This is a genomic window from Novimethylophilus kurashikiensis (assembly GCF_003112435.1).
Taxonomy (GTDB): Bacteria; Pseudomonadota; Gammaproteobacteria; order Burkholderiales; family Methylophilaceae; genus Novimethylophilus; species Novimethylophilus kurashikiensis.
On the sequence record NZ_BDOQ01000008.1, the window covers coordinates 54,527 to 107,757 of the forward strand.

The 53,231-nt window shown below is 55.8% G+C and carries 62 protein-coding genes (1 of these 62 cut by a window edge); 43 read left to right on the top strand and 19 right to left on the bottom strand.

What is annotated here, in order from left to right:
• From NMK_RS10645 to NMK_RS10675, 6 genes are all read right to left on the bottom strand, one after another.
• Nucleotides 1–733 carry the 5' portion of a hypothetical protein gene (locus tag NMK_RS10645; RefSeq protein WP_109015743.1) on the bottom strand. 98 nt of this gene lie to the left of the window's left edge, so only the first 733 of its 831 coding nucleotides appear in the window; its start codon is at nucleotides 731–733; the stop codon falls past the left edge of the window.
• Between the two features lie 338 nt (nucleotides 734–1,071).
• Nucleotides 1,072–1,593, bottom strand: coding sequence for a hypothetical protein (locus NMK_RS10655; RefSeq protein ID WP_109015745.1), 522 nt, complete (start codon nucleotides 1,591–1,593; stop codon nucleotides 1,072–1,074).
• 111 nt (nucleotides 1,594–1,704) lie between these two features.
• On the bottom strand, nucleotides 1,705–1,911 hold the full coding sequence (locus NMK_RS10660; RefSeq protein ID WP_109015746.1) for a hypothetical protein: 207 nt from the start codon (nucleotides 1,909–1,911) through the stop codon (nucleotides 1,705–1,707).
• A 67-nt stretch (nucleotides 1,912–1,978) separates the two neighbouring features.
• Complete coding sequence (locus tag NMK_RS10665; protein WP_109015747.1) at nucleotides 1,979–2,326, bottom strand: hypothetical protein; 348 nt, start codon at nucleotides 2,324–2,326, stop codon at nucleotides 1,979–1,981.
• Nucleotides 2,327–2,478: 152 nt separating this feature from the next.
• Nucleotides 2,479–3,078, bottom strand: coding sequence for a hypothetical protein (locus NMK_RS10670; RefSeq protein WP_109015748.1), 600 nt, complete (start codon nucleotides 3,076–3,078; stop codon nucleotides 2,479–2,481).
• A gap of 1 nt (nucleotide 3,079) precedes the next feature.
• Nucleotides 3,080–4,204, bottom strand: coding sequence for a YqaJ viral recombinase family protein (locus NMK_RS10675; RefSeq protein ID WP_109015749.1), 1,125 nt, complete (start codon nucleotides 4,202–4,204; stop codon nucleotides 3,080–3,082).
• Nucleotides 4,205–4,403: 199 nt separating this feature from the next.
• On the opposite strand from NMK_RS10675, the gene NMK_RS10680 reads away from it, so the two are divergent.
• The 9 genes from NMK_RS10680 (at nucleotide 4,404) to NMK_RS10720 (ending at nucleotide 10,504) form a co-directional block, all read left to right on the top strand.
• The gene (locus tag NMK_RS10680; RefSeq protein ID WP_181376248.1) at nucleotides 4,404–5,318 is read left to right on the top strand and encodes a mechanosensitive ion channel family protein; all 915 of its coding nucleotides are present in this window, start codon (nucleotides 4,404–4,406) and stop codon (nucleotides 5,316–5,318) included.
• A gap of 33 nt (nucleotides 5,319–5,351) precedes the next feature.
• Nucleotides 5,352–5,966 (top strand): YkgJ family cysteine cluster protein, encoded by a 615-nt coding sequence (locus tag NMK_RS10685; RefSeq protein WP_109015751.1) that lies wholly within the window; start codon nucleotides 5,352–5,354, stop codon nucleotides 5,964–5,966.
• Nucleotides 5,967–6,043: 77 nt separating this feature from the next.
• Nucleotides 6,044–7,069 carry a recombinase RecA gene (recA, locus tag NMK_RS10690; RefSeq protein ID WP_109015752.1) on the top strand — a complete coding sequence of 342 codons (1,026 nt, stop codon included), beginning with the start codon at nucleotides 6,044–6,046 and terminating at the stop codon, nucleotides 7,067–7,069.
• 11 nt (nucleotides 7,070–7,080) lie between these two features.
• The gene (locus tag NMK_RS10695) at nucleotides 7,081–7,686 is read left to right on the top strand and encodes a hypothetical protein (RefSeq protein WP_109015753.1); all 606 of its coding nucleotides are present in this window, start codon (nucleotides 7,081–7,083) and stop codon (nucleotides 7,684–7,686) included.
• Complete coding sequence (locus NMK_RS10700; RefSeq protein ID WP_109015754.1) at nucleotides 7,673–8,242, top strand: hypothetical protein; 570 nt, start codon at nucleotides 7,673–7,675, stop codon at nucleotides 8,240–8,242. The genes NMK_RS10695 and NMK_RS10700 overlap by 14 nt, the downstream gene beginning before the upstream one ends.
• Nucleotides 8,243–8,245: 3 nt before the next feature.
• Nucleotides 8,246–8,794 carry a hypothetical protein gene (locus NMK_RS10705; protein ID WP_109015755.1) on the top strand — a complete coding sequence of 183 codons (549 nt, stop codon included), beginning with the start codon at nucleotides 8,246–8,248 and terminating at the stop codon, nucleotides 8,792–8,794.
• Nucleotides 8,795–8,827: 33 nt separating this feature from the next.
• Nucleotides 8,828–9,388 carry a hypothetical protein gene (locus tag NMK_RS10710; RefSeq protein ID WP_109015756.1) on the top strand — a complete coding sequence of 187 codons (561 nt, stop codon included), beginning with the start codon at nucleotides 8,828–8,830 and terminating at the stop codon, nucleotides 9,386–9,388.
• A gap of 3 nt (nucleotides 9,389–9,391) precedes the next feature.
• The gene (locus NMK_RS10715) at nucleotides 9,392–9,946 is read left to right on the top strand and encodes a hypothetical protein (RefSeq protein WP_109015757.1); all 555 of its coding nucleotides are present in this window, start codon (nucleotides 9,392–9,394) and stop codon (nucleotides 9,944–9,946) included.
• A gap of 3 nt (nucleotides 9,947–9,949) precedes the next feature.
• Nucleotides 9,950–10,504, top strand: coding sequence for a hypothetical protein (locus NMK_RS10720; RefSeq protein ID WP_109015758.1), 555 nt, complete (start codon nucleotides 9,950–9,952; stop codon nucleotides 10,502–10,504).
• Nucleotides 10,505–10,567: 63 nt separating this feature from the next.
• On the opposite strand, the gene NMK_RS18515 is transcribed toward NMK_RS10720, so the two are convergent.
• Complete coding sequence (locus NMK_RS18515; RefSeq protein ID WP_181376251.1) at nucleotides 10,568–12,478, bottom strand: hypothetical protein; 1,911 nt, start codon at nucleotides 12,476–12,478, stop codon at nucleotides 10,568–10,570.
• Between the two features lie 165 nt (nucleotides 12,479–12,643).
• On the opposite strand from NMK_RS18515, the gene NMK_RS10730 reads away from it, so the two are divergent.
• Nucleotides 12,644–13,264: a hypothetical protein gene (locus tag NMK_RS10730; RefSeq protein ID WP_109015759.1), complete on the top strand. Its 621-nt coding sequence runs from the start codon at nucleotides 12,644–12,646 to the stop codon at nucleotides 13,262–13,264.
• Between the two features lie 40 nt (nucleotides 13,265–13,304).
• Here the strand turns inward: NMK_RS10730 and NMK_RS10735 are convergent, their stop codons facing one another.
• The 3 genes from NMK_RS10735 to NMK_RS10745 form a co-directional block, all read right to left on the bottom strand.
• Nucleotides 13,305–13,625 carry a hypothetical protein gene (locus tag NMK_RS10735; RefSeq protein ID WP_109015760.1) on the bottom strand — a complete coding sequence of 107 codons (321 nt, stop codon included), beginning with the start codon at nucleotides 13,623–13,625 and terminating at the stop codon, nucleotides 13,305–13,307.
• A 114-nt stretch (nucleotides 13,626–13,739) separates the two neighbouring features.
• Nucleotides 13,740–14,318 carry a hypothetical protein gene (locus NMK_RS10740; protein WP_109015761.1) on the bottom strand — a complete coding sequence of 193 codons (579 nt, stop codon included), beginning with the start codon at nucleotides 14,316–14,318 and terminating at the stop codon, nucleotides 13,740–13,742.
• A gap of 15 nt (nucleotides 14,319–14,333) precedes the next feature.
• The gene (locus NMK_RS10745; protein WP_146187178.1) at nucleotides 14,334–14,879 is read right to left on the bottom strand and encodes a hypothetical protein; all 546 of its coding nucleotides are present in this window, start codon (nucleotides 14,877–14,879) and stop codon (nucleotides 14,334–14,336) included.
• A gap of 156 nt (nucleotides 14,880–15,035) precedes the next feature.
• Here NMK_RS10745 and NMK_RS10750 point away from each other — a divergent pair, with 156 nt between their 5' ends.
• The 4 genes from NMK_RS10750 to NMK_RS10765 all read left to right on the top strand — a co-directional run bounded on the left by NMK_RS10750 (nucleotide 15,036) and on the right by NMK_RS10765 (nucleotide 17,135).
• Nucleotides 15,036–15,830 (top strand): hypothetical protein, encoded by a 795-nt coding sequence (locus NMK_RS10750; protein WP_109015763.1) that lies wholly within the window; start codon nucleotides 15,036–15,038, stop codon nucleotides 15,828–15,830.
• A complete protein-coding gene (locus NMK_RS10755; RefSeq protein WP_109015764.1) occupies nucleotides 15,830–16,021 on the top strand; it encodes a hypothetical protein in 192 nt (63 codons plus the stop codon). Before NMK_RS10750 ends, NMK_RS10755 begins: the two co-directional genes overlap by 1 nt.
• 131 nt (nucleotides 16,022–16,152) lie before the next feature.
• Nucleotides 16,153–16,902 carry a helix-turn-helix domain-containing protein gene (locus NMK_RS10760; protein WP_109015765.1) on the top strand — a complete coding sequence of 250 codons (750 nt, stop codon included), beginning with the start codon at nucleotides 16,153–16,155 and terminating at the stop codon, nucleotides 16,900–16,902.
• 44 nt (nucleotides 16,903–16,946) lie between these two features.
• Nucleotides 16,947–17,135, top strand: coding sequence for a hypothetical protein (locus NMK_RS10765; protein WP_109015766.1), 189 nt, complete (start codon nucleotides 16,947–16,949; stop codon nucleotides 17,133–17,135).
• Between the two features lie 26 nt (nucleotides 17,136–17,161).
• On the opposite strand, the gene NMK_RS10770 is transcribed toward NMK_RS10765, so the two are convergent.
• On the bottom strand, nucleotides 17,162–17,665 hold the full coding sequence (locus NMK_RS10770; RefSeq protein ID WP_109015767.1) for a hypothetical protein: 504 nt from the start codon (nucleotides 17,663–17,665) through the stop codon (nucleotides 17,162–17,164).
• Nucleotides 17,666–17,778: 113 nt separating this feature from the next.
• On the opposite strand from NMK_RS10770, the gene NMK_RS10775 reads away from it, so the two are divergent.
• On the top strand, nucleotides 17,779–18,108 hold the full coding sequence (locus NMK_RS10775; RefSeq protein WP_109015768.1) for a hypothetical protein: 330 nt from the start codon (nucleotides 17,779–17,781) through the stop codon (nucleotides 18,106–18,108).
• A 40-nt stretch (nucleotides 18,109–18,148) separates the two neighbouring features.
• Here the strand turns inward: NMK_RS10775 and NMK_RS10780 are convergent, their stop codons facing one another.
• The 3 genes from NMK_RS10780 to NMK_RS10795 all read right to left on the bottom strand — a co-directional run bounded on the left by NMK_RS10780 (nucleotide 18,149) and on the right by NMK_RS10795 (nucleotide 24,204).
• On the bottom strand, nucleotides 18,149–18,568 hold the full coding sequence (locus NMK_RS10780; protein ID WP_109015769.1) for a hypothetical protein: 420 nt from the start codon (nucleotides 18,566–18,568) through the stop codon (nucleotides 18,149–18,151).
• A 365-nt stretch (nucleotides 18,569–18,933) separates the two neighbouring features.
• Entirely contained in the window at nucleotides 18,934–22,113 is a 3,180-nt protein-coding gene (locus tag NMK_RS10785) for a hypothetical protein (RefSeq protein ID WP_146187179.1), read from the bottom strand.
• A 1,356-nt stretch (nucleotides 22,114–23,469) separates the two neighbouring features.
• Nucleotides 23,470–24,204: a hypothetical protein gene (locus NMK_RS10795; protein WP_109015772.1), complete on the bottom strand. Its 735-nt coding sequence runs from the start codon at nucleotides 24,202–24,204 to the stop codon at nucleotides 23,470–23,472.
• Nucleotides 24,205–25,120: 916 nt separating this feature from the next.
• Between NMK_RS10795 and NMK_RS10805 the strand changes: the two genes are divergently transcribed.
• Both NMK_RS10805 and NMK_RS10810 read left to right on the top strand, forming a co-directional pair.
• On the top strand, nucleotides 25,121–26,059 hold the full coding sequence (locus tag NMK_RS10805) for a helicase RepA family protein (RefSeq protein WP_181376249.1): 939 nt from the start codon (nucleotides 25,121–25,123) through the stop codon (nucleotides 26,057–26,059).
• Nucleotides 26,059–26,850: an ABC transporter ATPase gene (locus tag NMK_RS10810; protein WP_109015775.1), complete on the top strand. Its 792-nt coding sequence runs from the start codon at nucleotides 26,059–26,061 to the stop codon at nucleotides 26,848–26,850. The genes NMK_RS10805 and NMK_RS10810 overlap by 1 nt, the downstream gene beginning before the upstream one ends.
• 38 nt (nucleotides 26,851–26,888) lie before the next feature.
• Here the strand turns inward: NMK_RS10810 and NMK_RS10815 are convergent, their stop codons facing one another.
• Both NMK_RS10815 and NMK_RS10820 read right to left on the bottom strand, forming a co-directional pair.
• Entirely contained in the window at nucleotides 26,889–27,314 is a 426-nt protein-coding gene (locus NMK_RS10815; RefSeq protein WP_109015776.1) for a hypothetical protein, read from the bottom strand.
• An 89-nt stretch (nucleotides 27,315–27,403) separates the two neighbouring features.
• Entirely contained in the window at nucleotides 27,404–27,742 is a 339-nt protein-coding gene (locus tag NMK_RS10820) for a hypothetical protein (RefSeq protein ID WP_109015777.1), read from the bottom strand.
• A 2,373-nt stretch (nucleotides 27,743–30,115) separates the two neighbouring features.
• Between NMK_RS10820 and NMK_RS10835 the strand changes: the two genes are divergently transcribed.
• The 13 genes from NMK_RS10835 to lplT all read left to right on the top strand — a co-directional run bounded on the left by NMK_RS10835 (nucleotide 30,116) and on the right by lplT (nucleotide 40,146).
• Nucleotides 30,116–30,715 (top strand): hypothetical protein, encoded by a 600-nt coding sequence (locus NMK_RS10835; protein WP_109015780.1) that lies wholly within the window; start codon nucleotides 30,116–30,118, stop codon nucleotides 30,713–30,715.
• A gap of 81 nt (nucleotides 30,716–30,796) precedes the next feature.
• Nucleotides 30,797–31,207 carry a hypothetical protein gene (locus tag NMK_RS10840; protein WP_146187180.1) on the top strand — a complete coding sequence of 137 codons (411 nt, stop codon included), beginning with the start codon at nucleotides 30,797–30,799 and terminating at the stop codon, nucleotides 31,205–31,207.
• A gap of 665 nt (nucleotides 31,208–31,872) precedes the next feature.
• Nucleotides 31,873–32,562 carry a hypothetical protein gene (locus tag NMK_RS10845; protein ID WP_109015782.1) on the top strand — a complete coding sequence of 230 codons (690 nt, stop codon included), beginning with the start codon at nucleotides 31,873–31,875 and terminating at the stop codon, nucleotides 32,560–32,562.
• Nucleotides 32,563–32,821: 259 nt separating this feature from the next.
• On the top strand, nucleotides 32,822–33,409 hold the full coding sequence (locus tag NMK_RS10850; protein WP_109015783.1) for a hypothetical protein: 588 nt from the start codon (nucleotides 32,822–32,824) through the stop codon (nucleotides 33,407–33,409).
• 292 nt (nucleotides 33,410–33,701) lie between these two features.
• Nucleotides 33,702–34,172 carry a hypothetical protein gene (locus tag NMK_RS10855; protein ID WP_109015784.1) on the top strand — a complete coding sequence of 157 codons (471 nt, stop codon included), beginning with the start codon at nucleotides 33,702–33,704 and terminating at the stop codon, nucleotides 34,170–34,172.
• A 2-nt stretch (nucleotides 34,173–34,174) separates the two neighbouring features.
• Nucleotides 34,175–34,525, top strand: coding sequence for a beta barrel domain-containing protein (locus NMK_RS10860; RefSeq protein WP_109015785.1), 351 nt, complete (start codon nucleotides 34,175–34,177; stop codon nucleotides 34,523–34,525).
• Entirely contained in the window at nucleotides 34,515–34,856 is a 342-nt protein-coding gene (locus tag NMK_RS10865) for a hypothetical protein (RefSeq protein WP_109015786.1), read from the top strand. The genes NMK_RS10860 and NMK_RS10865 overlap by 11 nt, the downstream gene beginning before the upstream one ends.
• Nucleotides 34,856–35,173 carry a hypothetical protein gene (locus tag NMK_RS10870; protein WP_109015787.1) on the top strand — a complete coding sequence of 106 codons (318 nt, stop codon included), beginning with the start codon at nucleotides 34,856–34,858 and terminating at the stop codon, nucleotides 35,171–35,173. The genes NMK_RS10865 and NMK_RS10870 overlap by 1 nt, the downstream gene beginning before the upstream one ends.
• A 51-nt stretch (nucleotides 35,174–35,224) precedes the next feature.
• Nucleotides 35,225–35,698 carry a hypothetical protein gene (locus NMK_RS10875; RefSeq protein WP_109015788.1) on the top strand — a complete coding sequence of 158 codons (474 nt, stop codon included), beginning with the start codon at nucleotides 35,225–35,227 and terminating at the stop codon, nucleotides 35,696–35,698.
• A gap of 106 nt (nucleotides 35,699–35,804) precedes the next feature.
• Nucleotides 35,805–36,110 carry an ArsR/SmtB family transcription factor gene (locus NMK_RS10880; RefSeq protein WP_146187181.1) on the top strand — a complete coding sequence of 102 codons (306 nt, stop codon included), beginning with the start codon at nucleotides 35,805–35,807 and terminating at the stop codon, nucleotides 36,108–36,110.
• A gap of 11 nt (nucleotides 36,111–36,121) precedes the next feature.
• Complete coding sequence (locus NMK_RS10885; RefSeq protein ID WP_109015789.1) at nucleotides 36,122–38,362, top strand: AMP-binding protein; 2,241 nt, start codon at nucleotides 36,122–36,124, stop codon at nucleotides 38,360–38,362.
• A gap of 66 nt (nucleotides 38,363–38,428) precedes the next feature.
• Entirely contained in the window at nucleotides 38,429–38,887 is a 459-nt protein-coding gene (yiaA, locus tag NMK_RS10890; RefSeq protein ID WP_109015790.1) for an inner membrane protein YiaA, read from the top strand.
• A 50-nt stretch (nucleotides 38,888–38,937) separates the two neighbouring features.
• On the top strand, nucleotides 38,938–40,146 hold the full coding sequence (lplT, locus tag NMK_RS10895) for a lysophospholipid transporter LplT (protein WP_109015791.1): 1,209 nt from the start codon (nucleotides 38,938–38,940) through the stop codon (nucleotides 40,144–40,146).
• Between the two features lie 109 nt (nucleotides 40,147–40,255).
• On the opposite strand, the gene NMK_RS10900 is transcribed toward lplT, so the two are convergent.
• Nucleotides 40,256–40,735, bottom strand: coding sequence for a hypothetical protein (locus NMK_RS10900; protein WP_109015792.1), 480 nt, complete (start codon nucleotides 40,733–40,735; stop codon nucleotides 40,256–40,258).
• A gap of 111 nt (nucleotides 40,736–40,846) precedes the next feature.
• Here NMK_RS10900 and NMK_RS10905 point away from each other — a divergent pair, with 111 nt between their 5' ends.
• Nucleotides 40,847–41,317, top strand: a complete 471-nt coding sequence (locus NMK_RS10905; RefSeq protein ID WP_109015793.1) for a hypothetical protein — start codon at nucleotides 40,847–40,849, stop codon at nucleotides 41,315–41,317.
• A 50-nt stretch (nucleotides 41,318–41,367) separates the two neighbouring features.
• On the opposite strand, the gene NMK_RS10910 is transcribed toward NMK_RS10905, so the two are convergent.
• Both NMK_RS10910 and NMK_RS10915 read right to left on the bottom strand, forming a co-directional pair.
• Complete coding sequence (locus NMK_RS10910; protein ID WP_109015794.1) at nucleotides 41,368–41,643, bottom strand: hypothetical protein; 276 nt, start codon at nucleotides 41,641–41,643, stop codon at nucleotides 41,368–41,370.
• Between the two features lie 18 nt (nucleotides 41,644–41,661).
• Nucleotides 41,662–42,015: a hypothetical protein gene (locus tag NMK_RS10915; RefSeq protein WP_109015795.1), complete on the bottom strand. Its 354-nt coding sequence runs from the start codon at nucleotides 42,013–42,015 to the stop codon at nucleotides 41,662–41,664.
• Between the two features lie 315 nt (nucleotides 42,016–42,330).
• On the opposite strand from NMK_RS10915, the gene NMK_RS10920 reads away from it, so the two are divergent.
• The 12 genes from NMK_RS10920 to NMK_RS10975 form a co-directional block, all read left to right on the top strand.
• Nucleotides 42,331–42,768: a dCTP deaminase/dUTPase family protein gene (locus tag NMK_RS10920; protein ID WP_109015796.1), complete on the top strand. Its 438-nt coding sequence runs from the start codon at nucleotides 42,331–42,333 to the stop codon at nucleotides 42,766–42,768.
• A gap of 97 nt (nucleotides 42,769–42,865) precedes the next feature.
• Nucleotides 42,866–44,389: a type II secretion system protein GspD gene (locus NMK_RS10925; RefSeq protein WP_109015797.1), complete on the top strand. Its 1,524-nt coding sequence runs from the start codon at nucleotides 42,866–42,868 to the stop codon at nucleotides 44,387–44,389.
• Between the two features lie 11 nt (nucleotides 44,390–44,400).
• Nucleotides 44,401–45,162, top strand: coding sequence for a hypothetical protein (locus NMK_RS10930; protein ID WP_109015798.1), 762 nt, complete (start codon nucleotides 44,401–44,403; stop codon nucleotides 45,160–45,162).
• A gap of 2 nt (nucleotides 45,163–45,164) precedes the next feature.
• On the top strand, nucleotides 45,165–46,871 hold the full coding sequence (locus NMK_RS10935; protein ID WP_109015799.1) for a GspE/PulE family protein: 1,707 nt from the start codon (nucleotides 45,165–45,167) through the stop codon (nucleotides 46,869–46,871).
• Nucleotides 46,864–48,120, top strand: a complete 1,257-nt coding sequence (locus NMK_RS10940) for a type II secretion system F family protein (RefSeq protein WP_181376250.1) — start codon at nucleotides 46,864–46,866, stop codon at nucleotides 48,118–48,120. Before NMK_RS10935 ends, NMK_RS10940 begins: the two co-directional genes overlap by 8 nt.
• Before the next feature lie 43 nt (nucleotides 48,121–48,163).
• The gene (locus NMK_RS10945) at nucleotides 48,164–49,159 is read left to right on the top strand and encodes a hypothetical protein (RefSeq protein WP_146187182.1); all 996 of its coding nucleotides are present in this window, start codon (nucleotides 48,164–48,166) and stop codon (nucleotides 49,157–49,159) included.
• Between the two features lie 10 nt (nucleotides 49,160–49,169).
• Nucleotides 49,170–49,670, top strand: a complete 501-nt coding sequence (locus NMK_RS10950) for a hypothetical protein (protein WP_109015802.1) — start codon at nucleotides 49,170–49,172, stop codon at nucleotides 49,668–49,670.
• 74 nt (nucleotides 49,671–49,744) lie between these two features.
• Nucleotides 49,745–50,542 (top strand): peptidylprolyl isomerase, encoded by a 798-nt coding sequence (locus NMK_RS10955; RefSeq protein ID WP_109015803.1) that lies wholly within the window; start codon nucleotides 49,745–49,747, stop codon nucleotides 50,540–50,542.
• Between the two features lie 140 nt (nucleotides 50,543–50,682).
• Nucleotides 50,683–51,336, top strand: coding sequence for a hypothetical protein (locus tag NMK_RS10960; protein ID WP_109015804.1), 654 nt, complete (start codon nucleotides 50,683–50,685; stop codon nucleotides 51,334–51,336).
• 91 nt (nucleotides 51,337–51,427) lie between these two features.
• A complete protein-coding gene (locus NMK_RS10965; protein ID WP_109015805.1) occupies nucleotides 51,428–52,081 on the top strand; it encodes a hypothetical protein in 654 nt (217 codons plus the stop codon).
• Nucleotides 52,081–52,608, top strand: coding sequence for a hypothetical protein (locus NMK_RS10970; RefSeq protein ID WP_109015806.1), 528 nt, complete (start codon nucleotides 52,081–52,083; stop codon nucleotides 52,606–52,608). Before NMK_RS10965 ends, NMK_RS10970 begins: the two co-directional genes overlap by 1 nt.
• Before the next feature lie 147 nt (nucleotides 52,609–52,755).
• On the top strand, nucleotides 52,756–53,231 hold a 476-nt coding region (locus tag NMK_RS10975; protein WP_227871450.1), incomplete at its 3' end, for a hypothetical protein.

Consider the following 53,231-nt stretch of genomic DNA (forward strand, 5'->3'; position numbering starts at 1 on the left):
CCTTGGGCGGATATCCGTTTTGGGTCTTGCCGTTGGCCTTCAATTCCAGGTTATGGTTGACGAAGCGACCGAGCTTTTCGACTTCCTTGCCGGCACGCTTGTTTTTGGCGATTGCGCCATCCACCGCTTCAACCGTCAGGTCAAAAGTCTGGCCGACACGCAGGTCAGTGCCGAGCACCGCATGCAGCAGCTTGAATCCGAGGTTGAAGCTAGCTTCGAATCGGATGCAAACCGGGCTGCCATCTGGACGCGTAGCATGCAGGAGGATTTTCTCCTTCTGCGCACCCTTCTTGGACCAGGCGATACCGGTGAGCGTCAAACCCTTGAAGTCCTTGACCGTCTCGATGCCGTACTTGGCATAAAGCTCGGAGAGCTTCTTGGCACCTTCAACATCGAAAATGCTCGAAGTCTGCGCCAGCTTGGCCATCTTGCGGTCGGTACGAATCATGTCGATAACGTACTGAGCCTCGACGATGGTCTTGCCGTCAGCGTTCTTGCGGAAGAAGTCGGCTTCCTCGGCGTCGAGGTCGATTTCTTCGCCGGCTTCGATGCGGCTTTCCATGAACGCTTTGCGTCGTGGCCAAGCCTTGCTCATCACATCGAGGCCTTCGTCGAGCAGGTCGCGCTCTTCACGGTCACCGTCTTCGCTCAGCGCGAGTTCGGAGGAGCCGTTGACCATACAACCCAACACCTTCTCGTAGTTGTAAATGGCAATCCGTTGTTTAGATTCCATGTGCTGTTTCCTTTCTTGGTTAACGAGATACAGATTTTTCCTCTGTATCCTGTATAGCGCGCTACACGGACTTACCGGACGGCGACTCACCGGTTGCAGCAAGCCGACGGCTAGCTTCAATGGCGCCCATTTCCAGCAAAAGGCGGATACGGTGCGCATCAAAGTGGGTCCTCTCCGCTAAGTACACGATGAGGAGGTCGCATTGCGACTTGGAGAGGAGCTCCAATTGCTCCGAATTCAAGGAGTCAAGCGTATCGCAGGCGCTATAGGTGGTCATAGGGTTGCAGGCAAAAATAAAGCCCTTCTAACCATAGAAGGGCTGATGTATGGAGGAGGGCTTACTTGGCAGGTGCGTCAGCCGCCGCAGCCTTCATCTTGTTGCGGATAACACGGGCGGAGTCACCCTTGTAAACCACCAGAACGGCGTCGCCTTCGGCAAACGCGCCAACCTTGTCGTCGACGGCCTGGGTCACGTTGGTGAGTTCGCCATCATCGAGCTGAATCACCAAGTCTTGCGCTTTCTGGCTGCCAGCGAAGGCGCTCACTGCCGCGCCACCCACTCCACCAATGACCGCCCCCAGGACACCACCCAGCAGGCCGCCTCGGCCGTTATTGCCCAAGCCAATTGCGCCACCCGTTGCCGCACCCGCCATCACGCCGGTGGACTTCGCAGTAGTGGATTCTTCAATCTTGGCTTCCGAGACCTGAAGCACGGTGCCCTTGGCGACCTTATTCATGGTACGCGCCTGCCCCTTCTCGATGGACGAGGAGTTGTCATCAGAGCCTAAAATGCCGGCGTGGACAGGCAGTGCGGTCGCAATCAGGGCTGCTACGAGCAGGGAGGTCGTGGTCTTATTCATGAGTGTGCTCCAAACAGAAGTTTGTTAAGGAATACGGGATGAACTATATCACATTTATATTGATATAGCAAGTATTAAATGGTATAGCGGCCTTAAGTAAGGGGTGAATGTTTACTTAACAAGGTTGGCTAATGCGTCGCGCATTGGTTGCATGCGTTTGGCGGCTATCGCCTGAGCCTCAACAAAAACGGGGAGCGGGTTGATTGAATCGACAGGGTGGAGGCGGAGCAGCTCTTCAAGGCGCTTCATTTTATGACTGGAATGCGCACGCGCCTCATCAAAGACATTGAGGTGAAGTGGCTCATATTTTCGGGTCATAGCAGGCTCCACAAAAACAAACAGCTCGGGAGAGAAATTCCCGAGCTGTTAAGGTTAGCCGTTAGGCTTAGATGTCGTCGCTGTTCGCGGGAGCACCTTCGGTGGATTCGGCCTTCTTCGGAGCTTCAGCCTTGACCAGTTGGTTCGCAAAGCGAACGTTCATGGTGACTTGCAGCTCTTCGGGCTTGTCCTTGCGCGGGGAAACAACCACGTCGCCGGAAACCTTCACGTAGTCGCCCTTGGCCGGGATGGCGCCGTTGAAGGCGTCGTCGGCGAAGACGGTGATGGATTCCTTGAACACCTTTTCGCCACCCTTGGGAGTGTACGAACCGGTGCCTACGACCAGGCGCTTACCTTCGACGAAGTTAACGAAGCCGGAGATAACGGAATTACCGATAGTGATGCGATTTGCCATTTGAATTTCCTCTCATTAGTTGATGGCTTGAACGTGTTGAGGCAATATGCCTGGGCTGGTCACGCCTAAGTACCATTTATGCCCTAGGTGTTACGAACTAGTATAGCACTAAAAGCTAAATGTGCAAGTTTTTTTCAGAATAAGGAAAACTGCTAGCCCTGCAGCTTGAAATCCGTAGGTAACAAGCGCAGGACTGGCACTTCCTTGCCGTTGCTAACGTAAACGTCCGTTTCGACGTTACACATAGCGGTGTACTCCTTGCCGACGGCGATATTAGAGACAAAGCTTGTTCGGCCTTCCTCTTCAATACCGTCAACCCATGACTTCATGAAAACGGAGCACGTCACACAATCCGCATGGCCAGCATCTCGGGAATTCAGAAAACTCTTCATGTGAAGCGTCTTTTCTTCCCAGTACATAACAACGCTCTTGAGTTGCGCGTAAAGCGCGCCTCTTGGGCGGATAGTACGTGGAGGCTCTATGTCGAGTTTGAACGCATTGAGTAACAACTCAGGTTCAAGCTTCGAGGATGCGCGTTTCATTACCCGCGCATTAAGGTCTCCAAAGCTGGTCACAAGGTTTCCCTTGGCGACCTGGTTGTTGGCGATAAATTGCTCCACAACCGGGCCTTGCAGAATACATCTGGTCTGACGACCGGATGTTCGTATAAACATGCCTATTTCACGCTTGTCATCGGTTACCCAGTCGACGGTGCCGAACACCTGACCGGTAATGACAGTGCTTTTACGCATGTTATACCACCTCCTTAAGCTTTGAGCTCTCCCTTGCTTTGCTGGTGTTAGCCTTAATAACTTCTTCGGGCACATCAGACAGGCCTTGCTGCTTGGCCAGGTCCTTGGCAACCTTCTGCCAGGACACGGAGGAGTTGGTGGAATAAATAACCTGTAACCGGCTACTTAAAGTCACCATCTCGTCACCCTCGGCTCGCATCGCTGCTGCAGCTTTCAGCACCTTTTCTTCCAGTTCCTTGCGGCGCTTGGAAGCGGCTGCTTCAGCTTCAACGGCTTCGAGATAAAGGTCCGAGGCTGTCTCAAGGTCAGCTTCATGAATCGCGCGCTCGAACTGGGCCTTTTCGACCAGTGCTTGCACAAGCGCTTCATCCGAAGGGAGCATCGGAGGTTCCACACAACCAAGGATGAATTCCTCATGATAGTACTTCGCTGCGGCGATATAAGCCCGCAGGAAACGCTCGTCACGCGGAACCTTCTCCACGATAGGGAACACAATCTTCTCTTCCCCGGTATCCTTGTCCTGCTCGACTCCTGCAGCCACAAACCACCCATAAGGCGCTTCGGCTACATAAATCTGATGCTGAACTTGGCACCAATAGTAGGGCAATCCCATAATGGCCAATTGCCCTGCCTTCTTGCTATCCCACAATTTCTTGCGAGACCCAAAAGCGGGACACTTAGCTTCAACTGGGAACCCGTAGGGAGCTACAACCCCTGGGTCGGACGATGCGGGTGCGAGTGCGTCGTAAGAAGCCAGAAAACCGTCATACTCCGACGATAAGCTAGTTACCTCGCGCTCAACCATCATCATCTGTTCCTCCTCAAACTTCCGAAGGACCAATTCCTCATTCGTCGTGCCTCGCTCGGTATGAGCGTTGCCTTCAAAGCGGGGAATCCTACCCATTTTTTCCGCCCACGCCTTCCACAGCGTGTTTTCGTAGAACGACTCCAGCCCAACATCGAGCAACGGGTCGATATCCAACGTAACACCCTTAGCCAAGGCATAGTCACGGAGTAGGATTGCGTTCTCCTTGACTACCAGCACAGCCGCAGTGGATGCAGTCCAGGACTCAGCCCGGATTTCATGCCACTCCGTTGTGCGGGGCGCAACAGATACTCTTTTCATACAATTTCCTCTCAATATTTCATCTACAGCGTCACAACTACCCGGCAATCCTCCGGATAGCTGCTTACGTCTCAGTTTGTACCTGCGAAAAAGTATAGGTGTATACCATAGAACGCCGTGAAACTTGAGATAACTATAATTCTATGTTATACTAATGGTGTTAGATGTAAATAGGTTTTTTATGCCAGGTGTACCTCACATGACCCCTGTTCCGGGTCATTCTTCATATTCAGCGGTCGCTCATCCCCAGGTGGAGAGCATCTCTTGGGTGGAATTCCTGCAAGCCAAGCTCAGCATCATCCCACTCGACATGATGCAAACACTTGGCCTGGCTGGCATCCTCCTCCTCACTGCGCAGGCGTCAAGCTGGGTCGTATCGCGCAATCAGCCGATTGAAGTGCGTCGTTTCTGGATGGTCACCTTCCGCAATCTTGCGGCATTCATGTTCCTGGTTGGCGTTTGCGTTATCTGGCGAGAGCAGTTGCATTCGGTTATTGTCGCCCTTGGGGCTGCCACAGCCGGTATGCTGCTGGTGTTCCGCGAAGCCTTCATGTCAATGCTGGCGTTCTGGCTGCACGTGCTGAAGCGCACCTACGGTCTGGGGGACTTCATTGAAATCGATGGTGTCACGGGCGAGGTAGTAGACATGACTTGGCAGCATATCCTCTTGGCAGAGACTGGCCCCGGTACGTTGACCTACTCAGGCAGGGTGATTCAGATTCCAAACCACCGGCTGTTGCATACCCCGGTATTCGTCGACAATCTCACCGGGGATTATGGCGCGCATGTATTGCAGGTTCATCTGCCCAAGGGTGTCGATATCCTGAAAGCAGAGAAGCTTCTAATGGCTGCAGCGGTAAAGCACTGCGAGCCATATTACGCCGATGCCAGGCTGCATATGAATGAGTTGCAGCGCCGCAATGCCATCGACACCCCCTCCATCGAGCCTAAGGTTCGCATCAAGCTGGTGGAGGAGGGGTTCGCGATTCTGGTGCTTCGCATCGTCACGCCGTTCCGGGAGAAGCTGAAGGTCGAGCAGCTCATTCTGCGAGACTTTTTGGCTGCTGCTGACGAGGATGCTTGGCCTCGTGTTCACTTGCGCCACCACCCGTAATCCGCCATACTGGCTTGGACTTGAGAGGCCAGTATGTCTGAACAAAATACGCAAGAACCCTACGACGATTTCCCTTACTCAGAATTCGCTGACAGCAACTATCACGCCGCTGTAGCTGCCCATCCCTGGCTGGCCCAACCGGTGATGCGGGCGATGCTACACAAGCTCGCCAACGAGAATGCCTCCGTCCCAACCAGGCAACGGAAGGTTATCCGCCTCGCGCAAGAGGCCTCTGAAGCTGTAGCGCCGTATACTGCCTGCAAAAAGGGCTGTTCTAGCTGCTGCCATCTCCCCTTGATGATTTTTACCAGTGAGGCCGAGACCATCGCGGCCATTACTGGACGCAAGATGACCCATTTGCCGTTCCGCATGCCGGAGCCAGAAGATAAGGTCGAAAAGATGGCCTTCCTTGGCCAGCCTTGTCCATTTCTCGTGGAGAACGAATGCTCGATTTACGAGTCCCGGCCGCTCGAGTGCCGGCTGCACCATAACATGGCGGGTGACCCCGCGCTTTGCGATACCACCAAGTTTGGCGAAACCAGCATCCCGACCATGGGCAGCTTCAAGGATTTCGAAATGGTATTCGCCTGGCTCTCCCTCAAGAAGATGGAAACACTGGCAGATATCCGGGAGTTCTTCCCGGAGTGACTTGCAAAAACTACTATTTAACAGTAGACAAATAAGCATTTAATTGGTATACTAGGGTCTCTCAGTGGGAGACTCTAATGCAAGAAGAAAAGTCCAAGGCGCTTGCCGCTGCCCTCGCGCAAATCGAGAAGCAGTTCGGAAAGGGCGCCATCATGAAGATGGGTGACGGTGCAGTTGCCCTCGATATCGAATCCGTATCCACCGGCTCCCTCATGCTGGACCGTGCCCTCGGCATCGGCGGCTTACCCCGTGGGCGCGTGGTAGAAATTTTTGGTCCAGAATCCTCAGGCAAGACGACCCTGTGCCTGCATGTTGTCGCTGAAATTCAAAAGGCAGGCGGTGTCGCCGCCTATATCGATGCCGAGCATGCGCTGGACCCGGTCTATGCGCAAAAGCTCGGGGTCAATATCAATGACCTCCTGATTTCCCAGCCGGACGCCGGCGAGCAGGCGCTCGAAATTGCCGACACGCTGGTGCGCTCAGGCGCGGTCAGTGTTGTCGTTATCGACTCCGTCGCCGCGCTCACCCCGAAAGCTGAAATCGAAGGGGAGATGGGTGACTCGCACATGGGCCTGCAGGCCCGCATGATGTCGCAAGCGTTGCGTAAGCTCACCGCCGTCACCAAGCAGCATAACGTGCTGCTCATCTTCATCAACCAGATTCGCATGAAGATTGGCGTGATGTTCGGTAATCCCGAAACTACGACCGGGGGCAATGCACTCAAGTTCTACGCGTCTGTTCGCCTGGATATCCGCCGTACGGGTGCTATCAAGCAGGGCGATGAAATTATCGGTAACGAAACCCGGGTCAAGGTCATCAAAAACAAGGTTTCGCCTCCCTTCAAGGAAGCCCACTTCGACATTCTGTTTGGCAAGGGCGTCAACCGTGTGGGTGAGCTGCTCGACCTGGGTGGCGACCTGGGATTGATTGTGAAGTCCGGCGCCTGGTACTCGCTGAAGGAAACTGGCGAAAAGATTGGTCAAGGCCGTGAAAACGCTTGCCAGTGGCTGAGAGACAACCATGAAATCGCAGCCAGCCTAGAGCAGCGTGTGCGCGCGGCATTCCCTGGGGCCAAGCAAGAATCCTACGAATCCGAAGAATAGAAAGGACAGGCATGCTTATCAGTATCCAAAACCTGAAAGACCTTGTGGCAGGACAGCTAAAGTTTGACATTGCAGGGGTCCCGCCTTCGGCTGACGCTATCAAAAATCGATTGGATGCGATTGCAGAATCCAGGTTGATGTTAGCGAATTTCATCTACGGTGGGCTAATACTGCAATCCGCGATGTTCGTGATATTGGCATTGGTCGCACTAACGCAAGCGCTGAGCTTGCTCGTTTATCTCAACGTTGAGTCAGGGTTGGTCGCATCCTTCTTCTTTATTGGTGGCGGTCTATCGTGTCTGATAGCGGCTTTAGGTGGGTCGGCAGCAACCCTGTATTGCGGGTTGCTTCGCAACTTGGAGGGAGAGCGCGAACACCTCGAGGATATTATCGACTGTTATGTAAGCCCACTGGTCACTGCTTGCGCCGAGTACCCGGAATGCGAATCCTACCGTCAGCGCGTAGCGGCCCTTGGCCGTCCATTTGTTAACGCTGAGCGGGAGCTTTTGCTTGGCTGGGAGAAAACCAAGGAATTGCGTGACCTGAAAGCAAAGCTGTATGCCGGTGAGTCACGTCCTGCACGCTATAGCGAAAAGGCTGAAGATGAACATTTCTGAGCTCAAAACGTTAGTGGCTAGCAAGTTGGTGTTCGACGTCCAACAGGGCGCTCCATCCCAGGCGTGTATTGATGAGCGGTTGAGCTATGTAACGCCAAAGCGCATCCGGAACGTAAGCATTGCTTGCGATGCCGCAAACCTGGCAACAGCTCTCACCGCGGTGGTATCGGTCACGGCAACTGTATTTTTCATGATGGGAATTTTGTCGACGAAACTCCATACCCAGAATACCCCAATGGAGCTTTGGGTGGGATTCTTTTGCTCATTAGCCGGCATATTGGTGTCGCGAAGCATTTATTGCTTTAAAAATGCTCTTAACGACATTGAGACGGCGCTGCTTAATGAGCTTGGAAATCTTCAGCCATTACCTCAAGCACAGTGCGCCGTCATGTTGAAGCAGTGTCAACAAACTCCTGAGGGCATGAGCTATAGAGAAGGCGTGATTGCGGCCGGGCGACAATTTGTTATTGCAGAAAAAACACTACTCAAGAACTGGAATGAATCTGCGAGCGACCGCGCAGCATGTTCCGAACTCTACAACCTTAACGAGGATTAAGAAATGTACCAAAAAATCAAAAATATTGCTCAAAACCCACTGGTCTTCGATATCAGCAATCCGGTCCCCCAAGACGTTCTTGAAGCACGTCGGAATGCCCTTTTGAAGGTAGAAAAAATTGTTAGTTTGGTTGATGACTTTACAGGTCCACTTGCCGCAATTAGTGTCTTCGCTAGTTTGTTTTGCGTCACGCTTGTCATCGGCTGCTTGCCACAATCCAATTTGGGCTGGATGACTGTTATCAAAGGCACCTTGATGTTAGCTGTGGCACTCGCCGTGCCGACTTTGGCACTGATATCAGTATTCAATCTCGAACGCTGCTGCAATAGCATTCTTAAGGAAATTAAGGGCCTGCGGCCTATGGAGGCGACCTCCTGTAAGGAAGTGCTAGCCTGCTGTGAACTTCACCCTGAATGCGATAGTTATCGTAAGGCCGTCCTGGCCGAAGGGCGGACATTCGTTGAGGCTGAAGGCAAGCTCTTAATTGCGCATGCAGACGAGGTCGAGACTAAGGCCGCCTGTGCGGCGCTCTATGAGACGCAAACTGCTTAGCCTCCTATCCGGTAAAGAAAAAGAAAGCTAATCATGACCATTAAGTGGATTAACGCCATCATCGCAAACAAGCTGGTATTCGACCCCTCGGTGCATCCCCCTTCACAGGAAGACATTGACCGTCGATTGGCTCAACTTTCGGACAAATTGATTTGTAACGTGGGGCTCCTCGCTTCTTTAGCTGGTGCTTTGAATGTCATTGCAAGTATTTGCGCCTTCGTGGGCATCGGGGGAACTCTGCTCAGTTGGCTTATTACGGCATTGCCTTTCAATCAGCTTGCGTTATATGTGCTAGGTGGTGGCCTCGTTGGCGCAGGATTGATGTTCCTTGCGTCCGAGATGGAAGAACAGCTCTTCGACGCCCAGGCGGCCTTGACCAATGAAAAGGAAAGTTTGCAGCCAATTCCGCAGTCTGAATGCGCCAAAGTGCTGAGTCTTTGTGCCGGCACGCCAGAGGGTGAGCGCTATCGTCAACAAATCATCCAGTCAGCTCGTCATTTTGTGGAAGCTGAGCATGAGATGCTGAATGCCTGGAACAACGCCGCCCATGAGCGTGTTGCTGAAGCCGCGCTTTACAAGAAAAACGAGGAGTAAGCCATGTATTTCAAACTCAAGAAATTAGCAGAATCCAAACTTGCAATCACCATGGCTGGGCCACAGCCGCAAGCGGCAATTGAGGCTCGGATTGCCGAGCTCAACATCGAAGGTCAAATTACCGAGCGCCACGTTGACTTTATGCTGAGCATGAACCTTCTGATGGCACTTATCAGTTTTTTCGCAACCATTACCTATGCCGCCAAACATCTTAAGCCAGCTTTTAGTTGGGGTTGCCTGTTTGAGACTTTCGGCGTTTTGTTTGTCTCTATGGCGCTATTCTGGTTGATGCTCGATTTCGTGATTAAGCTGAGCCGGGTCGTGTCCTCGCTTGATGCGGAGCGTTCCGGATTACAGCCGATGGCCCGCAAGCACTGCCAGGAGCTAATCGACTGCTGCGAGGCCCATGCCGAATGTGAAGCCTATCGCGATGCGGTAATTAAGCAAGGGCGTAAGTTCATCGCGGCCGAGTTCAAGATGTTGGTGGCGCATGCCAAGACGCTCAAGGAAAAGGCTGCCTGTAATGAGCTGTATGAGACGCTCACCGTAAAGGATTAACTGATGACGTCAAAAAACTATCAAATCTTTATGGACAGCGCGGTGGTATTCAACATGGAGACGCCTGCGCCAACGGCTGAAACCATTGAGCAGCGCAAAGCTTTACTTGCTTCTAAGGAATTCAAGCGCTGTAAGCGTGCTTCCACGGTCTATGGGACGGCCACGGCATTAACTTGTATTCTTACACTGGCGCTAGTTTTCACCGCAATTCAGGGACTAGCGCTAGGCATGATTATTCCCGGAGAGCTGTTCTTGTGTGCAGCCGCATTTGGAATCGCAGCTTTTTTCATGTTGGTTGGCCGGTCAAACACTTTATTCAACATCGTCGATTCATGCGAGAAAGAGCTAAACAACCTTTCGTCCATCCAGGAGCTGGATTGTGCCGAGTTATTTGCCTTGAGTCAGGCCAGTGAGGCTGGAATGGATTATCGTCAGCAGGTGCTGGCGCTCAATCGTGAGTTCACGGTCGGAGAATTGAAGATGATGCGCGAATGGAAAGCCAAAGTCGCACTTAAGATGGCGCGAGCCCAGCTCTATAACCAAGAGCTTACCGCCTAACCGATATTGAGGTGGTAGCTAACAAAAAAGCCGGCGATTGCCGGCTTTTTCTTTTCGTATCGCTTAGCGATTCATCATATAGTAGAGCAGGTTGAGTGCATCGACTTCCGTGAAGGTTCCAGCCTGGGCCATCTTCCTAATCTGGTCGACCAGCACTTGAGCCAGCGGACCCGGCTCGATAAGTTCGACCGGTGCAGGGTTGGGTGCCCAGACAAAGCCGGTGGTAGCGGCAGAGGACGCGGCAGCAACCATGGCGGATGCGGTGGCCGGGGTCACTGCGGGTGCTGCGGTAGCGCCAGCTGGTGCGGTTGCCGCTGGTTTCGCGGCCGGTTGTGCTTGAACCGCTGGCTTGGCAGCTGGAGCTGGCCGTGCGGCTGGTGCCGGTTTGGCCGCGACCGGAGTTGCCGGTTTTGCAGGAGTTGCAGCTGGCTTGGCGGCAACAGCTGGTGCCTTCTTGCCGGCCGTGCGTCCTGCGCCAGCCAGAGCACGTGCTCGAGCGCCACTGGCCACAGGAATAACTGGAAGTTCTGTTTGCTGAGGTTGCGGGCGCACCACCGGTTGCACCTCTGCAGTCGCCGTCTCTCCAGCCTGAACGGAAGCAGCCTTGAGCGCCTGTTCACGGGTGGTTGGCAACGGTATATTGGGGTCCATGACCCAAGCCGAAATCTTTGACGGCGGGAACGTGGGGTTATCCAGGAAGCCTCGAGGCAGCCCCATCAGGTCGGTGATATCGTCTGCAAGCGGGTCACGAACGAGGATGGCCCCCTTCTTGACGTTGCCGGCGTAAGGCAAACCCTTGCCAAGCAGGTCGCGCCACAAACAGACTTTTGCGCCGCGGCGAGCTGAGGCAAACAACTTTTCGAGGTTGCCTGCGCGGAACAGGGAGTGTTCCTTGGAGATTTTGTCGTTGCCAGCAGTGGCGGTGACCGGGGCGGCAGCCGCAGCTTGTGCCTGGGTTGCGGGCTTAGCCGCGACTGGTGCTGGCTTGGCCGCTGGCTTTGCAGCCGGTTTCGCTACCACAGCTGGTGCTGCAGCAGGGGTTGCAGCCGGACGGGCAGGAGCGGCGGCAGGCAACACCTTGCCTTGTGCGCTCGGCTTCGCCGCACTGCGACCAGCACCCAACATGGCACGGGAAACGCCAGGCGGAAGCTTGGCGCCAGCTTTGGCTCCAGTGGAGACGGATGGGGTTGTTTGATTCGCAGGTTTGGAAGTTGCCACAGTTGTATCCTCCTTTGTTTGTCCAGGCTGTGTTGCAATAATGGTTCCGGTTTTGGCTTGAGGCGCGCGCTTCGTGCCCCTGGTTGCCGGCGCTTGTGCAGAAATCTCAACCGCCGCTGGTTTGACGGTTTCTGTATCCGACAGCACTTCTTCATAGGTGTCGGTAGCCATCGCCTCCAGGTTCTGAATCCACTCCGGCTTGAGTTCCGGATTGGCTTGCTCCAGCCAGTTATTCGGGAAACCAGCTCTAAACAAACGTGGGTTGATGTGCCCCATGCGTTGGTCGTCGAATACGGCAGTGTTTTCTACGATATTGGTGATACTGGACGCCTGGAGTTCAAGCGCATCCGCCAACATGTTTAAGCGGTCTGGGAATGCTTCTACCAGTCGCTTGAGGTTAAGGCGGCGTATCGGTGCTTTTTGGATGGATTCGGCTGCAAATTGCTTCAAGGTGTCGGCTTGGGCCGGGGTCACCGTTGAATCCTTGATTTCGAGCCAGTTAACTGGGAAGCCCGCATCGCCAAGACGCATATTAAGATGCTGAAGATGCTCGCCCTTCAATTGCTCACGGCCGGAGACCAGGGATTTCAGGAGTTCTTCGCGAATTAACAGGGCGGCAGCTGCGCCATCCGTGCCTAATACATCTACCAGCTTGTTCAGATTGACCGAGCGAACAGAGCGCTCGGCGCCAGGCTGAAAACCAGTCCGCGGACGACTATCGTGACGATGCGGCTTTGATTGCCTGGGTTGTTCCATATAGCAAACCTCCATGTTTGGACAGTGTTCGAGCTATACAATTTCCTAACACAATACAGGTGAATCCAATTTTTGTCAGGGAGACCCGACAAGCGGCCCAATTAACGTCGAGTGGCCCGACTAGATTCACTAGAACTCATGTACTTTATAGAAATTGGATATAACATGATGCACTACGAAATTCACAACGCAATGCGTAAGCTGGCTCGAACTGTAGCGGGGATATTTGCATCTGTCAAGGGGGATGCCCTCAAAAAACAGCATAAATCCCTTGGTGTTTTTGCATTTCTTTGCTCTACCTTGGCATTGGCCAGTGTGCCAGCTCATGCAGAAGATGCGCATACTCGTGCCATCATGAACTCAACCAGTTTGCTTAATTACCTCTCCGGCGTGCTGCCTGAGGCGCTTCCTTCGGTGCTAACTCAGATTAACAACGGGACCATCAAGCGCATTGCCCCGGAGGACCCGGTCTGGATTATTAATGCGGATACCAACCAGATTCTGTATTACCAGGGGCAGCCGACGTTTACCAACAAGGATGCTTCACAATTGGTCGACGATATCGGTCAGCGCTTCGGGCAAAAGGCAGTAGCTAACGCCAAAGTGGCACGAAACACCTGGTTGACCATTGTGATGGGTGGGCTGTCGTATGGCGCGTATTGCGCCAACAAGTATCCCTTCCTGGTATGCAGCCTGAATCCGGAAGGTTCCGAGCTACCCAAGAAACCAGCAAGCGCGACTAGTCAGCAACCGCCAGCCCAGTCAGCTGGAACTGCTGGGCAGTAAACAAAAAAGACCGCAATATGCGGTCTTTTGATTGAGTAGCTCAGTTAAGGTGGGGCAACTCGAACTGTGAGAGCCACATCAGTCCGCGCAGGATGCCTACCGAAAGTACAGTGCCCACGAGCGTGGCTATGGCCAGCATGACGGCAAAAAGTAACAGGTTGCCCTGGTTCACCACCGAAGCTATCAAGGTCAGTGTCGCGGCAGCATCCAGCGCGAACGCCATGCGACGGGACTGGTCCAGCCGGCGATACCTGGTTGGCGCCATGGACATCACGTACGTTGCCAAGCAGTTAAGCAACACGGCGGCGATAAACAGCAACGGGGCAAAAGAAAGCGTAAAACCCTTCACTTCAATCAACATAATATTTCCTCCTAGTTAGGACGATAGAGTCCATTCCTGTATAGCGCCGCTGATGTGAAGTGAAATAGAAATCCCCGCCACATGGACGGGGATGAGAGTGAAAGTTATGTTTGCTTAGACAACCAGGGCAATACCTGCCTTGACCAGTTGTCCTGCTATTTTTAGTTGTCCTGCAGTCGGCGCATGAATCACGGTGGTTTGCACGATAGACGGGCTTTGCAGTACTTCCATGTGCGCATCACACTGCTTGATTAGCCAGCTGGTGCGCCCGAAGCGTTGCGGGCTGTGGCTCACACGCAAACCCGCATCCTGCAATCGTGCGACCCAACCAGGTTCGCGGTCATTGGGATACATGCGTATCCGCAAGACCTCGCATGGCTGAATATCCGCCGGATTGACCTGCCCGCCATAAGCCTTGGATAACACCAGATAGGTTTGGCGCTTGCTCCCTGACTTGTTCATGTGATGCGCCTTGCCGCCACCGCTACGAATGCGCTCCAGCACACCCTTTTTCAGGAGATGTGCCAAATCCACATCGTTCGATTGCAACTGCCATTTACAGTTAACCGGCATGTGCCACGTAGGGTGCGCCTTGAATAAGGCGATAAACCCTTCGCGGCGGGCAATACCCGGTCGCATATAAGCCAGGTCTCGGTAGGAGACCGCTTGGCCGGATGAAAGCACAACGTTCATTTGATACCTCCCTATTTAATAAACCAGTTCATCGAGTCGGGTGTAGGGCTTGTTAAGCATCGACAGATACAACTCGATTTCCGCCAGGCATTCCTGCCCGCCACCGCCACAGGTATCGAAGTTGTTGAAGCTGGAGAGCAAGCGACTATCGAAAGATGGCGTTGCAATGCTGGATGCTAGGCCTGCGACTTCTTCGAAATCCGCCTCCAGCACCGCCTCGAGGTCCAGGTCTTCGCTCGAGTGCCGGCGAGTATTGAGCATTTCCTTCCCGACCTTCACAATCGTCGAGGAAGATACCCCGTTATCCATCCAGCCACGGAAGAACCCATAATCCTTCTCGATGAAGCGGCATTGGCTGAGTTTCCCCGGCCGCGCGCCGTTGTAATGCAGGTAATTGAATACATCCGCCTCCGTGTCATCGGTAAGGCCTTCTCCCACCCACATCACAATGACTGGCTTCCGCGTATTGTTAATACGCTTCACTACCCCATCGACAACAGTTTCAGACCAGTCCCGGTATGCGGGTTGGACATCTACCACCAATAACGCACTTGATTTCATGAAAATTTCCCTCATATTAATAAATAGACCTTGATGGGGTATAGCGCAGCTTTTGTTAACATCAGCGCTTCGAGGAAAGTAATGGGGGGGTGCTGTTGCCTTGCCAGCGCAAGCCAGCTGCATCAATAAGGAAAACTAATAAAGAAGGACAAAAATATGATTAATTGGTCTGAGAGAGCCCATCAGGCTAGAAGACAGGTTTACTATCACTGGGCGCTGAAGCCTTTAGAGCGATACCTCGAATCCCATGAAGTAGCAAAATCCTTCACGGGAACCGGCTTAAGTATCGATGGGAGTCCCCTGGACGGTGGGTTGGTCACCCTGACCCACGACGTGATGGTCGACGCGGAAGCTATCGGCAGACTTTTCATGCTGCCCGATAACTCGACCGCAACCTACAAAGACACCACGGGTTCGACCCTAACCTATGCGCCACCTGGTGTTTACCTCCAGAGTCAGCATCCATGGACGCTAGCAGGGCACACGAATTCCGTCGGCATCTATAAAACTAACCCCACATCGGGGATTTATATCGATGCGGTCTATATCGACCACATGTTTATGGATAAGGCCAAAACCCCGGACAAGTTCGGCTTTGTAGCGTTTGGGCTTTGCGCCCTAACGGCCTACAGGCTAGGTTGGAGTGAAATTACTCTATTGGCCGGCGGGTGCGCGCCACCCATTCCCTCGAAGTGGGCCATTCCTGACATGGTGGGATACTTCGTATGGCCAAAGTTCGGGTTCGATGCGCCACTAGAGCCTGGTGAAACTTCAGGTAACCCAAAACTGTCTCATTGCAAGACGGTTAGCGACGTCATGGCTGCCGACAGTGATTGGTGGCAGAACGTCGGGGGCAATGGCCGAGCGATGAAATTCGATTTGACCCCGTTTAGTAAGTCATGGAAAACATTGATATACTATGCAAAGACCAAGGTTAGGATGGAGTCCTGATGAAAATCTATATCAGTAAGCAAAAGCGATGGGCCAGCGGCAAAGAAGCCGCTAAGCTGCCTGTTGTCTTTAACCTGGCGCTGACCACCGCCACTCGATTCCGCGGATTTTCCCAGACCGTCGAGGAAGGCATCCAGATGTCCAAACAGGGCAGCTTTACCGATATCCCAGGGTTGGTGGGCAAGAAGTAATCGCCTGCCAGTCCCACAACCAAAGCGCCGTTAAGGCGCTTTTTTTATGCCCAAACCCAGCCATCGTGAACTGTAACTTGACAAATCCTCTCAAATAATTTACCATATATGGTAATAAATGAGGGGTCGGCATGGATACCATTGAGCGTGGGATATTAATTCAGGCAACGCGTAAAGCCCAAAAAAAGACTATGTACCAGCTCGCCAAAGAGGCGGGCATCGGCATACAAACCCTGGTGCGTCTCGAGGCTGGAAACTTAGGCATCGGTCAGGGGATTGTGGATTCCGTGCTGGGTGTACTGGGACTGTCCCTTGAGCCTGCGGACAAGCGTAAATTATATCCCGGCTCAGCGCTACATCCGCTTCACGTCGAGTCCAACCAGGTTGAGCAGGTGGTGAAGGACGCCGTCATGGCCGCTTGTGCCGAGCTGGATAAGCTATTCCCCGGGGCAAAGCCTGAGGTGGACGGGATTAACAGTAGTTTTGCAGGCGTGTTGGAAGCCAATATCAAAGCCATGCTCTGTGGTCATCCGGTGGACGTCAGGCGTAATCGCACCCCGCTCCCAAAGCTCGTATGGTCGGATTACGACTTCGGCACGCCATTCAACTTGCCGGAAGGCGCGCAAGGCTACATGGTCATCATCGATGGCATGGACCTTGTGCTCGAGCCATCCAACTATTACAGCCATGACCCCTTCACAGAGGCTTGGCGCCCGGCGAGGCGCTGCACGGACCTGTTTAGCTCCTGGATGGCTGCGGCGGAGGGAATACGTTTGTATATCGAACAGGCGGGGCAGGTCCCCGGTGAGCCACGCATCATCGCCGGGGTCTTTACGCCAAACGATGGTGTTGCGCCATTTGAGCCGACGCAAGCTGAATAAACGGCTGGGGTAGTCCAGCACATCCAATTAACAAGGGGTCAATCATGTCGCAAGAAAAAGAAAAGGCTTCAGACTATCCGCCATTGCCATGCCCGTATTGCGAAATCGAGCGCAATGCACGGTCGGTTAACAAGGACGGCTCGGTGACCTATTCCTGTCCGCCGGACCATGTGACGCATGGTAGCCGGTATACCTGGCGTATCGCCGCGGACGGGACTCTCATCGAGCGATAAGAAATAGCCCGGGTGGGCTCTGCTGGCTAATGCACGGATTCAGGCCCGCGCCGGCGTAGCGTCGGGGTGACCACCATGCCATTTTCAAAGTCTGGATTGCTTACAAAGCCATAAAGGTCTGCCTCGCCCGCCACGATGAGCAGCGTGGTACAACAGCTCGCCAACGCCGCACAGACCTCTTCGGAGTTGGGTCGGCCGCGAGACATGGGGGCATCCAGGACCCCTGCATGGTCGAGGATAATGACGTCTTGCTTGGGCAAACTCTGTTCAGCCGCTTGATTGAGCAGGGAGTAGGGCGTCGGGCTAGTCATCCCCGCCACCGATTTCCAGCGGTGCGTCCGCTCTAGCGGCGTCGTGTACATCACGTCCCGGCCTTCTGCCGTGAGCTCCGTCAAAAGCTCATCAATCAAGCGGCCCATACTAACGCCAGGCTCACTGGAAACCAGGATAACCCGAACACCGGCATGAATGGCCTCGCGGGCCATGCTCTTGACCTGGTTGAACTCCATCGGTATCGCGGACTCTTGCATGATTTCCTCATTTTACTGGGTAGAGAGCGGTATAGCGCTATCTCGCGAATTCCCGAGTAAACGCTATACAAATCATGCGCCGCATTTCGTGGCGCCATGCTATTGGAGCCACCATGCCAGCCTACGCTGAATCCGTGTGTACGTTTAATCCGCACACCCTCGTTGCCGGGGATGTGGCGGCAGAGCGACTCGAATATCTCTATCCAGAAACAGGGGAGGTCGTCTCCGTCCCCAATGTCTGGTTCAACCAGACGTATACCCTGCGCGCAGAAGCGCTCAAGGACGAAGCGGTGAGCCTCTTAATCCAGGCCGATGAACTGCTGCGAGATGGGTTTTTGGCCAAGGCGGAAAGCCTGCGTGAAACGGCCGGGTACCGCGAGGCCGCCGCGCGATGGATGTTGATGATGGGCAATCCACAATACCCCGTCGCTTGTGTACGATAAGCGGACGTAACAAAGCCCGGTTAATCCGGGCTTTTACTTTTTAGGCGGCAGGTTGTACAAAAAAGCGTGGAAGTATCTCGAAACGCAATTGTGCGCCGCGAAATCCTGACAGGTCGACCGCGCGTATTCCAACCCGCATCATGTGCAGGCCTGTGACCGAGTTAAGCTCGAACTCGCGCGTATACCGAGGCTCATTTTCATTAAGGACATCAGACAACCCATTAAGGATATCGGATGCGGCATGCGCCTCAATGTAATTGGGTGAGCCTTCCCCTAATGCGGTCTTGAACAAATGGCTGACATTTAGTGTTTCTCCGAAAGGGGTCTCCCAGCCATTCTCCTTCCAAAACTCACTCCATGCTTTATTGACAAGAACTATTTCCCCGGCAAGTGACACGACGGCAATGAGAGCCCGCTGCACATCAAGGTTCCCCTTGAGAATCTTTAGAAATTCCCGCATATGCTGTTAACAGCTTATAGTTGTGAACGAATAGTTTCACAGTAGCAGTTAGGGGTATTCTTGTCAATTTATTTACAAGTAATTGCAAATGTTTCCCATTTAGAATTGTCAAGTATCAAATTGTATTTATTACAAAATTTAAAATTAACTCAATCTGAAGCTCATCCATAAAGTGGAAAATGTTGCAAAACCTTTACACCTCGATTACCAATTCTTTACATAAGGTTAATTGCTACTTAGAGGAATGATTATTAGAGCTAAGAAGTATTTAAATAAATTCTTTTTTAATTGAGTGCTCAATTTTCACAAATAAAAAACCATCCCGGAAGAATGTCGCAACCGGGATGGCGTGGGTTGGTGGTTGGTTAGCGTTCGAGGGACCGGTCGTTTTGCGCCTGCTTGGACTGGCCCTGGTCATGCCCTGCGGCGGTTTCCTTGGCCGCTGTGTTCTCTGGGTTGTTTCGCGCATGCAGGTCGTTCTCCGCGCGAATCATGGACACCTGCATTGAGGAATCCTTGGCATACGCCTGGTAGAGCTTATCTGCAGCTTCCAGAGAGTTGTTGGTATGGCGCTGGACTGCGTCACTCAGGGAGCTGAAGTCGCCCATCGCACCTTCCTTCACCTGACGCGCCAGGAAGTCGAGCGCTACAGCCGTGCGCGCGCGGTCTTCCGGAGACAACGACTTGATGTTGTCCGGGGTGATGTCCTTCGCCATCTTAAGCGTGTACTTCGCATACGCTTCACCCATATCAGGCGCCTTGTAGACGGCGTGCACCAGGTCCTTCGCGATGTTGCTCATATCTCGGTCCTGGGTATGGCCGGTACTTGCCTGCGTGTTGTGGCTCGAACCCGTCATGCGCGCATCCATAGCGCTCTCCAAACGCTCAGCCTTAGCCAGCGCCTTGGCCGACTCGCTGTCGAGGGGCAGCTTTCCGAGGCGGTCCATCTCATCCGCCTTGTACAGCACCTGGTCCTTCAACGAATCGCTCACCGGGAGCTTCCCTTGTTCCACCATACGAGCAGCCCATTTAGCTTGTGCCGCGACCTCTGCCTGCGTTGCCGGTGACATGCCGCTCAGCACATCGGTATCAATATTGCCCAGCACGCGCGCCAGCTTATCCGCGCCTCGAGGGTCCCATTGGTGGTCTCGCGTGGTGAGGTTTCCCGCCGGATTCGACATGAACTGCGCCAACTGCGTCACCGCCTTCTCAGTCGAAGCCTGTTGCGGATGCGGCGTCGGCTCAAACGTGGCCTCACGAACCTGCTCTGCTTGCTTGGGCGCAGCTGCTGGCGCTTCAACAGCTGGTGCGCCAGCTTGTTCTTGCACGGTGGCAGCCTTAGGCGCTTCCGTCGCTGGTGCTTGCGTAGCCGTTGCGGACGCCTCATGAGATTTGTCCAACCAGGAGCCAAGCTTAGCCCGCTCTTCGTCAATGGTGCGCACCTGGTCTCCAGTCAACCGAAGCGCTAGGGGGTCGTCCATGTAGCGATACATGTCCTGGTTATGCCAGGCGCCCTCACGTTGCACCAGCGGGAGCAGCTCCTTCGCCTGATTAGCGGCTTCTTGGCCATAGCGGCCGGATTCGGTCGCAGTCAGAATCGCTTCCAAGCGGGCCAACGTCTTAGCTGGCTCGTCCGTCTGGTAGTCGACCTTCCCATCCTTCATGTTGCGCGTGTCGACCTGGTAGAAGTCCTCGCTCATGCGAGCTGGCTGCAGGTCTTTCATGAGTGCATTGACTTGCTCTGCGCTCACCCCATCCGGACCCGCCTTAGCCATCTGCTCGATGCGCTCATGCAGCGGGGCGGATGCGTCCAGCTTCACGGGCTCCTTGGCGGCCGCCTGGTCATTTACCTGAGCGGCCTGCTGGGGTTCCTGCGGAGCTTGCTTGCTGGCTTCCGACTGGGGTGCAGCCGTTTCCGCAGTGGCTTGCGGTTGAGTGGCGCTCTTCATCTCTTGCGCCTGCTTTTCAGTGATAATGCCATCCGCCACCATGCGGCCAGCCGTAGCAGCGGCAAAGGCGGCGAAGTTCGGGTCGTTCGCATGCTCCGCGGCAATCAGCTTTTCCAGCTTCATCTTGGAAGAATCGCCGGCAGTGGAGGTGAGGTCAGTCGCAGCCTTAATCGCGCCTTCGCCATACTCCTTGGATTGCGCCTTCTTCACCAGCGCCTCAAGCTGCACCAACGCCGTTTGCCGCGCTTCAGTCGGAAGCGTGCCCAGCTCCGGGGTTGCCGGGTCCTTCATTCCACGGAAAGCGTAGAGCATGGACTCAGCCCCAGACTGTTTGCGTTCATTACGCTCTGCCAAGGAGGCAGGCTCCTTAAACGCCTTATCGAGCTTCTCTGCAAACTCGCTAGCAAACTTATTTACCTGCGGTGACGCTTCCTGATTAGCAGACTTACCTGCTTCTTTGCCAGCTTCCTTATCGCCACCATTTTCCTTCTCGGCGAATTCCTGAGCACGTTGCGCGTCACGCATCTCCTTGACCTTATCAAGGAACTCCTGACGGTCTTGCACCGGGGCCTTGGCCAATCCAATCGCGACATCGAGTGCGACGCTGCTCGAGAGCTTGAGCGGACCATTCTCAGGCACCACAAGCTTTCCGTCTTCGAGCTTCACGGGCTGGCTGGCATTCTTGTTCAGGTAATCCAGGCTATCCATCTTGCTGAAGTGCTGACCAAGCTCCGCCAGAGACTTATCCACAGTCTCCTTATCACCTCCAACCAGGACAGTGATGGTGTGCTTTTGGCCCATCGCATTCAGGATGCCGGAACTCAACCGACCGAACAGCGCACCAGGCTCACGATTAACCTCCATTTCAACCGCACGCACAGTGGAGTACTCGCGCCCAGTTTCGTGACCGAGTTGCATGGCCGCTTCGTTGTACATCTTAGCCAGCTGGCTGTGCGTTGCATTAATCTGCGGTACACCGCCCACGTAGGTGAGGAGGCCGCGATTACGCAGGGTATCCATCATGCGCTCTTCAACCTTCGGGTCGCCCAGCATGACCAGCCGGTCCTGACGTGTACCATCGCCAGCAATCGTGGAGAGCTTCTTTTCCACGCCGGTGGCTTCACGCGGCAAATCACCTAGCTTCGCCGCAACGCTAGCCTCAACCTCCTTACCGGCTGCAGCTTCACCCGTATGGATAGCCGCATCAGGAGCTGGCTCATTTGTCGCCTCAACAGCTGGCGCTGAAGCTGGCTCAGAGGCTTCCTTGAGCTGCGCAAGGGCCGCTTCTGCAGCTTCGCTCAGGTGGGCTGGCGGCTCATACGGCAATCCCTGCTGCTCAGCAGCAAGCCGACGAAGATTCTCAACCTTCGCCACTTCCTCTTCATTCCTGAGCGTTGTCAGCGACCCAGCCTGCTCCAGATAGAGCAAGTTGGCAACAGGGTTGCCATAGAGCATGTTGTCGAGCGCAGCGACGCGTTCGCTCTCGATGTACTGCTCCTGCGTCTCGCGCCAGTTAGTAAAGTCACGCTCCTCACGTTCGTGGTTGCGGATAACCTGGGGAAACTCCCCCTGGTCAATCATAGTAGGGTCTGCCATAAATTCTCCTTAAGTGATACCGAGTATAGGAATTAGCTGGCTTGCGGGTACCGATTCTTGAGGTTTGGAGATGGTCCCAATCCCATCCCGTGTCCACGTCACCGTAACGTCGGAACGCGGGCGGCGCTCGTATGACTCTTCTCAACGTCGGAATGGTCAGCTGAACTACACATGGCGGGCCGGGTGAAGAGGGTCTTCAGGAGGGGTCTCCGGCCTTGCCATGCCTAGGGAGGAAGCTTGACCATTACGCGACGCAGGCGAGACGTCAAACGCGCCCTTCGGCCCTGTTTCCACACGCGCAAGGCGGTGTGTCACCATGCCGCGTTCCGCCACCGGTGGTGGACGACGGGAGTGGGATTGACAACTTCACGACCCGAAACAGAAGCCCGGGGGTTAACACAGGCTCCCCGCTTCGCGCTCGTCATTGCGCCGCATTGATAGGTCTGCGCCCCCGACAGCGAACCGAAAGAGCCTCCCGGTGTGACAACCGAACCGCTCCTTCCGGTGCCGATTGTGTTCCGGGAACACAATGCGACCCTCCCTGGCGCTTACTGCACGCCCCTTGAAGGAGGTGTTGAGGTCGCATGAAAAGAACGCGTGGGAAGTGGCTGGCGTGGCCTTTGGCGTAGAGGTTGCTGGCGCATTGAAACGTCCTCCGGTGGGAGTGCCTGGGCAAGTGCTACGATGTCTCAAAGGCCCCTAAGGGGGCGATGCAAGGGCGGGGTATGCAGGGTGACTACAAGGCCAGCGATTATGGGCTGCGAAGCCTGAAAGCGACCCCCATGGGGATGCTTGTTGAGGAGGGTGTAGGGTGCCTCAATTCGACAGCGCCAGGCTTCTGCGCATCAGGTATCGGAATAGCCAAAATGAAACGCAAGACGGTGCTTGCTGCAAGGCGGCTGGCACACAACTGCGCAGGGGAATATACCCGGGCTTGTCCATCAAACGGATGGACGCTTCAACGCAAACACATGGGCACATGCGTGAGGCAAGGAGTCGCGGGAGAGGAACTGTGCAGGGCGTAATGGGTGCGGTCAGTCCAACATGCGAGCAGCACGAGGCGAGGGAGATGTGGGTCAGGACAAGCCTCCTCGATGACGCTTTTGAGGGGTTCAATTTAGAGAAGAATCCCTATGGGGCGAACATCTGGAGTGGGAGGTAAGCCAGTGTATGAAAGGCCTCCTCGTGAGACGATTCAATCGCGTCCGGCGCTTTCAATAAAAGTGCCAAGGCCCTTTTATCTCAGCCTGCCTTGGCGCTGGTGTGACGTGGACCACCTGGTTGGACAGGCAATAAAAAACCCCGGGGAGTTTCCTCGACCGGGGAGGGGAGTCGCTATCTTGCGACGAGGAGCTGTTAAGGTGCGCCGAAGGGCTTGCCGTTGATGTCGACGAACTCGTTAGCCATCGGTGTACCGTTGATGTTGACCATCGGATGGGAAGCGGGCACACCGCCATGATGATGGCTGCGACCTGCAGAACCGGTATTGGACTGACCCTGTCCTGCTGCACCCACACGGGTTTCCTTTTCAAACAGCGGCTCATCGCCAAGTGCACGCAAGCGGCGAGCCAAATCCTTTTCAGCGACTTCACGCTCGATACGACCGCGTGCTTCGCCGTTCAACGCATAAGGCTTGAGTCGACGTTCCTCGAGCTTGAAGTCTTCCTCAAGACGAGTGATGCGAGCCTTGTTGATGTCCTCCATCTTGAGGCCCAAGCGCACAGCGAGTTCACGAGCGCGAGCGTAATTGCCGCGGTCGTTCGCAACATCACGGGCCTTTTGCTTTTCAATGGCACGCATCAGTTGCGCATCGAGTACCACACCGGCAAGCATGGCGAACGGGATGGCGATAAGGCCTGCGGTGAGACCCTTGAGCGCCAGTGCGCCGAACACCAGCGCGACCGGAATGGCGAAGGTGGCCACCTGGCGAGCGGTCTCGAAGGGGACGACGCCGAGGGGACGCTTAGGGCCTGCGCCTTCGGCCCAGTTGGGAGCGCCATTGATGGCGAGCTCGTGACCGAGGCGCAGGCTGTCGACATCGACTAGCGCCTTCAACGGGTCACGGGTGATACGGTTTTTGGTTGCTTCCATGATGCTTCTACCTCTTTTTCTTTCGCTACCTCGGTAGCTATTCTGTCCACTTGCTAGGCTTACTGCTTAGCCTTAATTGTTAAGCGTACTTTAACATACTCAGCCTCATTTGTCAAGGTCAAAATGAACACCGCGTGAAGTTTTTGTGAAGCTTTCTTTGCGTATGAAAGACGCTACGCAAAACGGGGGAGTGTGAGTTGGATTCCCGCAGGCGAAAAAGAAACGTGTGGGTTAGACAAGGTTCGGGCTTCGCCCAAGCTGGCTCAATACCCGGTCGGGGAGGCGAAGAGCAGAAGGCCAGCAACAGCTCGCGCGTCACCGGTGCCAGGGCGACCGGTTCTGGCGCACAGGGAGTGGGAGTGGGATGTTTCAAGGCGAGCAACAGGTCGTGGGGGTTCGCACAGGGTTCCCGCTTCGCGCAGGGGAGCCGCAGCCCCAAGACCGAACAGCAGACGTCCTTGAGCGTGACGCGGTCAACAGAAACCGCTGACGCGAGGCGTTACAAGGGGAGTGGGAGTTGGATGTTTCAAGGCGAACTTCAGAAAGGCTTGGGCAAGACAGTCCGCCGCTTCGCGTAATCCACGAGGACGTCCCATGGCGGGTTGCTCACGCAGTCGAAAGCCCCTCTGCGGGGGCTAGGCTAAAAAGGTGAATCGATTGACTCCAAGGCAAGCCACAGTCACGCGGGCAATCGGCCCGCAGATGCTTTCCTTGCGGTAGAAAAACGCTTCCGCAAGGCTGCGCACGAGGAGTGTGATTAGAATGTTCACACGCTCAAAAACTGTCTTTGGGTTGCAACAAGGTCCCCGCTTCGCGCTATCGAGGCAAGCCTGGCGTCGCCTCTTCAAAAGGTTTGCATTGACAAAAATGCTATTAGATGGTATATTTGCAGGCATTAAATCTCCAGATTGCCAGCATGTCCAAGGATACCATTACGCGAACGATGCCGCCTGCGGCAGACTTGCAAGCGCTATTGCAGCGGCCTGCAGAGGCGCTCGATTTCGTATTGCCTGGATTCAAGGCGGGGACGGTCGGCGGGGTTATCAGTCCGGGTGGAGTCGGCAAGAGTTATTGGGCGCTGTCGCTGGCAGTGAGCCTCGCATCCTCCGCTGACCTCACGGGACTTGCGCCAAAGAAAGGGCGCATTGTGGTGCTGTCCGCCGAGGATGGAGAAGATGTGTTCGCCTCTCGTCTGCACGCGGTGGAGCGCTATCTGCCTAAAGGCGGCACGCTCAACGACTTTGATTTTCGGGATTGCGTCGGGCTCAACATCGACTTGATGGAGGCCGGGTGGTTTGACGCGGTGCTGTCGATTGTCAAAGGCGCACGACTGGTCGTGCTCGATACCTTGTCGCGCTTTCATTCGCTGGATGAGAACGCAACCCCGGATATGAAGCGGCTCCTCGCGCAGCTCGAACGATTGGCGACGGTTTCCGGCGCCGCAGTGATGTATCTACATCACACTAGCAAGTCCGCCGCCATCAGCGGCATGGGCGCCTTGCAGCAAGCAGCCCGTGGTTCTTCCGTGCTGGTAGACAACGCGCGCTGGGTTTCCTTCCTGGCAGCGATGACCGAGCACGAGGCCCGCAAGTTTGGGTTGCCTGAGGGTGCTCACGTGCACTATGTGCGCTGGAATATCAGCAAGCAAAACTATGGTGCGCCGCTGGAAGACCAATGGTTCAAGCGTGTCGAAGACGGCGTCTTGCTACCCTGCACCTTCGATAATGGCGTAGCGGAACCACAAACGATTGTGCGTCCGCAGCCTATGCCCGTTCAAACAACTGAAACCCGCGGACCGGCCGACACGGTCCCCGGCTTGCCTTCTGCCAAAGGCGCCTTCGATGGAAAATGGTAATGACCGCTAATGCTTCCGGCCCCTCGGGCGTCGCTGATATCATCAAGAAATTGCCGACGACAACGGTGCACCAGTCGCGGCTGCAACTCTATCAGCCGACGCGACGGCCGCAATGGCAGGAACGGGTGATTGCAACGCCGTGGGGTACCGCCACCGTGCGCGGCAAGATAGGGCAGGTGCATGCCGACATCATCGAAGCCATCTGCCGCCATGCGGAAGACCACCGCACCATTGCCGCGACCGGGCACCTTCAAATCCTCGTTGACCCCTATAAGGTGCGGGTGACGGTCGGCGGCGGCAAGGCGTATTCCAAGGACACGCTCTGGCGCATGCTCACTGAATTGCGCGAAACCTCCATCACATTGGAAGCCCCGGCGCAAGGATTGAAGCTGCTTGGCGGCATCCTCGACCGGGTGGAAGAGTCGCAAGCGACAAAGCTCAATCGATTGACGGGCAAGCCCCGTCAGATGTGGCGCGTCACGCTGGACCCGGCGTTTGCCGCCATGTTGCGCGACGACTTGCAGCTTCACTATGACCCGGCGCCGCTCGCCAAGATTGATGCCGGCGTGGCACAAGCCATCGCCCGTCACATCCTGACCCATCGAGACCAACCGACCGGCGGCTGGCTCATGGATACCTTGATTCAACTCGTGGGCGCGGGCGGCGACAGTGTGTCGATGCGCCATCGCCGTCGTGAAATCCACAAATCCGCAGACGCCTTGAAGGCCGTAGGCATCCTCGTCGACGGCAATCGCATCAAGCGCCTCGATGCCGAGGAAGAAGATATCTAGGCACAATGAAAAGAGACCCGGTGACGGGTCTCTGAGGGTTATTGCATTTTGCCTTGCTGCTTCAGGTAAGCGAAGGTGATTTCCTGCAAGGTGCGCAGTTGCCCGAGCACATCTCGTGCGTATACTGGAACATTGCGACCATCCCGTGGGAAGCGAAAATCCGGTGTCGTCGTGGGCAAGCTGTAGTCATAGCTCAACAGGCTGTACTTCACCCGCTTAAGCAGCCTGTTCCATTCGACGTTGTAGAATTCCTCCGGTACCACAGTCGTCGCCGCATCAAGCTGCTCTAACTTCTGCGTCAATGCCGCTTTTTCTTTCTGATAGGTAAGCTTGGCGCGCCGGGTAATGGCGTTAGAGTTGGGCATCAGGCATTTGCATGGACCGCATTCCGCCATGACCGCATCAAGAAAAGCCAAGTAAGCTGTAACCGCAAACCCGTTATTCGATTCAACTGTTTGTTGCATGTTATTTCCTCTCGATTGATAAAAACCACATCGATGTATATCACCGGCGACAATGAAAACTCCCCATCTAGGTTGATGGGGAGGGAGCGTTACGACAGGGGTTGGGGAGCTGCTTCGCCCTTCAAAAGGCGGTTGTAAAACACGCCGACATAGCCGGAAGTCGACAGGCAGCGATTAAGGTCCTCAAGCGCGAACCGGCCGGTAATCACGATGAGCTCATCGGCCATCTCGTCAAAACCTGCTTCGCGGTACTTGGCCTGCGCTTTGGCGTGCCAGTCCTGCACCAATTCCGGACGTCCGTGCTTATGCAGCGTGCCGGATTCCTTGTCGAAGCAAATCGAAACTTCATCCATCACGGCGCCGATAGGGTCATCACCCTCATGCAGCACGTACTGCCCACAATTGAGCTTGTAGCAATAATCAGACATAGCTTCCTCTCTTGTAATTGACCTAAACGGGGATATTCCCGTTGTCGTATAGCGCGAAAATGACCGCAATCAAGCGCAGTGAGGCGCAATCCGCGTGCAGCAAAGGCCAGGTCGACCGCAGTGGTGCGCAGCAAAAGCCAGATAGGGGCACCGGGAGGCGTGCAGCAAAAGCCAGATGGCGTGCAGCAAAAGCCAGGTCGTGTGCAGCATAAGCCAGAAGGTGTGCAGCATAAGCCAGGTCTCTTTAGGATTCTTAGGACCTTTTAGGTCTCTAAGAATGAAACCTTGAGGTTTGCGTTTTGTTGGTAAGCCAACTTGCGAGCGAGCACGCGGGGAGTGGGATGGGTATCTTGGGTCCGTAAATGTTTGAGTGGGGGTTGGCAAGGTCGCCCGCTTCGCGCAGGCGGCGTACACGCGGCCGTAGGCGATGGGAGAGTGTGAAAAACATTTTGCGCGCTATCGGTATGGCTTAACCGAGGTTCTGGTTTGCGTTGTATCTCCCTTCCGTCGTTCCGACGAGGGCTTGCTGCAAAAACAGGTTAAGCCTTGAGCATGCTCCCCAGCATGGGAGCGCTGGAGTGGGAGAGGCGTACAAGCATCAAGGCGAGCCAAATATCGAAATTCCGGATGCACCTCTTCGCCTATGGGCGCCTTGATGGAAATGGCGTCCTGGACGTAAGCCCCCATGAACACAACTGCGCAGGCAAAAGAGAGGCTCGCTTCGAAGTCAGAAAGGTGCGGGCCGGCATACATCTCGTTCCTGGTTGGCGCGAGGACACCAATCACAGAGGCTTCCCTGTGGAAATGAGTAACAGAAGTGTGATTGCAAGAACGTCCGCTTATCCCTCGTTTAACACGCTCTGGCGCTCGGACGTCTATGGAGTCCTCGCGCCAACCAGGAGGGGCTATGCGATTGAGCCCGCCCGAAGGTTTGCTGGTTTGCGCGCTGATGGGCAAGGGGTGGGGTAAGGCGGAGTGGGACCGAAGGGCATCTACGCCGACCGGAATGCGGTCGGGCAGCAAGACGCTTGTTTTGCGGCAACGGTCGCCTATGGGCGGCCGCTAGGTGGAGACAGGCCGGTGTGCATCCGCCTGGGGCAAGGGAGTGTGGAGGGTACGTGCCCATGGAGAGTGGGGAACGGCTATAGGACGCCGTGCTAGGGCACGGCAATGCGGGTAAGGCGGATGGGGCTGCGCAGGTGTGTACCAAAGGCGGGAGTGAGAAACAGGATAGGGGCTATTGTCTAAGGCCAATAGCCAGGCGAGAGCAGCCAACATGCTTCCAGCGCCTATGGGCGCTTCCCCGGCGCAATGGAACACCAGACCTGAACTCAGCGGTTCAGGAGCCTGCGTCAGGCGAGGTATGCTCGCCTCCTGGATTGAATGCCCTTGGACTCAGCGGTCCAAGGGCGAAGGGTAGCCTCCCTGATGTGCCCGAACTCAGCGGTTCGAGCACAGGCTAAAGCCCGCTGCGTCCTATGGGCCGCCGTGCGCGGTCTTTAGCTTTTAGCGTAGCGTCATCCAGAGGCGCCTATGGGCGCCTAACAGCAGAAAACGATATCCAGCAAGCCAAGCTCGCCCTTCATCAAAGGGCGAGCGGATGCTTGAGATGGCGTCTTGTTTTTTGGAGTGGGTTAGCAAGAAGCCACCTAGGGTGGCGTAAAGACATAGGCTTGCTGACACGTGTGTTAGCGTTTGAACGGGGATTACCCATACCGGCATTTCCATACTAGATGGGGGTATTTTTGCAAAAATGGGTGAGCAGCAAAGGCCAGAGTGTTACGCCTATGGGCGTCTTGCGAGGCCGTAGTGCTGGCTTGCCAGCCGCGGGGTCACGACGGCGAATGACTCAGGGCCGCAGGCCCGCACCAGCGGAGCATGACTCCGGGGCCGTATGACTCCGCGGACGCATGACTCGGGAGCGCAGTGACTCCTGCCTTTTAGGCAACCATGCGGTGCCTTTTAGGGCACCCGCATGACTCCTGAGGCATATCCGTCAAGCGCGATTTTTTTACCCCTCTCCCGTATTGCACGACCCTCCGCCTCCTCCTGGTCCCACTAATTCCGCCTGGGGCGCTGTCGCACTCGTTCGCGTGCTATGGCTTGCTCTCTGCTGGTATGCCAATGGGCTCAGGACTGGCCGAATGGGAGTCGTCTTGTTGGCGCGTCGACGAGATGGCTGGTTTGCCGCGCTTGGGGAGTGTGGCCCGCTATGGCGGTCTTCTGGTAAGCGGCTGCAGGCGAGGTCCGGATGCGCGAAGCGTCCGCTATGGCGAACGCCCCCTGAATAAAATGGCGCCTCCCGATGCCATCCTCCCACTTCCTTGTGCCTATACGGAGAGTGTTATTCATCATCAACAAGGAGGAAATACAATGGAATTATCTGCTACAACGCTGCAGGCACTCAAAAACGACGGCGCCTTTTATACCTGCGTACAGAAACTGCGCATTATGATGGGGCTCGCGTTTGATGAGCGGGAGGGATATCTGGTCACGCAATCTCAGCAGGTGCTGGAATCCTCGAAAGCGGGATACCAGTTCCAAGTCCTGCATCGGCTGGTGCCCACGGCGGTGTTGTCGATGGAGCTTGTCGTGAAGCCTACCCTTAACGGTGGGATTCCGGGGTTTCTGCTGGAATTCAATGAGGGCGGGTATGCGTCGCCGATGCGCTGCATCTCAAGCGATTACAGCATCCAGCTTGATGGTCTGCGGCAGCGACTGATTGCTTTTGACCTGTTCGACGCCGGCATTAAAACGAAACAACTGTTCAGTAGCTACGTGCGGGACGCACTGGAGTGTGACGGCTATCGCCCTCACGAGCCAGTCTTCGTCACCGACTTAAGTCTAACTCTCAAGCCCGCTATGGCGGGCTTTTCTATTGCGCGTGGACCTTGCTGCGCGAAGCGGCCGCGATGGTGCCCGCCCCGGTATCCATGTCGCCCTCTGGATTCAACTCCCACTTCTGTGCCATGACTGCTTGCGCCTATACGGGGGAGTGGTAGTTCAATCAATGTTTGCGAGGAAATTATGACGACTGCGTACGATGTACCGGGAGTGTTAAAGAAGCATGGGAATCTCAACGCCTATGTGGTAAGGGATGAAGGTGGGGGATGTACCCTGCTTGAGTGTGTGCAGTGGTATCAGCCTGAGGATTTGGGAGATGGTCTCATGGCCACCCGGCAAGGGCAGAAGCTTTGGGTCGCCAACTACTTTGTCCGAGCCATGCCTAACGTGGGTGTCCGCTATGTCGTGAAAGACGACCATACGCTAGGCTACCTCTACTACGCTCAACCCACCTTGATGGGTGTTCTCTTTGGGAGCGCTATCAAGGGAGGTCATGACAGTAAGAATGGGCCAGTCAGCATTCTCCCTGGGCACACAAAGCTACGGCCGGCGACGGTTGAGGACTTTGCCACCTTCAGGGTACAAGTGCCTCCTGACTTCCCTGTGTCACAGGACCACTGACCTTTCCTTCTCTGAAGCCCTATGCATTCGTGCGTGGGGCTTTTCTTTAGGCGAGACCGGTCTGGATATCCTGACGCACTTGAGGATTGGCTCCTCCCTGCTGTACTCCCTAGTGACTATCCGCATGCTCCTGAGGAATTCTCCCTGGTAATCGCTCTCCCTACGCTCTAAGCAGGGCTGCGCGAAGCGGGGGATGGGCGTTACAGGTGTTCTGGTATGGGAGCCGCCTATGTCCTACTCACACTCCGTGTCTTTTCAAAGCTGGCCTACTTCTGTCCATCCAGGAGGTCGACGGGATTTTGAACATCTCCGATTTGGGAGCATTCCCGTCTCCCTGAGCATGCACCTCGGCATATCAACCTGTTCTATTCCGCCGTCCCGGCTTGAGGCCTATTGTCCCGCGTCCTCGCGGGCGGGGACATGACTTCTCCGCCGGGCGCGAGCACGGCTGTTCTATTAATGACCGAGGTCTGGGGTGACTCATTTGACTGCCGGGGACATGACTGCCGAGGGTGGATGACTTTCGCGGGGACTGGCGACGATGTCAGGAGGCGCTATACGGAGGGAAGGCACTATTTTTGAGTCCAGTAACTTCGTTTTTATTAATCACCTGCGCGGGAACGCCACCCGTCAGGGCGGCTCCGTGCGAAATTTAGGAGAACAGTATGTCTAATCCAAATCTGCATCCACGTACGTCTTTTCCAGTGGACGCGACCCCCGTCGCTGCATCAAGCTATGTCCTTAAGCGCGACCTGTCGATGGTGTGTGAAGTACAGGGCATATCCAAGGCCATTGGTCTCGCCGAGGAGTACCTGGCGGCCATTCCGGAAGATGAATTGACGACCTATTCGGTCTTCGATGAAGGCGGCAAGCTCAAGTTTTCCGTGACCAATCGACGTATCGAAGGCACCTTCGTCAAGCAACGGTGGGGTGGCCGTAAGGGGGATGACGCAATTCTGGTAGATTATGAGTGGTTCGACGCTACGGATGCCATCTTGATGCTGGACCACGCCACATTGCAGGCCCTGGATGATTGTGGCGACACCACGGATGAACTGGGGCGAAGCCATGTGGACTGGGATGGCCCGTTCGAAGTCATGGTCGTCGACGCGGTGTGCGAATACTTTGGCGTTGAAGAGCTCGAGGACATCACCCTCGAAGCGCTGGCGTATGCCAAGGCGAAAGCTAAACCGCAGCCGCCTGAACTGAAAACCATCACGCTCAGCATCAAGGTTCAGGTGGAGGTGCGCGCAGGCAATGATTTGACCGGTTTCGTCGAGAATCTCGATTACACCGTCAAATCGACTACGCCTGGTGTTCGAGTGACCGATACCGAAATTATCGAAGTGGCTTAACATTCTCTCCCATCCCCGACCTCACCGTCGGGGATTTTCCATTTATTGCTATACTCCCCCGTGAGAAGCGCTACGGCGCACTGCCGAGCATGGTACGCGAACACTTCCGCTTAGTAACGTATCATGGTTTCACGGGTCACCCTAGGTGACCCTTCTTTTTGCCTGAAAGATTAACAAACAGGTTGACAATATAACTAAAAAGTGTATAATTAACACTTTCAGAACGAATAATAGTTAACAAGTCTTAGAAAGGACATCCATGGGCACTCGCCAAGTTTCCAATACGCTTTCCCGCTGGCACAAGGTGGTTGACCGCTTCAAGCAGTCTATTGCGCAGTTGAGCGGTGATATCAAGCGCAGCATCAGCCCGGTCACCTATAACAACCTCGCCGTCGTGAAGGTCGAGCGTGAGCACTACACCAAGGTGGCGGCTGACGCGGTGGCCAAGGTTGACCTCCTCCTGAAGCTCAACGCCACCGTGGGGCATATCCGTGAACAGCTGGCGCGCGCCAACGTCGAGAAGGGTGTGTCGGCCTTGCTGGCTGAGCAGGTGAGCAAGCAGGCCGAGAAGGCGCTGCTGGAAGACCTGGTGAGCAGCACCGAAGGGGTGCGCCTCAACTTCAAGGATGCAGAGGTCGTCATGGCGCGCAATGAAACGGCCAATAGCGCTTATCGCGAACACTTCACCTTCTCCCGCGTGGATGAATCGGTGGCGGACGCTTGGCGCAGCGAACTCGACGCGCTGAATCGCGCGCTGGTGGCGCTGTCCGACCGTATTTCCGATGCTAACGCGCAGCGCGTGGCCATCGAGCTGGATGAAGACGTCCTCGCCTACATGGGGATGTAGCTGGATTGCGCCGGCCTGGAGCGCCGCGGTGACGCGAATCCAGGCGCCGGGAGCGGCGGAGCCTCACCCATGATAAACGTCTATCTCGCGCCGCGTTGCGGCCCTCCTGTGCGCAGATTGGGCTGGAATGTTGGTTATGCCTTGAGCGATAGTGAGATAAGAACGAACTGTTGTCGGTTGTAGGTTGTCCCGTTGCTGGTTGCAACGCTCCGCTTAACCCGGCGCAAAGGCCTCTGGAGCGATTCAGGGGCCTTTGCATTTCTAACAAGTAGCGCTTTTGAGGGATTGTGTGATGTTCAATGATGATTTGGGAGTAGTGGCTCGTATTGGGTTTCCGAATACGGCGGAACGTATCAAGGCTGAACTCGCCAGGCTGACCGCAGAGAACATCGAACTACGCACCAATTTCAAGCAGGCTGAACGTGAAATCCAGCGCTTGAGCCAATTGGAGGGGACCGTTAAGAGTGTGTTTTATGCCTATGGGCAAGACTACCCTGGCTTTATTGAGCATTTGGACGCGGATGGCGTCACGCTCCGCAAAGATGAGCTATCCCTAGAGGGCGCGCTTTGCCTCATGTTTGATATGATGGCTGCTCGCGATGCTGAATTGAAGGCAGCGAATGCGCTGATTGAAGTGATGCAAGGGGCGCTGGAAAAAACAAAGGTAATCACTGAGAGATACCTTGAAGCGCAAGCTTCCGTGATGGAAGACATTCAAGCTGCTCGGGCGCTCGGTGCTGTAGCAGAAAATGTGAGGGGGTGACCATGCTAAAGCTTACGGTAGGCCAAAAACTGTGGTGGGTGCCCCATCAGCTGCGATTCAACAACCCTCGTGAAGTCACCGTCGAGAAGGTGGGCCGTGTGTGGGCGTACCTCGACAATCATCAGCGCATCGATGTGGAAACACTCAGGGTGGACGCGGGTGAGGGCGCTCCTCGAGGCAGGGTCTATTTAAGTGAAGCGGAATACCTGCGAGAGACTGAGCTTCGCGACCGCTGGTCCGCACTTAAGCGCGCCCTCAGCGATATTTACGTCATCCCTGAAGGGGTGACCCCAGAAGATATTGCAGCTGCAACCAAACTGCTACGTTTACCGGAGAACAAAAATGAACACTAAGCCTGCCGAAGCCCCCAAGGATATGCCGGAAGCATTGGAGCGCATTCGCGCCCTGGAAGCGCAACTCGCGACCGCCCGGGTAGATGCCGTCCGTGAGGTTGTCGGCCTGATGGCGGTGGAGGGGAGCGCCTTCTACTACAACCAGCCCAACAACTATGGCGTGATTACCGTCGGTTTCATGACCGGCGAGGGTGACCCGTGGCAAATCTATCGCGGTCCTGAAATTCAGGCGCAGTACAAGGGTGGGCTGCAAGGCTCCGGCCGCTGGACGCTCAACGAGGCCTTTGTGACGCAGCTGGTGGCGCGTATGGATAGCGCCAAGGGGTTGTGATGCAGGGCGATTGCGTAATGGCTCAGGACGCGCTGGATGCCCGCATGAAGGCAGCGGGAATGACGCCTTTGAGCGAGATGCTGAAGCATATTCCCGTTGGCGGATTTCTGGCCAATGCCGGAGTGACCGACCTCGAGAGTTTTGAGGCCTGGCTCAAGATGCGTCGCGAGGAAATGCTGCGCATGCAGGCGACGATGGAGTTGGAGTCGAAGCAGGGCGATGAGCTCTATGAATGGGTGCTATCCCATGCGGCGGTCTTCACTGAGGTGTTGTGCAACTTCCAGAAGGCCATGGGCCGCTCTCCGACTGAGCTTTGAGGGTAAGCCCTATACCGTGAGTAGGTTACTTAACTCACGGAGGAAATAATTATGGCAACAGCAAAAGAGAAGGTCGTGCCGAAAGTCGGAGACATTTGGCATCGTGTAGAAAATACGAGCTACGGCAGTATTGATGAATGGGGAACCGTGACCTCGGTCACGACAAAGCTCTCCAAGTACAAGCTTGTCGTGGTGAAGGTCACCCCTAAGGGTGTGTGGCTGGTGTACTACTGGGCAGGGGAATCGCTAGAAAGCGTTCTGAATGAGACCGCTAAGGGGTCTGTCGTCATGCTGCGAGAGCGCCGGTTTGTTCGCTTGGACGCTGTTCGCCGCTATGCCTATCCCACCGAGAAGGAAGCGATGGAGGGATTTGTTGCCCGTAAGCGTCGCCAGGTGAAGATTCTTCAGTCTCAGCTAAGGACCGCGAGTGAAGCGCTGGCGGCCGGTGAGTTCGAACTCAAGACACGATTCGCCCCGGAGGTGCCTGAGCCGGCACCAAAAGAAGTCGCTGAATTAGCCCTGTAACTCGATGTCCACTTCGGTGGGCATTTTCTTTTGGACTCCCCCTTTTTTACGCAATATTGCCATTTGACGATATACATAAACATATCAACATGTGAAGTATGCGTCAGTGAACACCCTGTACATCCAGCATCTCCCTGAAGACTGGCAATCCATTTCTGCCATTTTCGTCGCGATGGGCGACCCGCAACGTCAGCGCCTCCTGTTGGCTTTCGAGCCTGGTGAGCGCCTGACCGCCGGCCAGCTCTGCGACGCCTCCCCGCTTAACCGCACAACGGTCTCGCATCACCTCAAGGTTTTACGCCAGGCAGGTGTGCTGAATTCGGAAAAAGTTGGTAAGGAGGTGTTCTATTGGGTCAACCGCGAAGCCGTTGCGGCAGCCCTCGATAATGTTCTCGCCTACGTCAAGGCATAAGGAGTTTCTCGATGTTCCGCACCATGTTCAAGGCTATCCTGCGCACCTTAGTTGGTGGGTTGTATCGTGTCCGGATGCGCGGCAACCTGCAATCCCTTGAGGCGAATGAGCGTACGCTCATTATCGCCAATCATGAATCATGGCTGGATGGATTGCTGCTGGGCTTGTTTCTTCCGGGTAACCCGGTCTTTGTCGTCTACTCCGGGATTGTAGGCCGTCCGTTCTTCCGCCTGGCGTTGAGCCTGGTGGACTACCTCATGGTGGATACGACGAGCCCCATGGCCATGAAGCGGGTGGTGGAGCTGCTGAAAAGCGGTCGGCCCGTCGTTATCTTTCCGGAAGGGCGGCTTACGACCACAGGTGCCTTGATGAAGGTTTATGACGGCACAGCCTTCGCTGCCTTGAAGAGTGATGCTACCGTCGTCCCGGTAGCGATGGATGGGGCAGGGCGCTCGCGCTTTACCCGGTTAGCCGGCAACCAGCCCCGCAAGTGGTTTCCGCAAATCACGCTCACGGTGCAGGCGCCGACCAAAGTGGTCGCCCCTGACAACCTGGCAGCGCGCGACCGTCGCCGCCTCGCCGGGGAATCCATGCGCCTCATCATGCAGGACATGGTGTTCAACGGCAACGACAAGAAAACGCTGTTCCAGAGCTTTGTGGACGCCGTGGATACGTTTGGCCCCAAGCGCGAAATCATGACGGACGTATCGCAGCTGGAAAGCCCTATCAAAACGTCTGCGGAGGAGTTCTCCCTCATTGACCGAGTGAAGCTCGCGACCGGATTGGGCGTGTTTGTGAACCGGATGCGCCAGGACTACACCTACGCTGACCTCTTGAAGATGACCGTGGGCTTGGGCCGCCTGGTCAGCAAGTACACAGTGCCTGGTGAATGTGTGGGCGTGTTCCTGCCGAATCTCGCCGTCACCCTGGGCGTCACCTTAGGGACAAGCTCCCGTGGACGTATCCCGGCCATGCTTAACTATAAGGCCGGTGTGACCGGTCTCCTGGACGCCTGTACCGCCGCAGGGCTCAAGACGGTCGTGACTTCCCATGCCTTTATTGAAAAGGGCAAGCTGCAGGCCGAGGAAACCGCCTTGGCAGACGCTGGGCTCCGCCTGGTGTACCTCGAGGATGCACGCGCCGAGTTCGGCCTAAAAGACAAGCTGGCGGTGCTTTGGGAGCTGCAAAACCCGCGCGCTATCGAAGCCAACCTGGACATCGAGCAGCCGGGTGTGGTGCTGTTCACCTCCGGCTCTGAAGGGAAGCCTAAGGGTGTAGTGCTCTCGCACCGCGCCATTGTGTCGAATATCTCGCAGGTACGGGCGGTCTTCGACTTCAATACCGATGACCGCGCGCTCAATGCACTGCCGATATTCCATAGCTTCGGCCTCACGGGCGGCACGCTGCTCCCGCTGTTTTCCGGAATCAGCCTGGTGCTCTACGCGTCACCATTGCATTACAAGGTCATTCCAGAGCTCGCCTACGACCGCAATTGCACGGTGCTCTTCGGGACCAACACCTTCCTTGCCAATTATGGAAAGCACGCCAATCCGTACGACTTTTTCCGCCTGCGTTACGTCGTAGCTGGGGCTGAGAAGTTGACCGATGCCGTGCGCGAACTCTGGTTTGAGAAGTTTGGTAAGCGCATCTTCGAAGGTTATGGCGCGACGGAAACGGCCCCGGTGCTGGCAGTCAACACGCCTAAGGCTTATCGCGTAGGAACGGTTGGCCAGTTCCTGCCGGGCATTGAGTACCAGCTGCAGCCGGTGCCGGGTATCACGGATGGAGGCGCACTCTTCGTTAAGGGCCCCAACGTCATGTCGGGCTACTACCGGTTCGAAAACCCCGGTGTTCTTGAGCCCACCACCTCGGAAGTTGGAGCCGGCTGGTATGCCACGGGTGACGTGGTGAAGATTGAAGACGGCTTTGTGTCCATCGTCGACCGGGTCAAGCGATTTGCCAAGATTGGTGGTGAGATGGTGTCGCTGTCCGTGGTGGAGAAGATTGCCGACTCCGCCGCCGAAGGCATGCATGCGGTCACCTCGATGGTCGACCCCAACAAGGGAGAAGCCTTGGTGCTTTTCACCACGAATAAGGACTTGAAACGGGAAGCCTTGAGTGTGGCCGCGAAGGCGTTTGGCGCAAGCGAATTGTCCGTGCCACGCAAGATTGTGGTGGTAGCTGCACTGCCGCTGCTCGGCACCGGCAAGACCGACTATGTGACCCTCAAGAAGATGGCCGCCAACGCTTAACCCAGCTGCGCCTGGTAACCGCGCATTACCCCGCAAAACCAATATATTTCAACCAAAGGAGCTTTTATGAATCCGCAATTTCAATCTCTCCGCCCATCAGGCGCCTTTATCGGGGCGTCCTGGGCAAGCCTGGCCATTGGTATGGGCTCATACCTGATTGGCCTCTGGAATAGCAGCATGGCGCTCAATGAAAAGGGCTTTTACGCCACCATCCTGTTGCTGGGTCTTTTTGCTGCCGTTTCGCTGCAAAAAACCGTGCGCGACAAGATGGATAACATCTATGTGACGGGCCTCTACACAGGGATATGCTGGGTTGGGCTGGGTGCGGCGCTTCTGCTCTTGGCCATCGGCCTCTACAACGCAACCTTCGACCTCAGTGTGAAGGGCTTCTTCGGCATGGCCTACTTGCTGAGCCTGTTTGCTGTGGTGACGGTCCAGAAGAACGTCCGTGACATGAGCCACTTCCCAAGCCCCAGCCTCGATGGCTTCAAGGGTGACGTCCTCGAGGAAGCCCGCGTCGATTAATTTCACGTTTACAGGCCGGCGGATGCCGGCCATTACCTGGTAATCCCTTTATGACCACCACCTCTCGCGGCCTGGGCGCAGTCCTGGTAGCTCAATTCCTCTCGGCCCTGGCGGACAACGCGCTCCTGTTCGCGGCAATCGCACTCTTGAAGGCAACTGCCGCGCCGGCCTGGCACACGCCGCTCCTGCAGGAAGGTTTCCTGCTCGCCTATATTCTGCTCGCGCCCTTTGTAGGGCATATTGCAGACACCTGGGCAAAGGGCCGCGTCATGCTGGCCGCCAACGCCTTGAAACTGGCGGGCGCGGGGGTCATGTTGCTGGGCGCCAACCCCGTGCTGGCTTATGCGCTGGTGGGTGTTGGAGCTGCGGCTTATTCCCCAGCCAAGTACGGCATCCTGAGTGAATTCGTGCCGCCTGACAAACTCGTTAAGGCTAATGGGTTGCTGGAAGGCTCTACCATTGCTGCCATCCTGCTCGGCGTCGTGTTAGGCGGCTATCTGGCCGACCAGAAGGCACAGCTAGCGGTGGCCTTTACGGTTGGCGTCTACTTCCTGGCGGCACTCGCCAACTTACGCATCCCAAAAAGCGCGGCGGTGGGCGGGCAATTGCGCTCACCCCGTGCCCTGGTCGGAGAATTTTGGTCTGCCTTGCGCACGCTGATGCGAAGCCAGGACGGTCGCTTTACCTTGTTGGGCACTAGCCTCTTCTGGGGAACGGGTAGCACCTTGCGCTTCATCCTGGTCGCGTGGGTTCCAGTGGCGCTGGGAATCGCGGACACCGCCATGCCAGCAAACCTGAGCGGCGCAGTGGCGGTTGGGATTGCGGTAGGTGCGGCGGCAGCGTCTCGCTTCGTCACCCTGTCGAACGTAAATCGCGCACTTCCGGCCGGCCTGGCGCTTGGCAGCCTTATCATCGCCTTTGCGACAGTGACCAGTCTCCCGGTCGCGGTTGGGATGCTGGTGCTGATTGGGGCCTGCGGGGGATTCTATGTGGTGCCGCTCAATGCGCTTCTTCAAGAAAAAGGGCATGAATCGGTTGGAGCTGGCAGTGCGATTGCCGTGCAGAACTTCGTTGAAAACCTGCTGATGCTGGTGATGGTGGGTGCGTATACGGCGATGGCGCGCGCCGGGCTATCCCCCGTGAGCCTTGCAATGGCCTTCGGCGGCATCGTGCTGCTGGGAATCGGCTCACTGGCATGGAGCCGGGTGAAACCTCAAGGCTTACCCGCGACCGCAAGCGAAGGTTCTTCGATGAGATAACTTCGCCGCACGCAGAAATTAGGCTAGAACGGCGCCAATGAATGGCTTAACTACGCCGAACGAACAAGTTCCATAATGAAAATGCCCTCCAAATTGGAGGGCTGGTGAGTTACGGAATCATGTCCTGGGTGCGCAGCTTAAGAAGCACGCGGTCGAGATTTAACTCAATGAAGCTTTTTGCCGATTCAAGGCGCCGAATGGCAGTCCCCAAATCATCACAGTCTTCCGAGAGCTCCGCCATCAAGAAGCGCAAGAACAAGTCTCCGCTCTTGGGGATATCCGAAGCCTTGGAGATTGCGTTGAAGCCTTCGTCGTATACCTCCAGGGCTGCTTGCTGAAATTGATTCAGCTCGTTAGGCACGGAAAGTGATGCGTCATCCGCAAATGAGCTGATGGCGTAAGCGAGAACCGCAACTTTCAATGGAGGCAGGTTCAAAAGGTTGCCCCCAGCTTCCAGTTCGGAGTGCACCGAGCTCGCGATTTCACCTAAGGTTTGTTCTCCCAGTTCGCTTTCGCTGAATTGCTCGAGCGCGGTAGCGATGGCGGCCAGTGTTTCGGATGTAGCTGCATTTTCTGTTTTGGTGCTCATATTGTTTCCTTTGTTGATGGTTAATGTCCTGCAGCTTTGTATAGCCAAGCAGGACTAACCGTCGCGCCTATACCTCTCTGAGTCATTATCAATCAACAGAGAGGAACTATCATGGATTTGGAAACCTACCGTAAGTATTGGCACGCAGTCTCGCCCCGTATGCTGGAGCTGATGGCGGCGTTGCATGCCGCCCTTGCAGATATCCTTCCCGATGAGGGACTGAGTATCACGAAGCCCATCCTCATGACCAATGCGGATGAGTGGTCGGTCAGCATGGATATCAAGCAGAACTCCAGTGACGCATCAATCCTGGGCCTTGATTTCAAGTTGCTTGATGGAGATATCCAGGATGGCGACGGAGGATGCGGGATTGCCCTGACGCTCACAGGATACACAGGCCTGTTAATGGGCGGCTACTACCCCGGTAACTACACGCCAGAAGCCTTCACGGACGATGAGGCGGTGTTGCTGGAGCGGGTGGAAGGTTTGCCGCTTGACCGTTTCCCTGAGCTTGTCAGGTCGGCCCTGAAAAACCCAGTGCTACTTAACACGCTCAAGGAAGATGGTATCAATCTTCACTAAACTCAAAGCCCTCGCATGAGGGCTTTTCTTTTCGCTTTGGATAGCGGAAGTTATAAAAATTCGATGCTAAGAATGGTGCGGGCAGTTTCAAGCTCAAGCGGACCGTGCTTGTGCTCATGCCAGCGAATTTTCACCTGGTCGCCAGCTTGAACCAACCCCATCACTTCGGAGCTTTCACTAAGGGCTTTGAAGCCTGCCTCCGAGACCTTGAAGCAATTGCGACGTTGATAGATGTTGCCGAGCTTGTCTCTCAACAATAGCCAGGATTCGCCATCTATAAGGTGAATGGCGGCGCGCTCAACAGTTATCTGTGCTTCATGGGTCATAATGGGGCTCAAGGATGGTTATTGTTTAGGCTTTGTCGGGAGGTGGGTGTCAATGGTCATAAGTTGCGCACCACACGGGTAGCCGCCCCAATACACTTCGATATCCGTGCAATACACATCGCCCATACAGACGCCGACTAATTTCCCAACCAGAGGTACCAAGGCATCGTCCTGCCAGCGTGTACCGCCGAAATGAATGACACCACCGGCCTTGATGATGCGATTACCGCTCGCGATAACACCATCAGCGCAGTAAGCGTCGCGCCAATAACTGCCTTCCGGTTTCACGTCTTTGATGAAGCCGCACTCTCGGTCGAATTCTGTTTGCCGGAGCGCCTTTTGCATGACACGCTCGAATATGCGTTTTGCCATCTTGTTAGCTCTTATTTTGTGGCATTGCCTTAAGCGCTAGCGCCCATCCCGGCTCACCCCAGGTTTCACGGCAATACTGGCACTCCCGAACCCGGCCGAACATGGAAATCTTCCACTGGGTAACACCCTTGCGACCACAGGAGGGACAAATTAAACGCTTAGGCTTTGGCGCACCATAGCCTTGTCCAGCACGCACGCCCATACGATTCCAGGCCTTGCTGTAAATGTAATAATTAACTATATCATACATAGTATTTTATGTCAATTTTTGCAATGCCTTCCTATACTCGTGGACCACACAATCAAGGATAAGTAATGCGAGATATAGGCTATGAGATTCATCACCCCTTGGCAGGGGCGCCTGTAATGGCTGAGCGAGGCGGCGTCGAGTTGCGTGCTGCCGTGGATGTCCCGGTAGTGCTTCGATATGGAAAGCGAACACAGTTGATTCAAACAGGGATGCGATTCAACCTGCCCGGCGACGTCATGGCGTTGGTGCTGCCCGGCAGTGGCGTCGCACGCCGCATGGGATTGATGGTGGATGCCGAGGTGACGCAGGTGAATGTGAATGGCCATCCGCAATGGGCGGTGACCGCCTGGAATGGAGGTCCTTCCGACGAGCTCGTCATTAATCCCGGTGATGTGGTGGCTCGTGTTCTCTTCCTGCCGGTAGTTAACTTTTCATTAAGTTCTCAGCAAGCTGCAACCCCAGAACCCGTCAGCATCCTGAACCACGACGCACCGCTGTTCTAAAAATATCTGCGTGTAAAAGTAGCACAATCTAGCATTTAACGATATACTAAGATTATCCATTCTCACAACCCTGGCAACAGGAATAACAGGAGTACATATGTTAGCACCTAAGCGTGCCGCGGGCGGCCTCATTCTGGCCGCCATTCTTGCGGCGATGACGGGCTGTTCCACCATGCATACCCAAAATATGCCTGCGATGGAGAAGCCGAAAGCCGATGCGGCGTTCCTTAATGATAGCGGCGAAACCGAATTGCAGATTGATTGGTCTGGCGACTCGATGTTTGTGCTGAAGCGTGCGGATGCGGCTGCCAAGAGTGTCCCCAATATCAAGGTTAGCGGCATTTCCTTCTCGGAAGTCGGTGTGACGGATGCGATTCGCCTGATGGCGGCGCAAGCCGGCTTGACGGCCCGTATTGAGGGCGGCGTGCTGGGTGGCGAGCGTTATGGTCCGGTGTCCGAAGAAAACCTCTCGGGCACCTTTGGTGAGGTCATGGAAGAAATGGCGGACGCCGCTGGGTTCTTCTGGGAAGTGAAGGGCAAGACCCTGATTATTCGCCAGGACGACCAATTCATGGTGAGCCTGCCGCCGGTGATGCTGGAAGACAATCTGGCGAGCATGACCAACACCATCCAGTACCTGGGTGGCCGTGATGTCTACCTCGACCGCGCAAGCCGTACCCTGACCTTCTACGCAAACCGCAAGGGTCTGGAGCAGATTCAGCGCTACATGGACCACGTCCGTGAAACCCGCAGCCTGCTGGTGTACGACACCCATATTTTCCAAGTCGACCTCAACGACGGCATGAGCAAGGGTATCAATTGGTCCCAGCTCAACATGGTGTCCAACAAGGGGCTCAACAGTGTAGTAAACCCGACCGGTAGCGCTGCCTCCTCGTCCACGACGGGGGCCTCCACCCTCGGTAATAACGTTCTGCCTTCCGGCGCAGTGGGTACGGCCCTGGCCGCTACCGGCATCGCCTCCACGGGCGCTGTGACGCTGGGTATCGCGGCGCAAAGCCTGTCGCTCAATATCCTGGCTAACTTCCTGGATACGCAAGGCCATGTGGAATCCTTGTCGAGCCCGCAGCTCACCATGCTGGACGGCTCCCAAGGTAGCTTCCGCGTGGGTAAGACCCTGACCTTTGTGTCCAAGGTTGGCTCCAATACGACTACCGGTATTTCCCAGGTGACAACGGAAACGACGGCGCTGCGTACCGGTCTCTCGCTACAACTGCAGGGCGACCTCTATGACAAGACGGTGATGACGCGCGTGAAGCTCGCAATTGCTGATGTCACCAGCATGGACCCGTTCACCGCTGTCGGTACGCAATTGACCCTGCCGCAGACGCAAGACCGTGACCTCGATGTCACCGTGCGTTCCCGTCCCGGCGACATGGTGCTGCTGGGCGGCATTCACATCAATAACGACAGCAAGACCGTTAGCCGCGGTGGTACGGGGTTCTCCGATTCCAAGAATCGCAGCCGTTCAGAACTCGTGCTGGTGCTGAAGGCGCGCGTCATCAAGTTCGTGCCCAAGAAGCCAGAGCCCGTGGCCGCCAAGGACTCGGATGTTAAGCCGGGTTCCGCCTCCGCGCCGGTTCAAACTGGCAATAGCAACTAAGGATAACCAACATGCGTAAAGTTTCTCTCTCCTTGCTGACGATGACGCTTCTGGCCGGCTACATGGCCACCGCCTCCGCCGCTCCGGCAAACCCGCTGGTGCGCCCCGCAGCGCTGGCTGCCAAAGTGCAATCCGCTCAAGGTCAGCCGGCCGGTAACGCCTTCGGTATGCCTCCTCCGCCGCCGGCCCTCGGGCAAGGCGCTGTTGGAAATGGCCAGCCTGATGCGAATCAGGAAAAGACCGAAAAGGCCGCATCCAATGTGCAGACTCAGCTCTCCAAGTATGCCGTGGTCGCGATTTCCGGCGACACGGCCATCCTGCGTGCCCTGCCGGGTGTAACGCCGGCGATGTCGGGCGACAGCAATTCGGCCCAATCCAACAACGGCATGATTCAGCCGGTGATGCCGCAGCCGGTGGCTACGGGCACGCCGACGCCGGCCACCCAGCAAACGAATGGCACGATTCTGCCTAGCCTGATTGTGAAGAACAAGCAGCGCATGCTGGTGCAGGACGTCGAAGTGATGCCGGAAGTGCGTAACGGTCAGGTATCCCTGCGCGCCGTGGAGTCCAACCGTACCGTTTTTTACGGTCGCGTGGATGGCATGAGCCTGCGTAACCCGTCCAAGGGGATGAAGGTGGAAGCCGCCGATATGGCGTATGTCCAGCGCAACTATCCTGAAGTGGGTGGTACAGGCAGCTCCAATGGCTCGACCAGCACCAATAACGCAACTGGCATGAACAACACTGGCGCAGCGCTCGGCCTGGGACACTAAGCATGGCAGAACTCAAAACTCAGCGCTTGCGGACGGGTGAAATTCTCGTCGAGCAAGGCGTTATTACTCAGGCGCAGCTGGATATCGCGTTGCAGGAGCAGCGAGCTCGTCAGGGCTCGATGGCCTCCCTGCCGATTGCTGAGATTCTGGTTCGCAATCGCTTCTGTACCCGCGAACAGGCCGAAACGGCTGTGGCGCAGACGGTGGAAGGCGGCGTAAGCGGCCTTTTCAATACCCTGCTGCCGCAGTCCATCTGCAAGCGTTTTGGCGTGCTGCCCGAGCGTATGGAAGAAGGCTGCTTGATTGTAAAGGCCGCTTCCCCGCTGACCGAAGCTCAACGCGAAGTGCTCCGTCAGGCCTGCTTGTTGCCTGCGACCTCCTTGAAGGTGCGCGCGGTGTCCAAGGGTGTGCTGGAGAAGGAATCGGCCAAGCTCTTCGTGGATACGCTGGTGCTCGCCGACTGCCTGGAAAACCTGCGTCGTAACGAACCGACCGGCCAGCTAATTCAGGCGGCCATTAATGCGCTGATGAAAGAGGCGCTCGATGTGCGCGCGTCCGACATCCTGCTCGACTACAAGGGCGACCTGGATTCCTGGATTTCCTGGCGCGTGGACGGCGTCCTCTTGCGCAAGTACCTGGTTCCGCGTCGCGTGATGGGTCCGCTGGTGATTCGTATCAAGACCGAAGCCGGCATGGACGCTTCCGAAACCCGTCGCGAACAGGACGGCCGTATTCACCACCAGTACGCTGGGCGCATCATGGATTTCCGTGTGTCTTCCCTGCCTATCCTGGGTGGCGAGGGCCTTTCCCTGCGCGTACTGGATGCGGAATCCCTGCCTGACCTGGGGCAGATGTTCCCGTATCAGCCGGACATGCTGACCGCCTTGCAAAGCTATCTGCGTATTCGTGAGAAGCGCGGCGGCTTGATTCTGCTGTCTGGCCAGACCGGTTCCGGTAAGACCACGACCTTGAATGGCATGGCGCGCCTCTTGCCGCGTGAGCGTATCAACCTGGTGACCATCGAGAACCCGGTGGAACTCGACTTGCCGTTTGGACGCCAGTTCCAGCCAAACGAAATGATTGGCCAGAACATGGCCCAAATCGAGCGTACCTTGCTGCGTCAGGACCCCGACGTCGTCGTCATTGGTGAAATCCGTGACGCGGACTCCGCCTGTACCGCACTCAAGATGATTGAGTCCGGCCACTTGGTGCTGACCACGGTACACGCTGAATCGCCGTGGCAGGCCTTGCTGCGCGTGGTGTCGATTGCAGCCGAACGTGAATCCCGCGAATGGGCAACCTTCGTGATTTCGCAATTCCTGAAGCTCTCCATTAACCAGTCGCTGTGGGCCAAGCCATGTGAAGTGTGCAGCGTGCCGGTGCCTGGCGGTGTTCGCCTCAATCCGGCTGGCTGCCCGCATTGCAGCAATGGCCGTCGCGGCCGTGTGCTGGTGCATGACACCGTGCTGATGGGACCGCAGGCTGGTGAAATCGAGCGCCATGAGTTGCAGCTTGCCTTGCAAAGCGGTAGCGCCAAGATGTTGAGTGACGTTCAGCAGCAGCCCGGGGTGCGCCGAATCACCCGCGAAAGCGTGGTACGTCTCATGATTGCGAACAAGAAGCTCGCAATCGAGGATGCCAATGAATTCGATGAAGCCCATGCCGTAGATGCGGCCAAGGCGGCAGAGCAGGAGGCCCTCAATGCGTGATGCAAACGCACAAGTCGTCTACCGTAACTATCGGGTGAAGTACCTCGCTGAAGAGCAGATGACCCCGACGGCGACCCGCGACCCGGTCAATCCGGAATTGTGGGTGTGCGAAGACATCATCCCGGCGACGAGCCCGGATGGTGCCTTGCAGCAGGCAATTGCCCGCGGCGGTGTGCCTATTAGTGCCAAGCTGGTGCGCCAGGTGGCCGGGCAAATCCCGCAGGACTACAAAATCAAGTTCCTGATGTCCATCATGTTCTCGGTGCAATCCGGGGTATCGGTGGGTGCCGCAATGGAGCGTACCATCGAGTCCGAGCAATGGCCGCTCCGCGGTAAGCTCGACCCCGCGCTGCGTTTGTTGCGCGCTGGTGCTACGTTCTCGGAAGCCATTACCCTGCTGGGCATGTACGATGAGACGACGCTGGCCATCCTGTCCGCTGGTGAACATACCGGGACCATGCAGCAGGCGCTGGCAACGGCCTTGCAGCACTTGCAACGCAAGTCCACGGCTGACGGCCTCATGAAGGGCGCTGTGGGCGCCATCCTGCTGGATGTGTTCATGGCGGCAACCTCCTGTCTCTCCAACGTCATCGGCATCATCCCGCAGGCGGTGAAGACCGGCGTCCAGACCAAGGACCCAGTGGTGCTCGCGCATTGGGACCATGCTGTGAGGATTGGTTATGTGTCCAACTACCTCCTCCTGGGTGGTGCGACAATTGCGTTGCTCTTTGCGCTGGTGGCGTGGGCCAACTATGAGTATGGCGGCCAGAGAGGGCGTGAGCGCGTCGAGGGCTTCTTGCGCAAGTTGCCTTTCCTCGGAACCGCGCTGGTGCACGACGGCATGTCGACCTCAACCTCGATTGCCGGGCACCTTCTCAAAGGCGGGGTGCTATTTACCTCTGCGATGGAAATTACCGCGCGTACCGTGCGCTTGCCGTTGGTGCGTAACTACTGGAAAAACGTGCTGAGCATGACGTTGGGCGGTGCCCCGACGTCGTCCGCCCTGGCGCGCGAACCCCTGACGTCCGCTGAACAGCGTGTGGTGGCCTCGCACACCAACTCGACACAGCTCGCCGAAGCGTTCACCCAGATTGCCGAATATCGTCAGCAACAGGCGGCCAAGGATAACAAAAAGTTCATTTTTTCCGGCCTGATTATTTCTTTCCTATACTCGGCATTGGGTATTGCGTCAACGCTGTACGTTAACTATATCCAGATTACTAGCATCATGTCGGGCAGCAGTATCTAACACCCGGCGTGATGCCTTTTTATGACCTGAAGGGTTTTGCTAGATGCAACCATCTACCTATCTGAAAATGATTGCGGGCAGTCTGCCCGAGCATGGCCAGGGCGCCGTTGACGACAGCCTGCGCCTCCTGGCACAAGAAGCGCTCGGTGTCCCGCAGATTCACTTCCTGCGCTCCCCGGTCGCTGTTGACGGTAAATATCACTACTTTGCCGTGCCATCTTCCGTTATTGCGTCCGAACCCTCGCCGGCGACCCCGCTGGCCATGGCCTTACCTGGCCATCCTCGCCATCAAGGCCCGGGTGCCTACGTGCTCGATGCCGGTATCTATAAGGTCGTCGCCCTGTTTGATGGGGAACAGCTCGATATCGTGGTGAACGAGTCTGAGCTCGTCGGCGACTTCCTGAACGAGCAGACGCTGCCGCTGGTCAAGGTGCCGCAGGATACCGAAGCCTGGCGCTTTCAGTCCACGTTTACCAAGCGTAACCAGCTGATTGCCGACCTGACCTCGCGCCTGTCCAAGTTCTCTCTGGCTGGACTGGTCTTTTCCGGTATTGCGGTAGGCGGTCTTTCCATGGTGGATGGCTGGCTGACGGCAAAGCTATCTGCGGACAATGACGCTTCCGCTAAATCGATTGCTTCCGTCGTCAGTACCGTCAATGTGGCGTCCCCGCTGGCCAAGACCTTGGCTGAATATCAAGCTAAGACATCGGTTGCTGTGCGCGCTGGTGGCTGGGTGGATGCTTATGAGGTGAAGAACGGCAAGGAAAGCTTCCGTCTCTTTGTGCCGTCATGGATTACCCCGGACTACATCAGCTCGCTGGGTGCTGGCGTTGCTGCCGACCGTGACCCGGTGGACGAACAGCTGCTCATCCTGATGAAGGGCGAACCCGCAGGTGGCAAGACCATTACCTCGGCCGAAACGGTAGCCATCAAGGCAGAGAAGGCTGAGGAAGCGCAAGGCGCGCAACCCGGCCAACCAGGACAGCCTGGCCAAGCTGGCCCGGCCACCCCGCCCGTTCCCGCCCTGAAGGCACGATAAGGAGATTTTCATGAGCAATAAATTCGACCAGAAGAAGCTGGCTGCAACGTTCCGTCAGGCGGGCGAGACTCAACGCAACATCCTTGGTGCCCTGCCGGGCGTCCCCTGGATGGTCGCTGTCCTCTTTACCCTGATGTTGGGTGTCTCCGGCCTGGCAGTGTCCAAGGCCCGCACCGTGGTTGCTGACTTGCATGGGGTGGAATCCGCCAAGCAGGCAGTCGCCTACAAGCTTAACAAGACCCCGCTGACCGACGCCGAGTACCGCAATGTGTTGGACTGGTACCAGCGCCTACACCCTGAAGTCACCTTTGAAGTGGTGAAGGAAGGCGGCCTCCAGGTCAGCATCAAGGACGGCGCCAAGCATAGCGATTGGCTTTATGCTCTGTCCGCACTGCAATCCCGTGACTCCGACGTCCTCTGGGAAGCCCAGTCGTTCTGCGTGGGTCGCTGCCAGTCCGCATCTGCCGTCGCCATCATCAAGGGCTATCGTCAGAAAATGGCGCAGGAATAAAAACTAGTAGCGGAAATTGCTATTTTACGTTATACTTGTTTCATTCCTAGCGAAATATTACCCGGAGTTAAAGAATGACCAAGATTTCTGGTCTGCCGATGGCAGTGCTGTCAATGGCCGTTCTCGCATCACTTTCGGCCTGCAAATTTGATTTATCCGTCGAATCCAAGGCTAAGGCCAGTGAGCTGAAGCCGGCGACGGTAGTGGCAACTGTGGATGGTGAAAAAATCACGGACGCCGACCTCCAGCCGCTGCTGCAAGCAGGGTTTGATAAGGCGAACGCCACGGACCGCGCCATCAACCGTTTGATTGCGGCCCATTTGGCCAAGAGCAAGTACAGCGATGATGTTGAGGCCGCGTACAACGCGGCCAAGCTCGAGGTGGCGTCTTCCGTGTTCGCCAACAAGCGCATGGCGGAGTTGATGAAGGCGGTGACGGATGATGATATCCAGCAGCGCTATAACAGCAGCATCCGCGATGCAGACTTCAATGGCTATCAGCTTTACTTTGCCATGTACGCAACTGAAGAAGACGCGCGTGCTGGTCGTGAAGCGGCGCAGGCGGGCAAGGCGGATGCCTTGAAGAATTACCAGCCAGTGCTCGCGGGGAAAAATGGTGAGGCCTCCTTTGTGGGCCGTTCGGACATTCCCTATAACCTGGGCGTGTTCGTGGCGAAGCTGAAGGAGGGCGAATTTACCGCCCCGGCGGTGGTTCGCAATGGTGTTATCGTGCTGCAAGCTCGAAAAATCATTGTTAACCGTAAGCCCGACTTGGCCGCCGTCAAGGAAGCATTCCGCCGCAGCATCGCGGATGAGCGTTTGGCCAAGGAAATGGCTGACGCACGTAAGGCCGCAAACGTAGTTTTGAAGTAAAAACTGCTAATTTTTCAGTGGTTAACAAAATTTGTACGGTAATCCTTACGCAATTTGCGTATTTATTGCTATACACATGTAGCAGCACTTGCAAACCCTGTGGCAATGCCACTATTTTTTGATTTAACTTGGAGCATATAATGCGCAAAAACGCAAAGAGCCGCCATCAGGCGGGTTTCATTCAAAACTTCATCATCCCTGGTATCATCCTGATTGGCGTCGTTATTGCTGGTATTGCAATGCTGTCTAGCGGCAGCGGCACCAATACCGATAACGAAAAGGCCTCCATGATGGCCAACGCCGTCATCGCCCAAGGTCTGACCGTGACCAGCGCAGTGCAACGTGCTGAAGCTGACGGTGCTATCACCGGCGCTCAAAGCGCTGCTGGCCTGAGCAGCGTCCTGGTTGGCGCGAAGTACATCGCGTCTGGCTCCATGCCTTCGCTGCCGTCCGACCTGGGTGGCGGTAACGCTTGGGTGTTCGACAACACCACCAAGGCTCAAGGCTCCACCGGTACCGACATCGGTTCTGCGCTGCCTGACAACATCATCACCATCCCGCTGGGCGCCCACACTGTTGGTTCCGCTCAAGAAGCTACCTGCTTGCGCATCAACGCTAAGCTGTACAGCACCAGCACCGTTTCCGGTACCGCTGCTTCCGTTGGTAGCCTGACCACGGGTGGTACTGTGAAGCCCCCGGTTTCCGCTGCTTCCACCGCTGCCGCTACCGGCACCGAAGGTTGCGTGGACGACGGCACCAACTACACCTTCTACAAGGTTGTGGATGTGAAGTAATCGCCATCCGGCAAGAAAAGGGCGCCAATGGCGCCCTTTTTTCATAACTGGAGCCAAGTCTCCCTATACTGATTACTGAAAGAGGTACGGTATGGTACATAATAAAAAACGGCAGGCCGGATTCATTACGCAGTTCATTGTTCCTGGCTTACTCTTGATTGGCGTTGTGCTGACCACCATGTTTCTGGTGGGTGGCCCTCAGTACCAGGATAATCAAACCAAGGCGGGAATGGACGCCAAAACAATTCTTGGCCAGGCGGTCACCATGAAAATGGCGGTTGACCGAGCGATGGCGGATGGATTGATTACCCCGAATTTTGTTGGTGAGGTCAATATGAATGCGACCTTGCTGACCTCGAAGATTTTACCCGGCAGTACCTTACCCTTGCCGCCCACGACGGCGCAATTGTCGGTTTCTCCTTGGCAGGTATCCACAGGTGTTATTCGTGCCACGGATGCGCAAAGTCCCGCCGGTGATGTTGGGACGACTGCAGGGGATGATGTTCTATACCTGCAAAACCTGACTGCGGATATCTGTGGCCGGATTAACAACATGCTGTACGGCAGCCCGGCGTACATGTCGACTGGTTATGCCCCTGGCGGCAATTTTGTGGCTGGCTCGACGGTAAGTGCTCCTGCGGCAATTATCCCAGCTGCAGCGCAGGCGACGGCAAAAGAAGGTTGCGTGCCCAACGCTGGCAGCACGACCAGTTTCGTTTACTACAAAGTGATTGGAATTCACTGATGATGAAAAAGCAACGCGGATTTCTGCACCATCTCATTCTGCCCACGCTCATCCTGATTAGCGTGGTGGTTTCGAGTATGGGGCTTCTCTACACTCAAAACCAGCAGGGCATCACGATTGCCCGCTCGGTCGATACGACGCGCGAGCAAATGACGCAAATCCGCAACGTGCTCAACTGGTGTCGTGTGATGTATCCGGCATCCAATAACGGCTCTGGCTTGGGTAAGAACCTGAACCTTCCCTCATCGCCAGGTAACAGCAGCTGGGTTCAGTTCCGAAATATCCAATGCCCGGGAGATACGTCCCAATCCCTGCTTATGGCCGCGCATGACATGCTTTCCGTGCCCGGCAGCTTTCTGAATGAATGGGAATACCGGAATACAGCGAGCGGCGTATTTATCCGGACCTCAGTGCAAACAGCAGGCGACCCGAATGGTCAGGCCGTACTGGCGCAGGTCGCGACTCGCTTGCCCGCCTCTCAGAAGAATCTGACCGGTGACACCTTGGAAATTACAATTTCCAACTAATTAAGCGAAATCTTATGTAGGACAAAAAGCGGGCATATTTGTCCGCTTTTTTGCGTTTGTCATCATCCTGTAATATATGTGCATGGTTCTTGCTTAAGGCCTCTATACCCAATTCCTGAACTCAGACTTACATTTTAGGAATTGGCGATGACTTACAAGAAATCACTTACAGCCATCGCGCTCTTGATTGCTCAGCTGTTTTCGGGCATCACTGCCGCACGAGCTGACACTACTAGCGACGCTATTCGGCGAAATTCGCAATACGCCTCTGTGCAGCAGGCGGTGTATCAGCTAGTTGCTGAGAGCTACGACGTTGACAACGACGCTACGATTGAAGCACCTGCCATGAAGTTGGGTACCGGTCTCGGCACCTCGGACGGGGGCGTCATCCCGGATACCTCCTCCGCCCCCAAGTCAGATGGCTTCAGCGGTACGCTGGGTTATTGCGTCTGGGATAACGGCACCCTGACCTCGAGCACAGGACGTCTGGCTGGTAGCACGGCCGCAGGCTCAGTCTCTCTGGCAGTCATCTCCTACGGCCTCGACAACGTATTCCAAACCACCTGCGCTGACCTGGCGCAAGGGGTTGTGCGTGGCGACGACTACGCCTTCTGGATGACGAC

What these genes read in the sequence shown, in the direction of transcription:
- NMK_RS10655 (WP_109015745.1), bottom strand. Translation starts at nt 1,593, where the DNA reads ATGAATAAGACCACGACCTCCCTGCTCGTAGCAGCCCTGATTGCGACC.
- NMK_RS10660 (WP_109015746.1), bottom strand. Translation starts at nt 1,911, where the DNA reads ATGACCCGAAAATATGAGCCACTTCACCTCAATGTCTTTGATGAGGCG.
- NMK_RS10665 (WP_109015747.1), bottom strand. Translation starts at nt 2,326, where the DNA reads ATGGCAAATCGCATCACTATCGGTAATTCCGTTATCTCCGGCTTCGTT.
- NMK_RS10670 (WP_109015748.1), bottom strand. Translation starts at nt 3,078, where the DNA reads ATGCGTAAAAGCACTGTCATTACCGGTCAGGTGTTCGGCACCGTCGAC.
- NMK_RS10675 (WP_109015749.1), bottom strand. Translation starts at nt 4,204, where the DNA reads ATGAAAAGAGTATCTGTTGCGCCCCGCACAACGGAGTGGCATGAAATC.
- NMK_RS10680 (WP_181376248.1), top strand. Translation starts at nt 4,404, where the DNA reads ATGACCCCTGTTCCGGGTCATTCTTCATATTCAGCGGTCGCTCATCCC.
- NMK_RS10685 (WP_109015751.1), top strand. Translation starts at nt 5,352, where the DNA reads ATGTCTGAACAAAATACGCAAGAACCCTACGACGATTTCCCTTACTCA.
- recA (WP_109015752.1), top strand. Translation starts at nt 6,044, where the DNA reads ATGCAAGAAGAAAAGTCCAAGGCGCTTGCCGCTGCCCTCGCGCAAATC.
- NMK_RS10695 (WP_109015753.1), top strand. Translation starts at nt 7,081, where the DNA reads ATGCTTATCAGTATCCAAAACCTGAAAGACCTTGTGGCAGGACAGCTA.
- NMK_RS10700 (WP_109015754.1), top strand. Translation starts at nt 7,673, where the DNA reads ATGAACATTTCTGAGCTCAAAACGTTAGTGGCTAGCAAGTTGGTGTTC.
- NMK_RS10705 (WP_109015755.1), top strand. Translation starts at nt 8,246, where the DNA reads ATGTACCAAAAAATCAAAAATATTGCTCAAAACCCACTGGTCTTCGAT.
- NMK_RS10710 (WP_109015756.1), top strand. Translation starts at nt 8,828, where the DNA reads ATGACCATTAAGTGGATTAACGCCATCATCGCAAACAAGCTGGTATTC.
- NMK_RS10715 (WP_109015757.1), top strand. Translation starts at nt 9,392, where the DNA reads ATGTATTTCAAACTCAAGAAATTAGCAGAATCCAAACTTGCAATCACC.
- NMK_RS10720 (WP_109015758.1), top strand. Translation starts at nt 9,950, where the DNA reads ATGACGTCAAAAAACTATCAAATCTTTATGGACAGCGCGGTGGTATTC.
- NMK_RS18515 (WP_181376251.1), bottom strand. Translation starts at nt 12,478, where the DNA reads ATGGAACAACCCAGGCAATCAAAGCCGCATCGTCACGATAGTCGTCCG.
- NMK_RS10730 (WP_109015759.1), top strand. Translation starts at nt 12,644, where the DNA reads ATGATGCACTACGAAATTCACAACGCAATGCGTAAGCTGGCTCGAACT.
- NMK_RS10735 (WP_109015760.1), bottom strand. Translation starts at nt 13,625, where the DNA reads ATGTTGATTGAAGTGAAGGGTTTTACGCTTTCTTTTGCCCCGTTGCTG.
- NMK_RS10740 (WP_109015761.1), bottom strand. Translation starts at nt 14,318, where the DNA reads ATGAACGTTGTGCTTTCATCCGGCCAAGCGGTCTCCTACCGAGACCTG.
- NMK_RS10745 (WP_146187178.1), bottom strand. Translation starts at nt 14,879, where the DNA reads ATGAAATCAAGTGCGTTATTGGTGGTAGATGTCCAACCCGCATACCGG.
- NMK_RS10750 (WP_109015763.1), top strand. Translation starts at nt 15,036, where the DNA reads ATGATTAATTGGTCTGAGAGAGCCCATCAGGCTAGAAGACAGGTTTAC.
- NMK_RS10755 (WP_109015764.1), top strand. Translation starts at nt 15,830, where the DNA reads ATGAAAATCTATATCAGTAAGCAAAAGCGATGGGCCAGCGGCAAAGAA.
- NMK_RS10760 (WP_109015765.1), top strand. Translation starts at nt 16,153, where the DNA reads ATGGATACCATTGAGCGTGGGATATTAATTCAGGCAACGCGTAAAGCC.
- NMK_RS10765 (WP_109015766.1), top strand. Translation starts at nt 16,947, where the DNA reads ATGTCGCAAGAAAAAGAAAAGGCTTCAGACTATCCGCCATTGCCATGC.
- NMK_RS10770 (WP_109015767.1), bottom strand. Translation starts at nt 17,665, where the DNA reads ATGCAAGAGTCCGCGATACCGATGGAGTTCAACCAGGTCAAGAGCATG.
- NMK_RS10775 (WP_109015768.1), top strand. Translation starts at nt 17,779, where the DNA reads ATGCCAGCCTACGCTGAATCCGTGTGTACGTTTAATCCGCACACCCTC.
- NMK_RS10780 (WP_109015769.1), bottom strand. Translation starts at nt 18,568, where the DNA reads ATGCGGGAATTTCTAAAGATTCTCAAGGGGAACCTTGATGTGCAGCGG.
- NMK_RS10785 (WP_146187179.1), bottom strand. Translation starts at nt 22,113, where the DNA reads ATGGCAGACCCTACTATGATTGACCAGGGGGAGTTTCCCCAGGTTATC.
- NMK_RS10795 (WP_109015772.1), bottom strand. Translation starts at nt 24,204, where the DNA reads ATGGAAGCAACCAAAAACCGTATCACCCGTGACCCGTTGAAGGCGCTA.
- NMK_RS10805 (WP_181376249.1), top strand. Translation starts at nt 25,121, where the DNA reads ATGTCCAAGGATACCATTACGCGAACGATGCCGCCTGCGGCAGACTTG.
- NMK_RS10810 (WP_109015775.1), top strand. Translation starts at nt 26,059, where the DNA reads ATGACCGCTAATGCTTCCGGCCCCTCGGGCGTCGCTGATATCATCAAG.
- NMK_RS10815 (WP_109015776.1), bottom strand. Translation starts at nt 27,314, where the DNA reads ATGCAACAAACAGTTGAATCGAATAACGGGTTTGCGGTTACAGCTTAC.
- NMK_RS10820 (WP_109015777.1), bottom strand. Translation starts at nt 27,742, where the DNA reads ATGTCTGATTATTGCTACAAGCTCAATTGTGGGCAGTACGTGCTGCAT.
- NMK_RS10835 (WP_109015780.1), top strand. Translation starts at nt 30,116, where the DNA reads ATGGAATTATCTGCTACAACGCTGCAGGCACTCAAAAACGACGGCGCC.
- NMK_RS10845 (WP_109015782.1), top strand. Translation starts at nt 31,873, where the DNA reads ATGTCTAATCCAAATCTGCATCCACGTACGTCTTTTCCAGTGGACGCG.
- NMK_RS10850 (WP_109015783.1), top strand. Translation starts at nt 32,822, where the DNA reads ATGGGCACTCGCCAAGTTTCCAATACGCTTTCCCGCTGGCACAAGGTG.
- NMK_RS10855 (WP_109015784.1), top strand. Translation starts at nt 33,702, where the DNA reads ATGTTCAATGATGATTTGGGAGTAGTGGCTCGTATTGGGTTTCCGAAT.
- NMK_RS10860 (WP_109015785.1), top strand. Translation starts at nt 34,175, where the DNA reads ATGCTAAAGCTTACGGTAGGCCAAAAACTGTGGTGGGTGCCCCATCAG.
- NMK_RS10865 (WP_109015786.1), top strand. Translation starts at nt 34,515, where the DNA reads ATGAACACTAAGCCTGCCGAAGCCCCCAAGGATATGCCGGAAGCATTG.
- NMK_RS10870 (WP_109015787.1), top strand. Translation starts at nt 34,856, where the DNA reads ATGCAGGGCGATTGCGTAATGGCTCAGGACGCGCTGGATGCCCGCATG.
- NMK_RS10875 (WP_109015788.1), top strand. Translation starts at nt 35,225, where the DNA reads ATGGCAACAGCAAAAGAGAAGGTCGTGCCGAAAGTCGGAGACATTTGG.
- NMK_RS10885 (WP_109015789.1), top strand. Translation starts at nt 36,122, where the DNA reads ATGTTCCGCACCATGTTCAAGGCTATCCTGCGCACCTTAGTTGGTGGG.
- yiaA (WP_109015790.1), top strand. Translation starts at nt 38,429, where the DNA reads ATGAATCCGCAATTTCAATCTCTCCGCCCATCAGGCGCCTTTATCGGG.
- lplT (WP_109015791.1), top strand. Translation starts at nt 38,938, where the DNA reads ATGACCACCACCTCTCGCGGCCTGGGCGCAGTCCTGGTAGCTCAATTC.
- NMK_RS10900 (WP_109015792.1), bottom strand. Translation starts at nt 40,735, where the DNA reads ATGAGCACCAAAACAGAAAATGCAGCTACATCCGAAACACTGGCCGCC.
- NMK_RS10905 (WP_109015793.1), top strand. Translation starts at nt 40,847, where the DNA reads ATGGATTTGGAAACCTACCGTAAGTATTGGCACGCAGTCTCGCCCCGT.
- NMK_RS10910 (WP_109015794.1), bottom strand. Translation starts at nt 41,643, where the DNA reads ATGACCCATGAAGCACAGATAACTGTTGAGCGCGCCGCCATTCACCTT.
- NMK_RS10915 (WP_109015795.1), bottom strand. Translation starts at nt 42,015, where the DNA reads ATGGCAAAACGCATATTCGAGCGTGTCATGCAAAAGGCGCTCCGGCAA.
- NMK_RS10920 (WP_109015796.1), top strand. Translation starts at nt 42,331, where the DNA reads ATGCGAGATATAGGCTATGAGATTCATCACCCCTTGGCAGGGGCGCCT.
- NMK_RS10925 (WP_109015797.1), top strand. Translation starts at nt 42,866, where the DNA reads ATGTTAGCACCTAAGCGTGCCGCGGGCGGCCTCATTCTGGCCGCCATT.
- NMK_RS10930 (WP_109015798.1), top strand. Translation starts at nt 44,401, where the DNA reads ATGCGTAAAGTTTCTCTCTCCTTGCTGACGATGACGCTTCTGGCCGGC.
- NMK_RS10935 (WP_109015799.1), top strand. Translation starts at nt 45,165, where the DNA reads ATGGCAGAACTCAAAACTCAGCGCTTGCGGACGGGTGAAATTCTCGTC.
- NMK_RS10940 (WP_181376250.1), top strand. Translation starts at nt 46,864, where the DNA reads ATGCGTGATGCAAACGCACAAGTCGTCTACCGTAACTATCGGGTGAAG.
- NMK_RS10945 (WP_146187182.1), top strand. Translation starts at nt 48,164, where the DNA reads ATGCAACCATCTACCTATCTGAAAATGATTGCGGGCAGTCTGCCCGAG.
- NMK_RS10950 (WP_109015802.1), top strand. Translation starts at nt 49,170, where the DNA reads ATGAGCAATAAATTCGACCAGAAGAAGCTGGCTGCAACGTTCCGTCAG.
- NMK_RS10955 (WP_109015803.1), top strand. Translation starts at nt 49,745, where the DNA reads ATGACCAAGATTTCTGGTCTGCCGATGGCAGTGCTGTCAATGGCCGTT.
- NMK_RS10960 (WP_109015804.1), top strand. Translation starts at nt 50,683, where the DNA reads ATGCGCAAAAACGCAAAGAGCCGCCATCAGGCGGGTTTCATTCAAAAC.
- NMK_RS10965 (WP_109015805.1), top strand. Translation starts at nt 51,428, where the DNA reads ATGGTACATAATAAAAAACGGCAGGCCGGATTCATTACGCAGTTCATT.
- NMK_RS10970 (WP_109015806.1), top strand. Translation starts at nt 52,081, where the DNA reads ATGATGAAAAAGCAACGCGGATTTCTGCACCATCTCATTCTGCCCACG.